54 protein-coding genes (1 of these 54 running past the window's edge) are annotated in these 57,671 nt (G+C 38.5%); 32 read left to right on the forward strand and 22 right to left on the reverse strand.

Features of this window, described 5'->3' with window-relative positions:
- Positions 1–127: 127 nt before the first annotated feature.
- The gene (locus ACFSR8_RS13150) at positions 128–391 is read right to left on the reverse strand and encodes a hypothetical protein (protein WP_380292757.1); all 264 of its coding nucleotides are present in this window, start codon (positions 389–391) and stop codon (positions 128–130) included.
- Positions 392–595: 204 nt separating this feature from the next.
- Positions 596–2,509, reverse strand: a complete 1,914-nt coding sequence (htpG, locus tag ACFSR8_RS13155; protein ID WP_380292759.1) for a molecular chaperone HtpG — start codon at positions 2,507–2,509, stop codon at positions 596–598.
- Between the two features lie 468 nt (positions 2,510–2,977).
- Here htpG and ACFSR8_RS13160 point away from each other — a divergent pair, with 468 nt between their 5' ends.
- Positions 2,978–3,985, forward strand: coding sequence for a 3-oxoacyl-ACP synthase III family protein (locus tag ACFSR8_RS13160; RefSeq protein ID WP_380292761.1), 1,008 nt, complete (start codon positions 2,978–2,980; stop codon positions 3,983–3,985).
- 736 nt (positions 3,986–4,721) lie between these two features.
- On the opposite strand, the gene ACFSR8_RS13165 is transcribed toward ACFSR8_RS13160, so the two are convergent.
- A complete protein-coding gene (locus tag ACFSR8_RS13165; RefSeq protein WP_380292763.1) occupies positions 4,722–7,199 on the reverse strand; it encodes an outer membrane beta-barrel protein in 2,478 nt (825 codons plus the stop codon).
- Positions 7,200–7,352: 153 nt separating this feature from the next.
- Between ACFSR8_RS13165 and ACFSR8_RS13170 the strand changes: the two genes are divergently transcribed.
- Positions 7,353–7,715 carry a CoA-binding protein gene (locus ACFSR8_RS13170; RefSeq protein ID WP_380292765.1) on the forward strand — a complete coding sequence of 121 codons (363 nt, stop codon included), beginning with the start codon at positions 7,353–7,355 and terminating at the stop codon, positions 7,713–7,715.
- On the opposite strand, the gene ACFSR8_RS13175 is transcribed toward ACFSR8_RS13170, so the two are convergent.
- A complete protein-coding gene (locus ACFSR8_RS13175; protein WP_380292767.1) occupies positions 7,686–9,134 on the reverse strand; it encodes a sodium:solute symporter in 1,449 nt (482 codons plus the stop codon). The two genes, ACFSR8_RS13170 and ACFSR8_RS13175, sit on opposite strands and share 30 nt — an antisense overlap.
- Positions 9,135–9,234: 100 nt before the next feature.
- On the opposite strand from ACFSR8_RS13175, the gene recR reads away from it, so the two are divergent.
- The 11 genes from recR (at position 9,235) to ftsY (ending at position 17,985) form a co-directional block, all read left to right on the forward strand.
- Entirely contained in the window at positions 9,235–9,852 is a 618-nt protein-coding gene (gene recR / locus ACFSR8_RS13180) for a recombination mediator RecR (protein ID WP_380292769.1), read from the forward strand.
- 10 nt (positions 9,853–9,862) lie between these two features.
- Positions 9,863–10,960 (forward strand): glycosyltransferase family 2 protein, encoded by a 1,098-nt coding sequence (locus ACFSR8_RS13185; protein WP_380292772.1) that lies wholly within the window; start codon positions 9,863–9,865, stop codon positions 10,958–10,960.
- Positions 10,961–11,049: 89 nt separating this feature from the next.
- Positions 11,050–12,375 carry a dihydrolipoamide acetyltransferase family protein gene (locus tag ACFSR8_RS13190; RefSeq protein WP_380292774.1) on the forward strand — a complete coding sequence of 442 codons (1,326 nt, stop codon included), beginning with the start codon at positions 11,050–11,052 and terminating at the stop codon, positions 12,373–12,375.
- Between the two features lie 82 nt (positions 12,376–12,457).
- The gene (locus ACFSR8_RS13195) at positions 12,458–13,231 is read left to right on the forward strand and encodes a 3'-5' exonuclease (protein ID WP_380292776.1); all 774 of its coding nucleotides are present in this window, start codon (positions 12,458–12,460) and stop codon (positions 13,229–13,231) included.
- A 307-nt stretch (positions 13,232–13,538) separates the two neighbouring features.
- Positions 13,539–14,150 carry a fumarylacetoacetate hydrolase family protein gene (locus ACFSR8_RS13200; protein ID WP_380292778.1) on the forward strand — a complete coding sequence of 204 codons (612 nt, stop codon included), beginning with the start codon at positions 13,539–13,541 and terminating at the stop codon, positions 14,148–14,150.
- 1 nt (position 14,151) lies between these two features.
- A complete protein-coding gene (locus tag ACFSR8_RS13205; protein WP_380292780.1) occupies positions 14,152–14,493 on the forward strand; it encodes an Hpt domain-containing protein in 342 nt (113 codons plus the stop codon).
- 2 nt (positions 14,494–14,495) lie between these two features.
- On the forward strand, positions 14,496–15,746 hold the full coding sequence (locus tag ACFSR8_RS13210; RefSeq protein ID WP_380292782.1) for a competence/damage-inducible protein A: 1,251 nt from the start codon (positions 14,496–14,498) through the stop codon (positions 15,744–15,746).
- A 260-nt stretch (positions 15,747–16,006) separates the two neighbouring features.
- Positions 16,007–16,243 carry a 50S ribosomal protein L28 gene (gene rpmB, locus ACFSR8_RS13215; RefSeq protein WP_380292784.1) on the forward strand — a complete coding sequence of 79 codons (237 nt, stop codon included), beginning with the start codon at positions 16,007–16,009 and terminating at the stop codon, positions 16,241–16,243.
- A 24-nt stretch (positions 16,244–16,267) separates the two neighbouring features.
- Positions 16,268–16,450, forward strand: a complete 183-nt coding sequence (gene rpmG / locus ACFSR8_RS13220) for a 50S ribosomal protein L33 (protein ID WP_092579068.1) — start codon at positions 16,268–16,270, stop codon at positions 16,448–16,450.
- Between the two features lie 33 nt (positions 16,451–16,483).
- Complete coding sequence (locus ACFSR8_RS13225) at positions 16,484–16,636, forward strand: DUF4295 domain-containing protein (protein WP_186559027.1); 153 nt, start codon at positions 16,484–16,486, stop codon at positions 16,634–16,636.
- 395 nt (positions 16,637–17,031) lie between these two features.
- Positions 17,032–17,985, forward strand: coding sequence for a signal recognition particle-docking protein FtsY (ftsY, locus tag ACFSR8_RS13230; RefSeq protein WP_380292787.1), 954 nt, complete (start codon positions 17,032–17,034; stop codon positions 17,983–17,985).
- A gap of 344 nt (positions 17,986–18,329) precedes the next feature.
- On the opposite strand, the gene ACFSR8_RS13235 is transcribed toward ftsY, so the two are convergent.
- Positions 18,330–19,418, reverse strand: coding sequence for a serine hydrolase domain-containing protein (locus ACFSR8_RS13235; protein ID WP_380292789.1), 1,089 nt, complete (start codon positions 19,416–19,418; stop codon positions 18,330–18,332).
- A 148-nt stretch (positions 19,419–19,566) separates the two neighbouring features.
- Between ACFSR8_RS13235 and rimO the strand changes: the two genes are divergently transcribed.
- The gene (gene rimO, locus ACFSR8_RS13240; protein ID WP_380292791.1) at positions 19,567–20,871 is read left to right on the forward strand and encodes a 30S ribosomal protein S12 methylthiotransferase RimO; all 1,305 of its coding nucleotides are present in this window, start codon (positions 19,567–19,569) and stop codon (positions 20,869–20,871) included.
- A 66-nt stretch (positions 20,872–20,937) separates the two neighbouring features.
- Here rimO and ACFSR8_RS13245 read toward each other — a convergent pair whose 3' ends face one another.
- Both ACFSR8_RS13245 and ACFSR8_RS13250 read right to left on the reverse strand, forming a co-directional pair.
- Positions 20,938–22,218 (reverse strand): carboxypeptidase-like regulatory domain-containing protein, encoded by a 1,281-nt coding sequence (locus tag ACFSR8_RS13245; protein ID WP_380292793.1) that lies wholly within the window; start codon positions 22,216–22,218, stop codon positions 20,938–20,940.
- Positions 22,219–22,588: 370 nt separating this feature from the next.
- Entirely contained in the window at positions 22,589–22,729 is a 141-nt protein-coding gene (locus tag ACFSR8_RS13250; protein WP_380292795.1) for a hypothetical protein, read from the reverse strand.
- Between ACFSR8_RS13250 and ACFSR8_RS13255 the strand changes: the two genes are divergently transcribed.
- The 6 genes from ACFSR8_RS13255 (at position 22,718) to bshC (ending at position 34,140) form a co-directional block, all read left to right on the forward strand.
- Complete coding sequence (locus ACFSR8_RS13255; RefSeq protein WP_380292797.1) at positions 22,718–23,362, forward strand: hypothetical protein; 645 nt, start codon at positions 22,718–22,720, stop codon at positions 23,360–23,362. The two genes, ACFSR8_RS13250 and ACFSR8_RS13255, sit on opposite strands and share 12 nt — an antisense overlap.
- Positions 23,363–23,455: 93 nt before the next feature.
- The gene (locus ACFSR8_RS13260; RefSeq protein ID WP_380292799.1) at positions 23,456–23,992 is read left to right on the forward strand and encodes a T9SS type A sorting domain-containing protein; all 537 of its coding nucleotides are present in this window, start codon (positions 23,456–23,458) and stop codon (positions 23,990–23,992) included.
- 19 nt (positions 23,993–24,011) lie between these two features.
- Positions 24,012–26,342 carry a hypothetical protein gene (locus ACFSR8_RS13265; protein ID WP_380292801.1) on the forward strand — a complete coding sequence of 777 codons (2,331 nt, stop codon included), beginning with the start codon at positions 24,012–24,014 and terminating at the stop codon, positions 26,340–26,342.
- A gap of 26 nt (positions 26,343–26,368) precedes the next feature.
- Complete coding sequence (locus ACFSR8_RS13270; RefSeq protein WP_380292803.1) at positions 26,369–31,759, forward strand: T9SS type A sorting domain-containing protein; 5,391 nt, start codon at positions 26,369–26,371, stop codon at positions 31,757–31,759.
- Complete coding sequence (locus ACFSR8_RS13275; RefSeq protein ID WP_380292805.1) at positions 31,756–32,466, forward strand: hypothetical protein; 711 nt, start codon at positions 31,756–31,758, stop codon at positions 32,464–32,466. Before ACFSR8_RS13270 ends, ACFSR8_RS13275 begins: the two co-directional genes overlap by 4 nt.
- A gap of 72 nt (positions 32,467–32,538) precedes the next feature.
- Positions 32,539–34,140 carry a bacillithiol biosynthesis cysteine-adding enzyme BshC gene (gene bshC, locus ACFSR8_RS13280; RefSeq protein ID WP_380292807.1) on the forward strand — a complete coding sequence of 534 codons (1,602 nt, stop codon included), beginning with the start codon at positions 32,539–32,541 and terminating at the stop codon, positions 34,138–34,140.
- 131 nt (positions 34,141–34,271) lie between these two features.
- Here the strand turns inward: bshC and ACFSR8_RS13285 are convergent, their stop codons facing one another.
- The gene (locus ACFSR8_RS13285) at positions 34,272–36,125 is read right to left on the reverse strand and encodes a tetratricopeptide repeat protein (RefSeq protein ID WP_380292809.1); all 1,854 of its coding nucleotides are present in this window, start codon (positions 36,123–36,125) and stop codon (positions 34,272–34,274) included.
- Positions 36,126–36,297: 172 nt separating this feature from the next.
- On the opposite strand from ACFSR8_RS13285, the gene guaA reads away from it, so the two are divergent.
- The 4 genes from guaA (at position 36,298) to ACFSR8_RS13305 (ending at position 40,933) form a co-directional block, all read left to right on the forward strand.
- On the forward strand, positions 36,298–37,833 hold the full coding sequence (gene guaA / locus ACFSR8_RS13290; protein WP_380292811.1) for a glutamine-hydrolyzing GMP synthase: 1,536 nt from the start codon (positions 36,298–36,300) through the stop codon (positions 37,831–37,833).
- 199 nt (positions 37,834–38,032) lie between these two features.
- Complete coding sequence (locus ACFSR8_RS13295; RefSeq protein WP_380292813.1) at positions 38,033–39,964, forward strand: PBP1 and LysM peptidoglycan-binding domain-containing protein; 1,932 nt, start codon at positions 38,033–38,035, stop codon at positions 39,962–39,964.
- Positions 39,965–40,008: 44 nt separating this feature from the next.
- Positions 40,009–40,563: a DUF922 domain-containing protein gene (locus ACFSR8_RS13300; RefSeq protein ID WP_380292815.1), complete on the forward strand. Its 555-nt coding sequence runs from the start codon at positions 40,009–40,011 to the stop codon at positions 40,561–40,563.
- A gap of 142 nt (positions 40,564–40,705) precedes the next feature.
- Entirely contained in the window at positions 40,706–40,933 is a 228-nt protein-coding gene (locus ACFSR8_RS13305; RefSeq protein WP_380292817.1) for a DUF3820 family protein, read from the forward strand.
- Between the two features lie 32 nt (positions 40,934–40,965).
- Here ACFSR8_RS13305 and ACFSR8_RS13310 read toward each other — a convergent pair whose 3' ends face one another.
- From ACFSR8_RS13310 to ACFSR8_RS13325, 4 genes are all read right to left on the reverse strand, one after another.
- Positions 40,966–41,298: a hypothetical protein gene (locus ACFSR8_RS13310; protein ID WP_380292819.1), complete on the reverse strand. Its 333-nt coding sequence runs from the start codon at positions 41,296–41,298 to the stop codon at positions 40,966–40,968.
- A 129-nt stretch (positions 41,299–41,427) separates the two neighbouring features.
- A complete protein-coding gene (locus ACFSR8_RS13315; RefSeq protein WP_380292821.1) occupies positions 41,428–41,682 on the reverse strand; it encodes a hypothetical protein in 255 nt (84 codons plus the stop codon).
- Positions 41,675–42,067 (reverse strand): hypothetical protein, encoded by a 393-nt coding sequence (locus tag ACFSR8_RS13320; protein WP_380292823.1) that lies wholly within the window; start codon positions 42,065–42,067, stop codon positions 41,675–41,677. Before ACFSR8_RS13320 ends, ACFSR8_RS13315 begins: the two co-directional genes overlap by 8 nt.
- A 12-nt stretch (positions 42,068–42,079) precedes the next feature.
- Positions 42,080–42,625 carry an RNA polymerase sigma factor gene (locus ACFSR8_RS13325; RefSeq protein ID WP_380292825.1) on the reverse strand — a complete coding sequence of 182 codons (546 nt, stop codon included), beginning with the start codon at positions 42,623–42,625 and terminating at the stop codon, positions 42,080–42,082.
- A gap of 252 nt (positions 42,626–42,877) precedes the next feature.
- Here ACFSR8_RS13325 and radC point away from each other — a divergent pair, with 252 nt between their 5' ends.
- The 6 genes from radC to ACFSR8_RS13355 all read left to right on the forward strand — a co-directional run bounded on the left by radC (position 42,878) and on the right by ACFSR8_RS13355 (position 48,752).
- Positions 42,878–43,576, forward strand: a complete 699-nt coding sequence (radC, locus tag ACFSR8_RS13330) for a RadC family protein (RefSeq protein ID WP_380292827.1) — start codon at positions 42,878–42,880, stop codon at positions 43,574–43,576.
- A gap of 220 nt (positions 43,577–43,796) precedes the next feature.
- On the forward strand, positions 43,797–44,966 hold the full coding sequence (locus tag ACFSR8_RS13335; protein WP_380292829.1) for a polysaccharide deacetylase family protein: 1,170 nt from the start codon (positions 43,797–43,799) through the stop codon (positions 44,964–44,966).
- Positions 44,953–45,645: a YjjG family noncanonical pyrimidine nucleotidase gene (locus tag ACFSR8_RS13340; RefSeq protein ID WP_380292831.1), complete on the forward strand. Its 693-nt coding sequence runs from the start codon at positions 44,953–44,955 to the stop codon at positions 45,643–45,645. Before ACFSR8_RS13335 ends, ACFSR8_RS13340 begins: the two co-directional genes overlap by 14 nt.
- 201 nt (positions 45,646–45,846) lie before the next feature.
- Complete coding sequence (locus ACFSR8_RS13345) at positions 45,847–46,401, forward strand: hypothetical protein (protein WP_380292833.1); 555 nt, start codon at positions 45,847–45,849, stop codon at positions 46,399–46,401.
- Positions 46,398–47,822, forward strand: a complete 1,425-nt coding sequence (locus ACFSR8_RS13350) for a DUF5723 family protein (RefSeq protein WP_380292835.1) — start codon at positions 46,398–46,400, stop codon at positions 47,820–47,822. The genes ACFSR8_RS13345 and ACFSR8_RS13350 overlap by 4 nt, the downstream gene beginning before the upstream one ends.
- 72 nt (positions 47,823–47,894) lie before the next feature.
- Positions 47,895–48,752, forward strand: a complete 858-nt coding sequence (locus ACFSR8_RS13355; protein ID WP_380292837.1) for a hypothetical protein — start codon at positions 47,895–47,897, stop codon at positions 48,750–48,752.
- A 72-nt stretch (positions 48,753–48,824) separates the two neighbouring features.
- On the opposite strand, the gene ACFSR8_RS13360 is transcribed toward ACFSR8_RS13355, so the two are convergent.
- The 7 genes from ACFSR8_RS13360 to ACFSR8_RS13390 all read right to left on the reverse strand — a co-directional run bounded on the left by ACFSR8_RS13360 (position 48,825) and on the right by ACFSR8_RS13390 (position 55,032).
- The gene (locus ACFSR8_RS13360) at positions 48,825–50,108 is read right to left on the reverse strand and encodes a replication-associated recombination protein A (protein WP_380292839.1); all 1,284 of its coding nucleotides are present in this window, start codon (positions 50,106–50,108) and stop codon (positions 48,825–48,827) included.
- A 37-nt stretch (positions 50,109–50,145) separates the two neighbouring features.
- Complete coding sequence (locus ACFSR8_RS13365) at positions 50,146–50,640, reverse strand: CIA30 family protein (protein ID WP_380292841.1); 495 nt, start codon at positions 50,638–50,640, stop codon at positions 50,146–50,148.
- Between the two features lie 57 nt (positions 50,641–50,697).
- On the reverse strand, positions 50,698–51,183 hold the full coding sequence (locus ACFSR8_RS13370) for a DUF192 domain-containing protein (protein WP_380292843.1): 486 nt from the start codon (positions 51,181–51,183) through the stop codon (positions 50,698–50,700).
- Position 51,184: 1 nt separating this feature from the next.
- Positions 51,185–52,114 carry a prolipoprotein diacylglyceryl transferase gene (gene lgt, locus ACFSR8_RS13375; protein WP_380292845.1) on the reverse strand — a complete coding sequence of 310 codons (930 nt, stop codon included), beginning with the start codon at positions 52,112–52,114 and terminating at the stop codon, positions 51,185–51,187.
- Between the two features lie 213 nt (positions 52,115–52,327).
- Positions 52,328–53,470 carry a peptidylprolyl isomerase gene (locus tag ACFSR8_RS13380; RefSeq protein ID WP_380292847.1) on the reverse strand — a complete coding sequence of 381 codons (1,143 nt, stop codon included), beginning with the start codon at positions 53,468–53,470 and terminating at the stop codon, positions 52,328–52,330.
- 1 nt (position 53,471) lies between these two features.
- On the reverse strand, positions 53,472–54,020 hold the full coding sequence (gldI, locus tag ACFSR8_RS13385; protein WP_380292848.1) for a gliding motility-associated peptidyl-prolyl isomerase GldI: 549 nt from the start codon (positions 54,018–54,020) through the stop codon (positions 53,472–53,474).
- Positions 54,013–55,032, reverse strand: coding sequence for a DHH family phosphoesterase (locus ACFSR8_RS13390; protein ID WP_380292850.1), 1,020 nt, complete (start codon positions 55,030–55,032; stop codon positions 54,013–54,015). Before ACFSR8_RS13390 ends, gldI begins: the two co-directional genes overlap by 8 nt.
- Positions 55,033–55,108: 76 nt before the next feature.
- On the opposite strand from ACFSR8_RS13390, the gene ACFSR8_RS13395 reads away from it, so the two are divergent.
- Positions 55,109–55,528, forward strand: a complete 420-nt coding sequence (locus tag ACFSR8_RS13395; RefSeq protein ID WP_380292852.1) for a nucleoside-diphosphate kinase — start codon at positions 55,109–55,111, stop codon at positions 55,526–55,528.
- Positions 55,529–55,612: 84 nt separating this feature from the next.
- Here the strand turns inward: ACFSR8_RS13395 and ACFSR8_RS13400 are convergent, their stop codons facing one another.
- The 3 genes from ACFSR8_RS13400 to recF all read right to left on the reverse strand — a co-directional run bounded on the left by ACFSR8_RS13400 (position 55,613) and on the right by recF (position 57,476).
- Positions 55,613–55,804: a cold-shock protein gene (locus tag ACFSR8_RS13400; protein WP_380292854.1), complete on the reverse strand. Its 192-nt coding sequence runs from the start codon at positions 55,802–55,804 to the stop codon at positions 55,613–55,615.
- Between the two features lie 195 nt (positions 55,805–55,999).
- On the reverse strand, positions 56,000–56,296 hold the full coding sequence (locus tag ACFSR8_RS13405) for a DUF721 domain-containing protein (protein ID WP_380292856.1): 297 nt from the start codon (positions 56,294–56,296) through the stop codon (positions 56,000–56,002).
- An 88-nt stretch (positions 56,297–56,384) separates the two neighbouring features.
- Complete coding sequence (gene recF / locus ACFSR8_RS13410; RefSeq protein WP_380292858.1) at positions 56,385–57,476, reverse strand: DNA replication/repair protein RecF; 1,092 nt, start codon at positions 57,474–57,476, stop codon at positions 56,385–56,387.
- A 139-nt stretch (positions 57,477–57,615) separates the two neighbouring features.
- Between recF and ACFSR8_RS13415 the strand changes: the two genes are divergently transcribed.
- Positions 57,616–57,671 carry the beginning of a tetratricopeptide repeat protein gene (locus ACFSR8_RS13415; protein WP_380292860.1) on the forward strand. 715 nt of this gene lie beyond the right edge of the window, so only the first 56 of its 771 coding nucleotides appear in the window; it begins with the start codon at positions 57,616–57,618; its stop codon lies beyond the right edge, outside the window.

A 57,671-nucleotide genomic window follows, 5' to 3' on the forward strand; every position in this document is an offset into this window, starting at 1 on the left:
TTGTCTTTGATAGAAATATCAACAATATTAAAACTAGCATTATTTAAAATGCACAACGGGTTATAAATATCTTTTTATAATGCATTTTCGATTATAATTAACTATTGTTTGAAGTTGAGTTCAATTTTTATATTCTACCTTCAGTTATATCATTGACAATTATAATTAGTTCGTTTACTTTATCATATGTTTTTTGGTCGTTCTCCTCAAGCGTCGCAAAATTCGCCTCAATCTTTTTAGTCAATTCGTTATTGTTTTCCATAAAGGAACTGATAGCTTTATTTGATTTAATTGAGTTCTCTAAATTGATTTCATGATTTTTTTCCAATGTTTCGAGCCTTTTTCGCAGTGATTCGATTTGATTTTCTAAAGCTTTTATTTTTTCTTCCATGTTTATAATTTATATCAGTTCCGCAATGAATGGCAACTCGGAGATAAGCTTGCGTTTTAATGAAGTTTATCGAATGTTAAACGAAGTTCTTTATTTTTTCTGACAAAATCAAGTTTCCAAAAAAAAACCACCCTGCTCTCACAAAGTGGTTTTAGATTTATGTAGGATGAGATGCTGAATCAAGTTCAGCATGACAAAAATTGTTTATTTTATCATATCATAACTACGTTTGATAAAATTCGTCAATTCCTCACCTTTCAATAACCCTTGAGACAAACGTGCCAAATCCAAACTTTGGTTGATCAAACGCTCCTGCTTTTTACGGGTTTTGGTATTTAGAATTTCACCAACCAATTCGGAATTGGTATTCACCACCAAATTGTACATCTCCGGCATATTGCCCATACCGAACATGCCACCTCCACCTCCGGTTTGTTGCATCTCCTTCATACGGCGCATAAACTCGGGTTGGGTAATGATAAACGGCGAAGCATTGCTATCCATAGCTTCCAGTTGTACCATGAATTTTTCGGACGGAATCACTTCTTTTAATAGCTCATCCAAAGTCTTCTTTTGGTCCTCGTCCAATTTGGAAACTGTGGTGTCGTCTTTCTTGATAAGGTTATCAATATGATCCCCATCCACACGCGCAAAAGATATATTTTCCTTTGTGGTTTCCAATTTTTGAATCAAGTGCGAAACGATTGGGGAATCCAACAACAACACCTCATAACCTTTATCTTTTACCGTTTGGATATAACTGTGTTGCTCATCTTTATCCGAAGCATACAAAATCACCAGCTTATCGTCCTTATCGGTTTGTTTCGCCTTGATTTTATTGAACAATTCCTCGTAAGTATAAAAGGTGCCGTCAACCGTTGGGTACAACGCAAAAGCATCTGCTTTTTCAAAGAATTTTTCTTCAGAAAGCATTCCGTATTCAATCACGATTTTAATATCGTTCCATTTGGCTTCAAAATCCTCACGGCTGTTATTGAACAACGATTTCAATTTATCCGCCACTTTGCGAGTGATGTACGACGAAATCTTCTTCACCGCACCATCGGCCTGTAAATACGAACGTGACACGTTCAAAGGAATATCCGGTGAATCGATAACCCCGCGAAGCATGGTCAAAAACTCAGGAACAATCCCCTCAACATTATCCGTAACAAACACCTGATTTTGATACAATTGGATTTTATCCTTTTGCATTTGCATATCGTTGCTCAACTTTGGGAAATACAAAATTCCCGTTAAGTTAAACGGATAATCCACATTCAAATGGATATTAAACAACGGCTCCTCAAACTGCATAGGGTACAGTTCACGGTAAAAATTGCTGTAATCCTCATCCTTTAAATCCGTTGGCTGTTTCGTCCAAGCAGGAGTAGGATTGTTGATAATATCGTCAACCGTAATTTTTCTATGAGGCTCCGTAGTTTCCTTGCCGTCTTTGTCAGTAATCGTCTGAGGTTCATGCTCTGGGTCATTGATTTCCTTAGTGCCGAATTTAATCGGAATCGGCATAAACTTGTTGTACTTGTTCAACAACTCGCGAATACGAGATTCCTCAAGGAATTCCTTTTCATCATCAGAAATATGCAAAATAATTTCCGTACCGCGTTCCGTTTTCTCAGCAGGCTCCAAAGTAAACTCGGGCGAGCCGTCACAAGTCCAATGCGCTCCAGGCTCATCCTTAAAAGATTTGGTAATGATTTCCACCTTGTCCGCCACCATAAAAGCTGAGTAAAACCCTAAGCCAAAATGGCCGATAATGCCAGCATCTTTGGCCGAATCCTTGTATTTATCCAAAAACTCCTCCGCACCAGAAAATGCTACTTCGTTGATGTATTTTTCAACCTCCTCAGCCGTCATCCCCAAACCTTGGTCAATCACGTGCAGTTTCTGGTTGTCCTTGTCAATTTTAACCTCAATTTGCGGGTTGCCGTACTCCACTTTCGCCTCGCCAACATTCGTCAGGTGTTTCAGCTTCAAAGTCGCGTCCGTAGCATTACTGATCAGCTCACGAAGAAAAATTTCGTGGTCGCTGTACAAAAACTTTTTAATCAACGGAAAGATATTCTCTACCGATACATTAATGTTTCCTTTTGTCATGATATATCTATTTTATTCAATGGTTTTCTTGGTTGAGCATAGGACAAAAAAAGTACCAAGACAACAAATATGACAAACTGACACTATTTTAAAAGAAAGAAATTTTTATTTGGGCGCCTGCCTGCCGGAAGGTAGGTTCCCCTCAATGATTTTTTGGGCGTTCCCCTCGATGTCAACTTCAAAAGTTTTATGTCACTATCGTCCTCGGGTCGGGCTATCCGTTCCAAGTCCTCGCGCCCTTTTAGTGGGGCGCTGTGGGCTTTCCTCTACTATCCCTAACGCAGCCCACCCGCCAACAACAGTCAAAACCCCAAAGCACGAGTTTGTCAGCTACCATTTTTTTTGCAATTTGGAGTTTAGTCCCGATAGCTAATGGGATTGGAATTTGGAATTTGCAAATCATTTGGAATTTGTCCTGTTGGCTATCACGATAATTTCGTATTTTGGTTTAAACAAAAACTTGGGGATATGTACAATTCAAGAATAACCGGACTTGGCAAATATGTGCCAGACAATGTGGTGACCAATCACGACCTGTCAAAACTAATGGACACCAGCGACGAATGGATTCAAGAACGCACAGGAATTGTAGAACGACGCTGGATTCCCGAAAATTCTGAAGATACCTCCGCCGTCATGGGGGCAAAGGCCGCCCGAATAGCCATTGAGCGTGCGGGCTTAACCAAGGATGACATCGATTTTATCGTTTTCGCCACCCTGAGCCCCGACTATTATTTCCCAGGTTGCGGAGTACAAATTCAAGATATGTTGGACATGCCGACCATTGGTGCATTAGATATCCGAAATCAATGTACGGGATTTGTGTATGCCGTGTCCGTTGCCGACCAATTCATCAAAACTGGGATGTACAAAAATATTTTGGTGATCGGTTCGGAATACCACTCCGGCGGTTTGGAAAAATCTACTCGGGGTCGTGGCGTCACCGTTATTTTTGGCGATGGTGCAGGTGCCGCGGTCATGAGCCGAACCGAAGATAATTCAAAAGGCGTTTTATCCTCCCATTTACATTCCGAAGGAAAATACGCCGAAGAACTAACCGTTCTGGGTCCAAGCATAAAACATTGGGTGCCAGAAATTTTGGAAAAGAACGATCCCGACGATACTTCATACTATCCGTATATGAACGGCACCTTCGTATTCAAACATGCCGTGGTACGATTCAGCGAGGCGATAGTCGAAGGTCTGAAAGCTAATAATTTACGAAAAGAGGATATCGATATTCTGATTCCACACCAAGCCAATTTAAGGATTTCCCAATTTATCCAAAAGAAGTTTGGTCTTCAGGACGACCAAGTGTATAACAACATTCAAAAATACGGAAATACTACTGCGGCTTCCGTGATTATTGCCTTAACCGAAGCCTGGGAGGAAGGAAAGATTAATGAAGGAGATACTGTGGTTTTGGCCGCTTTTGGGAGTGGCTTTACTTGGGGTAGTGTTATTATGAGGTGGTGACAAGTGGCTGTCTAAAAAGTCAATTTTTTGTCAACCTGAACTTGTTTCAGGTTCTAATGGTAATAAAAAATCAACATCTTGAGATTCTGAAATAAATTCAGAATGACAGATCGACTTACTTTTCAGAAAGCCTCTTTTTTTATGAAAATTTTATCGATTTCCATGGATTCCTGCTTCCAAAGGAATGAAAAATCAAAAACCCGAAACCATATTTTAACATACAGTTTCGGGTTTTCTTATGCCATTAACCAATCCAACTTCAATTAACACAAATTTTGAATTTGAAAGCGAAGCCTTTATGCTTTTGTCAGATGATAATAGCAAAATATTTATTTTACAATAATGCCATCTGTTGTTTCCTAAACAAAACTCGAAATACAAAGATTTCGAGTTTTAACCGTTTAACGAATTGTTTTTTAAAAGCGACTAACTCAAATAATTATTAAATCGGTTTTTGGTTATTTAAATTAACGTTTTTCGGTGAAAATTATTGTTGGATATTCTAAATTTTAACAATTTTAACATATTAATAAGCACAGTTACAACTACTTGCGACGTGATTTGCAGATTTATCCGATAAACCAAAAGGGTATCGACTGTCACAGGCTTATGTGTTCTCGCTCTGACCGTGTCTTTTTTGTCCAAAAGCAAAACCCCAAAGATTGCTCTTTGGGGTTTTTATTCAATAACCTGATAAAACACTAACCATCAACTATTTTCAGATTATTAAATTCTTTTATAGGAAGCCGCCGCTTCCAGATTTTGTATTGTCGTCACGTTGTTTTCTTCTTAAGGCTCTATATTTACCGCCACCGAATCTATATGAGAGTGCCACATTCCAAGTGTTGCTTTCCCAGTTAAACTGACCTCGGCTAGGGAATGGTGAAACGGCTTCGAATTCAAAATTCATACTATTGAAAATATCACTGTAGTTAAAGCTGAATGTAGCCCTGTTGTCTTCCAAGAAGCTATAGCGCATGCCGGTATTTACCATCACCATGGGTTTTCTAGTAAATTGTATGCCTTTTTCCTCTCCACGGTACATGGCAAATAAAGAAAAACTTAGTTTTTTTGAAGCTTTAAAATTGTTGAACAGGCGCAGGTTCCACACAACGTTATCAACAACGGTCGTATTCGTTTTAATGTCATCTAGTGTGGCATCTTCAATGGGGACATCAATAAATTCGGTAATACCTGTTTGTTCCTGTGAGTATAAATCAAAACTTCCGTTCAAACTCCACCATTTTGTAGGGCGATAGTTGCTTGACAGCTCAATACCGAAAGCTGTTGTGTTGTCAAAATTATCGTATGAAAGAATAACGTTTCCTGAGGTAATATCTGTCCTGTCAATACGTACATATCTATTAATGTTGTCTTCGATGATTCTGAAAAATACGCCTCCGGTGATGCTGCCACCCTTTAATTTTCGGGTGTAATTCGCTTCGATGGAATTGGTGAATTGAGGTTGCAATCTCGTATTTCCAAAGGACGACACTCTTGGTGTGCTCCATTCCCGGATGGGATTCACCTGTTGTAACCCTGGCCTGTCTACACGACGGCTGGCACTGATTTGATAGGTGTTTTTTTCAGAGGCCTCGTAGCTCACAAATACTGAGGGATATACCTGAAAATAATCATTTTCAAAAGGAATCAATTCATTGGTGCCATCAGCAAAAAGCCTTAAGGCTTCAGCGTCCTCAGTTACAGATTCTAATCGTGCGCCAATTTGGTAGCTCCATTTTTCAAACTTTTTGCTATACGTAGCATATGCTGAGTAAATATCTCGGTTATATTCAAAATCCGTGCTAGGGGTTGGAATAATTGTGCCCTGTTCAGAAAAACTTTGTCCTGTAGACATATAATCTACTTCGGAGCTAAACAATCGTGCCTCTAGCCCCAATTCCAATTTTGATTCTTTCTGTAATGGTTTAACATAATCCACGTTGATAGTGGTTTGGTCCCTATTTGTGTCTACAAAATCCCTGAAGTCTGGAGGAAAGGTAAAGTTCACAAAATCAAATGTGGCATCTTCGTCATTGACAAAGTCGTTATAATCTATTTCGATGTCCAGCGTTTCGTCCTCATTTGCAAATTCGTGTTTATAAACCAAATTGTATTGACTGGAGGTGTTCTCGCTAATATTGCCAAATAACTGCCTTTGCATTAAAGAAGGGTAGGTAATAAAGGTGTCTCCGAAACCAGCACCCTCAAACGTGTTTTGGTTGGTGAAAACTGAAATGGTATTCTTGTCGTCCATGTAAAAGTCAACGCCGAATTTATATAAATGGGATTGGTTATTGTTTCCAAATTTAAAATCTTGAAAGGAATCATCATCAAGCCTGTCTACGAAGCCAAAATTGTCATACTTCCCAATATTGTTACCATAATTACCGTAAAAATTGAACTTTCCGTTGCGGTAGTTCATGTCGATGGAGCTGTTGAATTTGGCGAAAATCTCTTTGGTGACCCCAACGTTTAAATTACCGTTAAACCCGATCTGAGTGTTTTTATGCAGTTTTATGTTGATGATACCGCTCATGCCCTCAGGATTGTATTTTGCAGAAGGGTTGGTGATTAATTCAATAGATTTTATTGAAGTGGAAGGGATTTGTCTCAACAATTGGGCAACGGGTACATTGCTTAATTTGCCATCCACCATCACGCGTACGTTTTCATTGCCCCGCAAACTGATATTGCCTGTTTGCTGATCCACATTTACAGATGGGAGATTGTTCATAATATCACTTGCCGTAGCGCCAGCAGTAGTCAAGTCTTTTCCAACGGTAATTACTTTTCGATCCACTTTCTGCTGAATGGTGGAAACCTCCGCAACAACCGTAACTTCTTCAAGGCTTTCCAGTTCTTCTTCAAGATAAATATCTCCTAAATTAACGTTATAATCGCCCCTTTTCAGCGTAACAGATCTGTTATAAGTTTTGTAGCCAATATATTGAATGCTGACGGTTACTTTGCTCTCTTCTATTTTTTCAATTTTAAAAGAACCGTCATCTAAGGTGATGCCCCCGGTTAAAGTTTCCCCAGTGTTATTTTTAATGATAACGTTTACATAGGGTAAGGGTTGCTTCAGTCTTGCGTCCAATACTGTTCCTGAAATGGTGCCTCTTTTGGCCTCCCCGGTTTCCGGTGGGGTGTTAAGGGCTGTCAAAGGTGAAATAGCGAAAAGAAACAGCCCTAGAAAAACGAAATTTTTCATTGTGATTGATTAGTTTGATTGATGATTAGCAACTAAATTGCTCAACAAAGAGACGTTTCTTTAGGGATTATGTTACTCTTTTTAACAAAAAATTATACCTTTTTAACATATAGGGGTAGTAGGATTTAATGAAATTTGAATAAAGAACTGATAATGCGTAATAAAACATTAGTGTTTGGGGCATCACTAAAGCCCAATAGATATTCCAATTATGCCATTCAAAGATTGGTGGCCAACGCTATTGAAGTGGTGGCTTTTGGATTGAAAAAAGGCGAGGTAGAAGGTGTTGAAATACAAACTGAGTTAATGGAATACGATGATATCCATACGGTAACCTTATACTTGAATGCAAAACGTCAAAGGGAATATTACGATTATATTGTGTCCTTAAAACCTGAGCGTGTCATCTTCAACCCTGGAACCGAAAATCCAGAATTCTATCGGGTTTTAAAAGAAAACAATATTTCTTTTCAGCCTGCCTGTACGCTAGTTTTGCTTGCGACGAATCAGTATTAAACCAAGGAAGGTAAGCAGGCCATTGATGATTAATATTTCAAAACCAATTTGATAACCGTTCAATAAATCCACCGAATAGGCATTAATGAAATAGGACACGATTGGCGCTAAAATAGCAATTATCCAAACATATTTATCCTTTATATGCGCCTTTGTAAAAATGCCAAAAGCAAACAAGCCTAAAAGTGGGCCGTAGGTGTAGCCGGCGGCTTTAAACAATTCCCAAATAACGGACACATCCTTAAAAATCAAGTCGAATAATAGTATCACCACAACCAATAAAATGCTCACGAAAACATGGGTGGTTTTCCGTACTTTTTTTTGTTTCTCAGTTGGTTTTTTGTCCAGTTCAATAATGTCGATGCAAAACGAAGTGGTTAAAGACGTTAAAGCTGAATCAGCACTGGAATAGGCTGCCGCAATCAGCCCCAATAAAAAGAAGGCTGAGGTTAAAACTCCAATTTCAGGAAGCATGGCAATGGTTGGGAACAGGTCATCTTTTTTCGCTGTTATGCCATGTTGTTGGGCATACTGGGTTAACAAAAGGCCAAGTGCCAAGAATAAAATGTTGACAAAAATCAAGACCACACTAAAGGAGATCATGTTTTTTTGAGCCTCTTTCAGATTCTTACAAGTGAGGTTTTTTTGCATCATATCCTGGTCAAGTCCCGTCATGGTGATGGTAATAAACATGCCCGCCAAAAAGCTTTTTATGAAATATTGCGCATCATTCACATCGTCACAAAAGAATGTTTTGCTTAGTGGACTTTCCTTTACATTCGAATAAATTTCTGAAATACCATTCAAATCTAATGCAGAGGCCAAAAATACAATGGTGACTACTACCGAGATCAACATAAAAAGTGTCTGCAACGTATCCGTAAAAATGATGGTTTTAATACCGCCTTTAAAGGTATAAAGCCAAATGAGTGCTATCGTGATAATAACGGTCACAAAAAATGGAATTTCAAATTGATTGAACACCAAAAGTTGTAATACTTTAGCTACTAAAAACAATCGAAATGCGGCACCTACTGTCCTAGAGATTAAAAACGCGATAGATCCTGTTTTATAGCTCACATTGCCAAACCTGTCCTTTAAATAGCTGTAAATTGAAATAAGATTCAGCTTATAATACAAGGGCAAAAGCACGTAGGCAATCACCAAATACCCAAAAAAATACCCAAAAACGACCTGTAAATACCCAAATTGTTTGGCCTCAACCGCACCGGGTACAGATATAAAAGTCACCCCCGAGAGCGAAGCCCCAATCATCCCGAAGGCCACCAAATACCAAGGTGCAGATTTGTTTGCTTTAAAAAAGGCATCGTTGGAATCTTCCTTTCCCGTGAAGTAGGAGATTAAAATCAAAATGATAAAATAAGCACCGATTAATAGAAGAATAGATGTTGGAGACATTGGTAATGAAACTTTAATATTTTCGAAAATAACCTTTTTTCTAAACTCTAACAGCTCGGCGGTCTATTTTCTATAAAAGAAAATCCCTAATTTCGCAGATATGGAATTTTCCTCAAAATTATTGGAGAATGCGGTCAACGAAATGTCGCAATTGCCGGGTATTGGTAAGCGAACTGCATTGCGTTTGGTGCTTCACATGCTCAGGCAACCCGCAACCCAAACAAATGCTTTATCCCAAGCTTTGATGCAAATGAGAACGGGGATAAAATTCTGTAAATCCTGCCATAATATTAGTGATGTGGATGTTTGCGAGATTTGCGCCAATCCCAATAGGGATGAAAGTGTGATTTGCGTGGTGGAGGACATTCGGGATGTGATGGCCATTGAAAATACCAGCTCTTTCAAAGGGCTGTACCATGTGTTGGGAGGGAAAATTTCGCCTATTGATGGTATTGGCCCACATGATTTGAATATTGTGTCTTTAGTGGAAAAAGTGAAGCTAGGAGGTGTGAAAGAAATTATTTTTGCGTTGAGCTCAACCATGGAGGGTGACACCACCAATTTTTATATTTTCAAACAGATTCAAGATTTTGATGTGGCGACGTCCACTATCGCAAGAGGCATTTCTGTGGGGGACGAACTGGAATATACCGACGAAATCACCCTCGGACGAAGTATATTAAATCGGGTGCCGTTTGAATCATCCTTAAAACTTTAACTATCTTTTTTTGAAACTTTCCGTAGTTATACTCAACTATAATGTGCGCTACTTTTTGGAACTCTGTTTAAAAAGTGTGCAGGAGGCCATTACAGATTTGGATGCGGAAATTATTGTGGTAGACAATAAGTCACCGGATGACAGTTGTACTATGGTCAAGCAATTATTTCCGAAAGTAAAACTGATTAAAAATGCTGAAAACCATGGTTTTTCAAAAGGAAATAATATTGGAGTCGAAGTGGCAAAAGGCGAATATATCTGTATTTTGAATCCGGACACTGTGGTTCCTGAAGATATATTCAGAACGATGCTTTCGTTTTGTGAAACACGTGAAAATTTAGGGGCCGTTGGTTGTAAATTGATAGATGGCACGGGCAGTTTTTTACCGGAAAGCAAACGGAACATTCCAATGGTGAATGTGGCTTTAAAAAAGTTGTTGGGCAATTCAAAACGTTATTATGCCAATCATTTAGGTGAAAATGATACAGGTAAAGTGGACATTTTGGTTGGTGCGTTCATGTTTTTAAAACGAAAGGTGTATTTGGAAGTTGGTGGTTTTGACGAGGATTATTTTATGTATGGTGAAGATATTGATTTGTCTTACAGTCTGTTGAAGGCCGGGTATCAAAATTACTATTTTGGAGAAGCTCCCGTTCTGCATTTTAAAGGGGAAAGTACCTTGAGGGATAAAAAGTATTCTGAACGTTTTTATGGAGCCATGCAAATTTTTTACAAAAAGCATTTTAAAAAGAATTTATTGTTTGATGCCCTAGTGGGTATGGGAGTGAGGGTAGTTCCGTTTCTAAAGGGAAAAGATTCGAATGGAGGGCAACAGCCGTTGCGCTATATTCTTCTTTCTGATAAAAAGAATAAAGGATTGGATGCTGTTTTGCCCAAAGAAACGGAAGTCAGGTCTGAAATTGGTAATTTTGAACCAGGAACGGAATTAATTTTTGATAATAACAAGTTGACTTTTAGTGATATACTGAAAACAATGGAAGCCAATACCAATAATAGGGGCTTTACGTTTAAAATTTGGCCCAAAAATTCTAACTTTATTGTGGGAAGCAATAGTGCTTCGGGAAGGGGGGAGGTTGTTACCTTTTAAAAGGTTTTGTTGTGTATAATTTAAAAAAATTGGCGATTTTTAGTTAATTTTGCAATCGAAATAAAAAATATAGGCTTTAATTTAAAGAAATGGCAAAGTTTGAATTGACGTTACCGAAAATGGGAGAGAGTGTTGCGGAAGCAACCATCACATCGTGGCTAAAGGATGTGGGCGACACCATCGAATTGGATGAGGCTGTTTTGGAAATTGCCACGGATAAAGTGGACAGCGAAGTACCAAGCGAGGTTGAAGGTGTTTTGTTGGAAAGGCGCTTTGAAGTGGATGATGTTGTTCAAGTTGGGCAAGTATTGGCTGTTATTGAAATAGAGGGTGATGATGTGCCTATTACTGAAACTCAAGAGGTTTCAAATGAAGCCCCTGAAGAAGCGGTGACCCAGCTTACCGAGCGTGTTGAAATTGCCAAAACAGAAGTGAGTGCCTCTGCGCCAACTATTTCGAGCAATGAGCGTTTTTATTCCCCATTGGTTAAAAATATTGCCAAGCAAGAAGGTATTTCTCAGGAGGAATTGGATGCTATTCCTGGTACTGGAAAAGAGGGAAGGGTGACTAAAAATGACATTCTTGCGTATATAGAAAATGGAGGAAAAGAAGTTGTTAAAGTTGATCCAGCACCGCAAAAAGAAGCCCCAGCTCAACCTATAAAGGAAGCTCCAAAACCTCAAGCTAAACCTGTTGTGGTAAGTGGCGAGGATGAAATTATTGAAATGACTCGCATGGGGAAATTAATTTCCCAGCACATGACGGACTCGTTGCAAACTTCTGCCCACGTGCAAAGTTTTATTGAAGCCGATGTTACTAAAATCTGGAATTGGCGCAACAAAGTAAAAGGGGCTTTTGAAAAACGAGAAGGCGAAAAGCTGACGTTTACGCCTATTTTTATGGAAGCTGTTGCTAAAGCCCTGCGTGATTATCCGTTGTTGAATATTTCGGTAGACGGCGATAAAATCATCAAAAAGAAAAACATAAATATTGGTATGGCTACAGCCTTGGGCGATGGTAATTTGATTGTGCCAGTCATCAAAAATGCAGACCAATTGAACTTGGTTGGGATGACCAAACAGGTAAATGATTTGGCCAATCGCGCAAGGAATAATGCTTTAAATCCAGACGATATTAAAGGTGGTACTTACACGGTTACCAATGTTGGGTCTTTTGGAAGTATTATGGGCACGCCCATTATTAATCAGCCCCAAGTCGGGATTTTGGCTTTAGGAGCGATTCGAAAAGTGCCTGCGGTAATTGAAACCTCCGAAGGTGATTTTATTGGTATCCGATACCGTATGTTCTTATCCCATTCCTATGACCACCGTGTGGTAAACGGTGCTTTGGGAGGCATGTTTGTTAAGGCCGTAAAGGATTATTTGGAGGCTTGGGATATTAATCGGGAGATATAATCAAAATTTAAATAACATCGAAACCCGACCAATGTGGTTGGGTTTTTTATTTTTGCAAAAAGAAATCAATCAATAAACATAAATGCAATTAAACCTAACAAAACCCATCTGTTTTTTTGATTTAGAAACCACAGGGGTGAATATTACCACAGACCGAATCGTCGAGATTTCCATTCTAAAAGTACATCCAAATGGAAAGGAGGAGACCAAGACTTGGCGGGTAAATCCAGAGATGCTTATTCCTAAGGAGGTTACGGCTATTCACGGGATTTCGGATGCTGATGTAACCGATAAACCAACGTTTAAGGAATTGGCTAAGGAGGTTTACAATATGATAAAGGATTCGGATTTGGGCGGATTTAATTCCAATCGTTTTGATATTCCCTTGTTGGTGGAAGAAATGTTGCGTGCTGAGGTGGATTTTGATATGAAAAACCGTCAGGCCATTGATGTGCAGACCATTTTCCATAAAATGGAACAGCGAACTTTGAGCGCGGCCTATAAATTTTATTGCGATAAGGATTTGGATAATGCGCATAGTGCTGAGGCAGATACCGTCGCAACATATGAGGTGCTTAAAGCCCAACTGGAAAAGTATGACGCACTGGAAAACGATGCGAAGTTTTTGGCCGAGTTTAGTTCTAGAAAAAAGTTTGCTGATTTTGCAGGTTTTATTGCTTACAATAAGAAAGGAGAGGAATGTTTTTCATTTGGAAAGCATAAAGGGAAATTGGTAACCGAAGTTTTGGAGAAGGAGCCGGGCTATTTTGGTTGGTTGTTGAATGCAGATTTCCCGTTGTACACTAAGAAGGTATTGACGGCGATTAAGTTGCGACAGTTTAATAATAAGTTTTAAGAGACAGGAGACAGGAGTTGGTAGCTAGAAGTCGGAAGCATGGAGCATGAAGTGCCAATCTGTACGTTTTAAGATTTTAAGTCCACTTATTTTTCATAAGAGTGAGAGTTCCCCTTCTTGGAGGGGCTAGGGGTGGGTTTGAAGAGCAAGAGTGGCGGGTTAGGGATTGAACGGCCTGTTTGAAATCCCCGACGCAGGAGGGATTGAGTAGTGAAAGCCCGACCCTCCCAATAGCTATCGGGAGGGGGACGCTCAAATAAAAATTCTCGCTTTGCGTCTTAGCGACTTTGCGCGAAAAAAGAAGCGTATGAAATTAATTTGCATCGGTAGAAATTATACCGAACATATTGAAGAACTGGAAAACGAAAAGCCTACGGATCCCGTTGTGTTTTTAAAACCTGATACCGCTATTTTATTGAAAAAACAGCCGTTTTTCATTCCAGATTTTTCTGAGGATGTGCACCATGAAGTGGAGGTTTTGGTGAAAATAAACCGTGTAGGGAAGCATATTGCGAAGAAATTTGCTTATAAATACTATGATGAAATTGGCTTAGGTATTGATTTTACGGCCCGAGATTTGCAAGGGGAATTAAAGGCAAAAGGCCTGCCTTGGGAAAAGGCAAAGGCGTTTGATGGAGCAGCAGTTGTGGGGAAATGGCTTCCAAAAATGGACTTTGAGGACGTAAACGCCATTGAATTTTCTTTAAAAAAGAACGATATTTTTGTGCAAAAAGGAAATACAAGCCACATGCTTTGGAAAATTGATGAATTAATTGAATATGTCTCGAAATATTTCACTTTAAAGATTGGAGATATTATATTTACGGGCACACCTGCTGGAGTTGGTAAGGTTGTTGCTAACGATAAATTGAAAGGTTTTATAGGAGATAAAGAACTATTTTCGATAACAGTTAAATAACATGGAACAACACTACAAATTATTTAGGGTAAGAGAGTTAGCAGATAACGATGAGGATTTTGTGATGGCTTTGGCCGCCACATTTTTGGAGGAGGTGCCAGAGGACGCAGACCGTTTAAAAAAGGCAGTAGCCGAAAAGGATTATCATACGGCATATCAAGCGGCGCACAAAATGAAACCGACAATTGATTTATTTGAATTGGGGGTATTGCAGGATTTGATTGAGGTGCAGGATTGGGGGAAGTTCACCAAAACGGATATGGACATAACCGATAAACTGGACATCGTCATTACTGCCGTTGACAATGCCACTGCGGAAATTAAGGCAGATTTTGGATTATAACTATGCTGGCAGAAATCATAACCATTGGCGACGAACTTCTTATTGGTCAGGTTATTGATACAAATTCTGCCTTTATCGCAGAAACCCTTAACAGCATTGGGGCTTCTATTTATCAAATTACTTCCATACAGGATGATAGGGAGCATTTGCTACAAGCCTTTAAAGATGCTGAAAGTCGCGTAGATATTATTATCATCACGGGTGGGCTGGGGCCTACAAAGGATGATATCACCAAAAAAACCATTGCAGAATATTTTAATGATACGTTAGTTCGAGATGCTTCGGTAACCAAAAATATCGAGGATATTTGGAAAAAATATGTTCGTCAAACCTTGCTTCAAGTAAATAGGGACCAAGCCTTAGTGCCTTCAAAAGCCGAAGTGTTGATGAACGAATTGGGGACTGCCCCGGGTATGTGGTTGGATAAAGGGGATAAGACCTTCATTTCGCTTCCGGGTGTTCCGTTTGAAATGAAACAGCTGATGGAGAACAAAGTGATACCAAAGCTTCAGGAAAAATACGAATTCCCATTTATTCTGCATAAGACATTATTGACCTACGGCTTGGGTGAAAGCACTTTGGCCAAGCGTATTGAGGCTTGGGAGGACGCTTTGCCGACTGATATTAAATTGGCCTATATGCCTAATCTAGGTAGTGTACGTTTGCGTTTGTCTTCCAAAGGGCTTGACGAACAAAAGGTGAGACAAGGTATTGACGCCGAAATAAAAAAGGTGCTTCCTTTGATAGAAGATGCCTTTGTAGGGTTTGAAGATGAAGCTGAATCTTTGGAGTTAATTATAGCAAACCGATTGACCGCATCTGGAAAGACATTATCTATTGCTGAAAGTTGCACAGGCGGGGACTTGGCAGGACAATTTACCCAAAATGCCGGTGCGTCCAACTATTTTAATGGTGGGGTTGTGACTTACGCAACCGACTCTAAAATTAAGGTCTTGGGCGTTCCTAAAGCGCTTGTTGAGGAGCATTCAGTGGTGAGCAAAGAGGTGGTGGAGGCCATGGCTAAAAATGTCCGTGAACTTTTTGATGCAGATTATGGGATTGCTACTACCGGAAATGCAGGGCCATCCAAAGGTGATTCCGATGTTGAGGTTGGTACCGTTTTTATAGCTGTAGCCACCAAAAACACTGTAGTTTCTGAAGTATTTATGTTGGGATCTGCCCGTAAGCGTGTCATTAGGAAAGCGGTCAATAAAGCCCTTGAAATGCTCGAAAAAGAAATTTTAAAAAATTGATGCTTTAAAAAAGCATTCCTCAATGCGAAGTGTTGAGGTAACCTTTGAAACTGTCATTCCCGTGCAGACGGGAATCCAAAATATCAGGATTTTTTAAGTTTTAAAGCCTGAACATTGTGGTGAAAAGGCCTTACTTTTTGGGCGTTTTTCACCTCAAATAAATCTCTTTAAAAAATTCGATATTTTAATTGCCATAATTATAAATTTGAGTATATTTGCACCTCGTTTTTAAGCAACAACACATTTAAAAGCTAAGGATAATGTCAAGAGTTTGTGAACTTACAGGGAAGAAGGCAATGGTTGGTAACAACGTTTCCCACGCTATGAACAAAACCAAGCGCAGATTTGACGCGAATTTGGTAAAGAAACGTTTTTACATCCCAGAAGAAGACAAATGGATTACTTTAAAAGTATCTACTTCTGCTTTAAAAACCATTAATAAAATTGGAATTTCGGCCGCACTAAAAGAAGCAAAAGCCAAAGGATTTATAAAATAATACGTCAGGGTAAAGTAGCATAAAATGGCAAAGAAAGGTAATAGAATACAGGTAATTTTAGAATGTACGGAGCATAAGGAGTCTGGACAACCAGGAACTTCAAGGTACATTACCACCAAGAACAAAAAGAACACGCCAGACAGAATGGAGTTAAAGAAATTTAACCCAATCTTAAAGCGAATGACGGTTCATAAAGAAATTAAGTAATACGTTTTACAAGCTAAAACAAAAATATAAGCCATGGCAAAGAAAGCAGTAGCATCGTTACAAACAGGTTCCAAAAGATTAACAAAAGCCATTAAAATGGTGAAGTCTCCTAAAACAGGGGCTTACATGTTTGTAGAATCCGTAATGAGCCCAGACCAAGTAAACGATTTCTTAAACAAGAAATAAACGTTTATTTTTCAAGATATATAAAAGCTACCGTCTTTTAAGATGGTAGCTTTTTTTATATTTACAACTCAAATTTTAATGACAGTATTTCAGTTGCATCAGAAGGGCAAGGAAGTTGTCATCAAGTATTTGGGCGTTACCACAAGGGTCGGGCTTTCCGCTGTATCTTTTTAAAGTGTCATTGCGAGGAGCTGGCGACGTGGCAATCTTAAACAGGAAAAGTTTCAAACCAAAATTAATGGGTTGCTATTTCTTTAAAAAGGATGCCACTTCAATCGCTAACGCAGAAGACCATTCAGTCCTTAATCGACCGTTTAGTCTTATTAATTACAAACCCTAATGATTGAGTAAGGACGATTAAACGTTTAAACTCATCAACGAATAAACAATTACAAATGAGTTTTTTCAAAAAAATATTCTCCTCAGAAAAAAAGGAAACCCTCGATAAAGGACTGGAAAAATCAAAAAGCAGTTTTTTTGGTAAACTAAGCAAGGCCGTAGCCGGAAAGTCCAAAGTGGATGATGAAGTTTTGGACAATCTGGAAGAAGTATTGGTCACCAGTGATGTTGGCGTAAATACTACTCTCAAAATTATCGAACGTATCGAAGAACGCGTATCCAAGGACAAATACTTGGGTACGGACGAACTCAATCAAATCCTGCGCGAGGAAATTGCCGGGCTGTTATCGGAAACCAATTCCGGTGAGGAATCCGAATTCACCATCCCAGAAGGCAAGAAGCCATACGTGATGATGGTAGTAGGTGTAAACGGGGTGGGTAAAACCACTACAATTGGTAAATTGGCCAGTCAGTTTAAAAAACAAGGACTTAATGTAGTGCTGGGTGCAGCAGATACATTTAGAGCTGCCGCAATAGACCAATTACAGGTTTGGGCGGATAGGGTAGATGTTCCCATAGTAAAACAATCTATGGGTAGCGATCCCGCTTCGGTAGCATTTGATACCCTAAAAAGTGCAGTAACCCAAAATGCAGATGTGGTCATCATTGATACCGCCGGACGCTTGCATAATAAAGTCAACCTAATGAACGAGTTGACCAAAGTAAAGCGCGTGATGCAAAAGGTGGTGGACGATGCCCCACACGATGTACTTTTAGTTTTGGACGGTTCCACAGGGCAAAACGCCTTTGAACAAGCCAAGCAATTCACGGCGGCAACAGAAGTAACTTCCTTAGCAGTCACCAAATTGGATGGCACGGCCAAGGGTGGTGTGGTGATTGGTATTTCAGACCAATTTCAAATTCCGGTAAAGTATATTGGCGTCGGTGAAGGTGTTGATGATTTACAGGTATTCAATAAATACGAGTTTGTGGACTCCTTCTTCAAATAGAATTTGAATCGTTTTTTGTCACAGAAGAACTTAAGAGCGATGGCGCTAATTTTATTAGTGTACTCCTTTTTTGTTGTTTTTGGGCGTTTAGCAAGAATATTATGGGTTTATTTGGATTTTAGTAAAAATCCTTTGCTTCCACAGTATTTATACAAATACGTCAATTTTCCATCATATTTTATTATTCCATCTTTTTGCGCAATAATTCTTATTGTTTATCAGCATATGAGACGAAAAGTGCTAAATGCTAAACTCATTTTTTCCTGTTTTCTAATAAGCTGTATTCATTTTTTGTTTGGTGGTTACATAGAAATGTTTATTCATAATTTTAACCCTTACTCGAATTAATCCACCAACTTATTGATCTCCCCCCAAAGCTCATTATCAAAACTGCTGGGGCCTAAAAGGGATTCTCCAGCATCGTCTCCCATTCTAATAATTACTAAGTTTTGACTCGGAAGCACATACATTTTTTGGTCGTCCTTACCCAATCCAGCATATAAGTCATCAGGCGCATTAGGGATTAATTTCCCTTGGAATTCAAACGTCAATCCCGGCCCTCGGTAGCTGTCCTTTCCATTCAACCAGTACAAATAACCGTAGGCTTTATTGAGATTTTGTGAAGAGTTGGTCATCGCATTAAAGTAGGCTTCGTCATTCAAAATAACTTCACCGTCCCATACCCCCTTATTGAGGTTCAAAAGTCCAAAACGTGCCATACTTCGGGCCGTACTGAAATAGAGATTGTTATACCCAAAAGGTACCCAAGCCCCTTGCATTCCAATTTTATCCCGCAATTTTTCATTAAAATAGGTTTTAAATTCTGTATTGACCGCACCCGCTACGATGTCATGAAGTATGGTGTACGCCCCATTGTGGTAATACCAAAACGTTCCGGGTTCATTTTTGAATTCAAAGCAATCTTTGTCCGTACAGTTGTTATTGGGTACGGTATAATCCAAACCTGTGGTCATCGTTAAATGATGCCTAATCTTGATGTTGCTTTCTTGCTCGGGAGTGAGATGGGACCATCCTTCACCTAAATACACATTAGATGCTTCATCAATGGCCAAATGCCCTTCAACTTGGGCAATTCCTGTAGTAAAGGCAGCTAAATTTTTAGCGGCAGAATTCCAAACCAAATTGGTGCCAGCATCTGCACCATTGCCGTACCATTCCACTACTATTTTGCCGTCTTTCAATATCAAAAAAGCTTTGGAGCCTCTATCTTCCACAAAGTCGAGCAATGGCTGAAGTGCAGCAACATTCCAATTCAATTCTGCAACTGATGTGGTTTCCCAAGTATCGGAGTTTATTGGCGGAAAATATAATCCAGTTTCTGGTGAGGGTTTTGGGGTGCCAGTAGTGTCCACTGAAGAACAACTAAAGCTCACTATAAACAATAAAATAAGGACGAAGATTGTCTTTTTCATAACGTAGGATTTCAATTTAGGACATTCAAATATATAAAAGGTTTAACAGAAAATAGTTCAAAGTTCTAAGTTTCAAGTTCAAAGTACCCCGAAATCCATGATGAAATCGTAAATCATTACCTATCTTTGCACCTCGTTTTAAAAAGGTATGCGCACAAAATCACTCAAAAAGAATAGAATAAATGTTGTCACACTTGGTTGTAGCAAAAACGTGTATGATAGTGAGGTGCTGATGGGTCAACTTAAAGCCAGCGGTAAGGATGTGGTGCACGAACAGGAAGGCAATATTGTTGTCATAAATACTTGTGGATTCATCAATAATGCCAAGGAAGAGAGCGTCAATACCATTTTGGAATTCATGCAGAAAAAAGAAGCTGGAGATGTGGATAAAGTGTTTGTGACAGGTTGTTTAAGTGAACGTTATAAACCCGATTTGCAAAAGGAAATCCCCAATGTGGATCAATATTTTGGGACAACTGAATTGCCGAGTTTATTAAAAGCCTTGGGTGCAGATTACAAACACGAATTGATTGGCGAACGCCTGACCACCACCCCGAAAAATTATGCCTATTTAAAAATTGCCGAAGGTTGCGATAGGCCATGCTCATTTTGTGCCATCCCTTTGATGCGCGGGAAACATCGCAGTACACCTATCGAAGACATTGTGATAGAAGCCGAAAAATTGGCATCCAATGGTGTAAAAGAGCTGATATTGATTGCCCAGGATTTGACCTATTATGGGTTGGATTTATACAAAAAACGAAATCTTGCTGAACTGTTGGAAGCTTTGGTTAAGGTAGAAGGCATCGAATGGATCCGTCTTCATTATGCGTTTCCAACAGGTTTTCCAATGGATGTTTTGGAAGTGATGCAACGGGAGCCAAAAATCTGCAATTATCTAGATATTCCATTGCAGCATATTTCAGATTCTATTTTGAAAAGTATGCGTCGTGGCACAACACAGGAGAAGACGACAAAGCTGTTGCAAGAGTTTAGAGCTAAAGTTCCAGAAATGGCCATTAGAACCACACTGATTGTGGGTTACCCTGGCGAAACAGAGGAAGATTTTCAAACCTTGAAGGAGTGGGTTAGAGCGATGCGATTTGAGCGTTTGGGTTGCTTTACATACTCGCACGAAGAAAATACACATGCCTATAATTTTGAGGATGATGTGCCCGAAGAGGTCAAGATTGGTAGGGCCAACCAAATCATGGAAATCCAATCCCAGATTTCTTGGGAATTAAATCAAGAAAATATAGGGCAGGAATTTAAAGTGGTTATTGACAGAAAAGAGGGTAATTATTTTGTCGGACGTACGGAATACGATTCGCCTGATGTGGATAATGAAGTTTTGATTAATGCCTCAAAAACCTATTTAAAAACTGGGGAATTCGCCAAAGTCAAAATCATCGATGCAGAAGACTTTGACCTTTATGCTGAGGTTGTGTCATAACACAAAAAAACCGATTAAGTCGGATACTTAATCGGCTTTCCTGTCTTAAGGAATCCTCAATTTATACTATGATTCTTCCTTTTTTGCACTTTTTTTATCAAGTTGCTTTTTAATCTTTTTTATAGCATTTTCAATAGATTTTTCAGGCTCAATAATATTATAGGCGCCCCAAAATTCTGGGTCTGAAAAGCCAGAGGTCTGCTCGGTCAAAATAGTTGACGGCCTTAACATTCTATCTCGGGATTTAGCAACTTTGGTTTCTGGAATTTCCCAATTGGTAATAGCCATTTCGCTATTTAAGGCATAAATGCTGTTGAATAATTTTCCTTTCCAGTTCACCTTAAAAGTCAACCCTATATTGCTGTAGGCGTAGTGCCACTTGCCGTTCTGCGTCCTGTATTGCACTTTATAGGTAGCTTCGGTAGGATATACATCCACTTTTCTAGGTTTCTTTCTAACGAACATTCTACTGGACAATTCCTTGTTTTTTACATTCAAACTATATTTGGCGCTGGTTAAAGCCAGGGTATGCGAGTCAATATATAGTTTTCCATAGTACATAGGCGTTTTTACATCAGGTTTTTGCTTAAAGTTTACGACATACACTATATTTTTATTGATATTGGTAGATGTCTCATAGTTGAAGTCATATAGGTCAATATCCTCTTCGGTAAAGATATATTCGGGATATTTTACCAAATCGGTATACAAGTTACTGAACGGGCCTCCTTGCAATTTCAATGCTAAAGTGTCCAGCCTAGAGTAATTTGTATTTTTGCGTGATTTGATAAGTTCAATATGGTCATTTCTTAGACTGCTGTAAGGTTGCTTATGGATTTTCACCACCGCTTCCGAAAGTGATGCATTTTTACGTCTTTTTTTTATGGTTTCTCTGTAAAAGGCGGTCATTAAAGCGTTTTTGTCATTGTAAGCCGAACTTTTATTTTCCAATGTTTTCAGGACTAAAGTTCTCGCGTCGAATGGAGGTGCCGCAATGCTTACGGCGGTGAGCTCAGTTAAACTAGGTTTGAGTTCAATCTTTTCAGCAGTTCCCAAATCGATAATATTCAAAAGTTTTCTTTCGTAACCCAAATGGGTGATTACCAATTTAGCATCGAGGTATTTATAAGGGATTTTTAAAAGGAACTCTCCATCGGAGTTTGTTACGGTACTGATATTGGTACCATCCACTATAATATCTGTAAAGATCAGTTCGTCACGGGTTTCTTCATCAATGATCTTCCCGCTTACTTCTTTTATGGCCTGTGAGTCTTGCGCCTGTGCAAAAACAAAAGAGCACAAAAAGGTAAGTACCAAGCCAAATTTTATAACGTTCTTATTTTTCATAGTATAGGAGTTTATTTCTTGTTAATTTACGAAAAAAAGATGTAATAAACTGCCTTTCAGTTAGTTTTAAGAAAAATTTAATATCGCCTTATTCCAAACTTGGTATCAGATTGTATTTTTATTTATGTTGAAATAGTATTAAGGTCTTTTTTATTTAATTCCTAAGCTATCTTTAGTTAGCTTGAGATGGGATACTTTCAGCTCCGTGTCCCGTCCGTCACATAAATTTTAAAATTCTATATACTTCAACTTTATAAGTATGAAAAGGACCCGAAGCGTCTAATATGTGGTTTCTAATAGTAATACTGTCAATTTTGTAGGAGCATTTTCAATGGACAAAGGGTGGACATCAACGGATTTATTTTTTTTATTAATTCCATATCGATACATTAGTGTAACCTAACTTGATATCTATGCCATCCAACCACACTATAAAACCTAGTGCAGTTACCGTATTGCGCCTAAAGCTTTCACCCGAGTTGTTATCCTCTTGATTGTTATGAAGAAACATTTACTATTCACTTTTGTTTTTCTATTTAGTGCTGCCCTTTATGGACAGCAGTTGTACATGGAGTATGGTTCTACCATCTCGTCGTTCGATTATAAAAACTCACAAGGAGAACGATTGAATAACCTTTTATCTCGTTCAAAATCCTATTTCGGTATGGGGTACAGGCATACCCTCAATGGTGCAAAGACTTTATTTTTGAATGCCGGCATTTCCTATAATAATTATGGTGCTATAGGTAGTGAAAGTAGTGTGGACAATTATTTTGAATGGGATGTAAGTTATTTGGGAGCTAATGCAGGTTTGGATTTAAAAATATTCCAATTGCGTGATCTTATTTTTTATGCGAATGGATCTACGGCACTTGAATTTATGGTGAGGGGCAATCAGACTATAAATAATGATGTGTTCAATTTGGTGGGTGAAGATGAATTCAATAACAATATTTTGTTTTTAAGGGCGGGAGTACTGATGCAATACCCCATTTCAAGCTCAACGGCAATTTACGTGGGCTATAAATATGGGAGTTCTGTGCTGATAAATAGTGGCGAAAGTGAGGAAAAACTGAAGCTAAACGCACATCAATTTGGTATAGGTTTCATCATCAATTTGCCTACGTGCTATTGTGATTTTTAGCGATTTTATGAAGTGGACAAATAATGGACAGTCGATGAACGAACAGATAAATTAAATAAATTAGTATGACACTTTAAGCTGTGAAAAGAAAAAATGAAGATTAAAAATATAAACGTATTAGGTTTTTTGATGTTGGCGTTGGGGGTCGTATGTTCAGCCGGTGGGCAAGATACGGCTGGCCAAAAGACATATAAAATCATCCGATCAAGTTTAGGTTCAGGAGGGTCTTCGAAAACCTTCGCCACATCAAAAGGCCAGTATAAAGTAAGCCAAAGCATCGGACAATCCAGCGTTATTGGAACCTACTCTAAGATTGGTTACCATTTGAGGCAAGGCTACCAACAGCCTTCGTCCAAAATTCGTGTAGCCAAAACTTCAGATGAAAACAATCTCTTGGCCACTGTCCTTCCTAATCCTTTTAACCATAAAATTTCGGTGTCTTTCAATGAAAAGACTGATGCCCCTATTTCAGTTTTAATTTATGATATCGGTGGAAAGCTCATTTATACAGAAGAGTTTTCACCATCAAAAAATATTCAAATAGACCTTAGGCATGTATCCATGGGTTCATATCTGCTCAAGGCATTTTCAAACGGAAAAGCGTTTAACGCAAAGCTTATAAAACTATAGTACCCAAAAATCATTTGTTATGAAACGAATTTTTACCCTAACGTTATCTTTATTATTATCAACATTGGCATTTGCCCAAACCGATGGGATTACCTATCAGGCTGTCATTATTGGTCCCGATGTTTTGGAATTGCCCGGTGTGGATTCTGAAAACAATTATTTGCCAGTTGCCGATATCGCTATCAAATTCTCCATAATAGCACCTGGAAGTGGTATAGTGGAGTTTACGGAAATTCAAGATACCACCACCGACGAGTTTGGAAGGGTGAATTTGATTATTGGTCAGGCGAATCATGATGAATTTGAAAAAATTGATTGGAATGGTACACCTAAGTCTTTAAAAGTTGAAATCGACTTTAAAAATGGCGATGGTTTTGTAGATATGAGTATTGAAAAATTGACCTATGTGCCCTATGTAGCGCACAGGGATATTACTGCTACCGGTACTTTGGATGTAGATGGCGATACATTTTTAAATCGTGAATTGACCGTAGATGGACCCACTACATTGAATAGCACGTTGACTGTTGCCGGGCAAAACGCTTCTGAACTTACGGGAGATTTAACCGTAGATGGCGAAACTAATTTGAACAACACTCTAAATGTTACCAACCAGAGTGAGTCTAATCTTTCCGGGCCATTAACGGTGGGTAATAATTTAAACCGTCCAGATGCGGCGGCACCAACCGTATTAAACGGCTCTTTGGAAGTGTATGGGGAATCAACTTTTACAAGTTTAGTGGCGGATACATTGACGATTAATGTTGAAACCAATTTGAATGGGGATGTCAATATAACTTCTGATAACCAAGTTAAAATTACCTCGACTTTAACTGGCGATGAATTGGACATAAATAGTTATCCTTTGTTGGTTGAGGGAGGCAATCAAGGTATTGCGGTAAGAGTAAATGCCGTTGGGGCAAGAAATAATAATAATTTCATTTCTTTTTGGGACGAAACGCCTGTTGGGTTGCAACCATACGAGCCTACGGTTTTCAATGCATTGGTTAGGGATATTTTTGATGCGGTTGGCATAGGCAGTGCAGGGGTATTTGATGGATTTAACTATAACCCAAGCCCAGGAGCCAATACAATATCTGGAGTAACCTTACCGGATGCTAACGGACCTATGCTTTGGGGGCGCATTGAAGGTGAAACCGACCCTGACGAATTTATAAATAATGCCGATTATAATTTAGAACAATTGAGTGTCTATTATGACGTAGTAGATGGTTTATTAGATCTTATTTGGGAAATTGCTGATTTAGGAAAAACTACGGTAAATGTTACTGCGGCCTCAACGAGTACAACATTTTGTGCTGGTGTTGGGGGTTGTTTTACTGCGCCAGTTCCATCATTGATTGCGGCTGCTGCTTCTAATTTGGCTGTACAGATTATTAAAGTTACCGCCGCAACAGCTAATGAGGTTTTTGCCGGATATATGCTCAATACGTTTTACGATAATAAGAATAGGTTTAGAGGGGTGTCCTATGCTTCCGGAGCGGGGGATTATGCCGAGTATTTGGAACGTATGTACAGTAGCGAAACAATGAGTTATGGCGATATTGTTGGAATCTATGGAGGCAAAATTTCAAAAAAAACCGCTGGTGCCCAGCGCATGATGGTGATATCATATAAACCAGCCGTATTGGGAGCATTGCCACAAGATAACAACGCCCATCTTTTCGAAAAAGTGGCATTTATGGGGCAAGTGCCAGTAAAGGTGATTGGACCTGTAAATATTGGGGATTATATTCTTCCTAGTGGAGGTAATAATGGTCTGGGCATTGCAGTTTCACCAGATGACATCACGGCCAAAGATGTGAAGAATATCGTTGGCGTAGCTTGGGAGTCCTCGATAAGCAACTTAAGTTACAATCTCATCAATACTGCTGTTGGCATCAACAACAACGACAATAGCCCTATTGTACAAAAACTGGAGCAACAGGTTTTAGAGCAAAAGCAACAATTGGATGAACTTACTGATGTTCTGGCTAACGCACTGAAACGTTTGGATGCCTTAGAGAATGGGGACACTTATTATGATGCCTACAAGCCGGAAGTCCATGAGGATTCTAAAAATAACATGGACCATTATGGACGGAAATATGAAATAAAAGATGAGATCATTTACTATGAAATTACCGATGACGAGATTGAGCAAGGACTTAGAATGGCCGAAAATACTTTTAAGGAATTGGGGGCAACAAAGGCCGAAAATTTCATCTTAAAGAAAATTAAAGAAGACCCTAATTTTAAGGAGCAGTTTAAGGTGCAATTTAGGAAGGCCTTTGAAAAACAAATACACTATCATAAAGAGATAAACACAGAAAACAGAGAAAAACATTAACTGAAAAAGTGTTGAAAAATCGTAAAATGAGGACTGCCTTTTTTGTTTTAACCTTGCTGTCTGTGATTTCCACCGTGCAATCGCAAAACACGGCAATACCCGATGTTAATTTTGAGGAGTATTTGGAGACCCATGATGCTAACGGGGGTGTTGTCCTCATTGGTGACGATAGTAGTATGGGGGATGGGACTGCTAATAATGGTTTAGTGCTTACCGACAGAATTGCCAATGTTGAGTCTTTGATAATAAGTGAAATTGGTGCGTCTGATTTAACGGGAATTGAAGATTTTTCCAGTTTAGAAACTCTTATTTGCAGTAACAATAATTTAGTAAACCTGGATGTTTCTAACAATGCAAATTTAAGAACATTGCTCTGTAGTGCTAATGAGCTGGCAACTTTGGATGTATCCAATAATCTCGATTTGGAAGATTTGGATTGCTCCAGTAATCAGATAATGGTCTTAAATGTTGCTAGCAATACACTGTTAAAAAGCCTGGACTGCTCTGAAAATAGAATCAATGCTTTAAATGTTAACCTCAATACTGAATTGACGCGATTGTCCGTGTCCGGTAATCGAATTGGTGTTTTGCAGGTTGATAATAATGTCAATTTAGAAAACCTGCTATGCGCATCTAATCAGCTTGCCGGCATTAATTTATCGGCAAATACGAATTTAAAGGTATTGAACCTCGCAAATAATTCCATAGCGACATTGGATTTGAGTGCCTTGAATACAGTGGTTTGTCCCAATCCACAAACCGATCCCATAACGCCCTGTCAGGATACATCTTCTATCAATGTATCCAACAATCAATTGACCTCTTTAATCGGTGCTAATGGCTATAACGATTTGATAACCTATTTTAATTCTGAAAATAATCCCGATTTATCCTGTATTCAGGTGGATGCCGGTTTTATGCCCAATGCCAATTGGTCAAAAGACGATTGGACCTATTATGCCGAAACAACTTGCGCCGATATTTATACCTATGTACCAGATGATAATTTTGAGCTAGCCCTCATTGACCTTGGACATGATACTGCCCTTGATAATTTGGTGTTAACTGCAAATATTAGTGGTTTACTAACTCTGGATGTGTCCAATTCAAATATCGATAGTTTGGAGGGGATTCAAGATTTTGTGGCTTTGCAAACACTCAATTGTAGCGGTAACAATATTGAAATGGTTGACATTTCCAACCTATCCGCCTTTTCAAATTTTAATGTTTCCAACAATGACTTGATACAGATAGATTTGGGTAGTAATACAAATTTGGCAGTTCTGAATATCTCAAACAATGCGCTTAATGCTTTGGATGTCAGTAATAACTTGGCCTTGGTAAATTTAGATTGCTCAAATAACTCCATTCAATCTTTAGACGTTAGCAGTTTACCTGTTTTAACAGATTTTAATTGTGAATCCAATGTTTTGCGGGCATTGGATATGCGGAATGGGCAAAACCCAGCCCTTTCAAATTTTAGCGCAGTAAACAATACAGATTTGTCCTGTATTGAAACTGATACGGGTGCGGTTCCCGGTGGGGTAACCTGGGCGGTTGATGCCATAGCTTCTTATGCTATAAATTGCGGCACTTACGTACCCGATGATAATTTTGAACAAGCACTGGTAAACTTGGGGTGGGATACCCTGCCTTTGGACAATTATGTGCCAACTGCCAATATTAATGCACAAACCAATTTGGATATTAGTAGTCTTAATATTTCTGATTTGACCGGTATTGAGGATTTTGTGGCATTACAAACATTGAATTGTTCTGGGAATGAAATCGTTACATTAAATCTGGTAGCAAACACTAATTTAACGAGTATCAATTGTAATAATAATCCATTGGAGTTCGTAGATATCAGAAATGGAAATAATATAAATACAACGCTTTTCAATGCGACCATTAACCCCAACCTATTTTGCATAAATGTTGACCCGGCAGTTATAGGAAATATTCCTGCGGGCTGGACGATAGACCCTATCGCGACATACAATGCAGATTGCGAGAATAACCGATACACTCCAATTCCCGACAATAATTTTGAACAAGCTTTACTTGATTTGGGTATCGATGTCGGTGCACCAGACAATCAAGTGTTAACGGCTAGCATTGAATATTTGGAATCATTAAATATAAGTGGTGAAAATATTCAAAACCTTCAGGGTATAAAGGCATTTTCTTCTTTAATAGAGTTGGATTGCAGCAATAATTATTTAGATGAATTGGACGTTAGCGGAATGGTCAATTTAGAACGATTGTATTGTGGTTCCAATTATTTTTTGACCTCCAATGTGGCTAGCCCCAATGGAGTTTTAAACATAACGGCAACCCCAAGTTTAACAACTTTGTTCTGTGCCGATAATGATTTGGCCGATTTGAATGTAACATTAAACACGAATTTGGAAGTACTCGATTGCTCCAATAACCGATTGGCGCTTTTGGATATTAGCAACAATACAAGTTTGGTGGAGCTGAATTGTGACAATAATCAAATTTCAAACCTTACCACCTATGCTGCAGATAACTTTACTTTAAGTGAATTGAGCTGTGCAAATAACGCACTTACAAACTTGGCCGTTAATCGTTGTTTGGGGTTGACCGAATTGAACTGTAGAGCCAATAGTTTAACCCAACTTAATATTACGGCCAACGTAGTTTTGGAGGTTTTGAATTTTTCAGACAATGAACTTTCGGATGTTAATTTATCAGCAAATACTAATCTGATAACGCTTTCAGGGTCAAATAATGACCTGTCTGAAATAAATGATGTGTCTTCCACAGTTTTGGAGCGAATAATTTTGGATAGCAATCAAATAAATGAACTCAGTGCAGTTTTAATTACTTTGCCATTACTCAAATATCTTGTGGTAAATGGCAATCAATTGACGGATTTGGATGCCAGAAATAATCCGAATTTAATCGAATTGAATGTTGGCAATAATAGTTTGACGTCTTTGGAACTGTCTGCCAATTTGAGTCAATTGAAAACGTTGAATTGTAGCAATAACCTTTTGGGAAATGATTTGGATTTGTCCACGATAGGCACGGGAGCGTGTCCAGCAAATGAAGACTTTTGTCCAAATTCGATTACTATCAATGTGTCCAATAACCAATTTTATTTTGTGAATATCCAAAACGGAATAAATAATGAAATTTCTGGTTTTGTGGCCACTGGAAACTCTAATTTGTTCTGTATTCAAGTGGACGATGAAAACAATATCGGAGCGAATTGGCTAAAAGATGCAATAGCAGAATACAGTACCGATTGTCGATTTGGCGAAACCTATGTCCCCGATGATAATTTTGAGCAGGCCTTAATAGATTTCGGTTACGATGTTGGTCCTTTGGACGATTATGTGCCAACTACAAATATTGAAGTGGTTGTCAATTTGGATGTTAGTGCTGAGGGTATAGTTGATTTGACGGGGATTGAGGATTTTATCGCTTTGGAGGATTTTAACTGTGCTAATAATGCGATTTCTGAAGTGAATTTGGGCGATAACCCTGATTTAAGGATTTTGAATCTTTCAGGAAATATAGTTTCCGATGTGGATTTAAGCGCAAACACAAATCTTGTTAATCTGAACATTTCAAATAATAACTTTTCGGAGTTTATGCCCGATGAAATTCCAACGTTGCAAATCTTTAATTGCGATGAAAATAGGATAGTTGAGTTGGATTTTACCGCGAATACTGCATTGACCAATTTAAGCTGTACTACAAACGCCTTGGAGGTTTTGAACTTACAAAACGGTCAAAATCCAAGCTTGTCCAATTTGGATGCACAAAATAATCCCGCCCTGAATTGTATTCAAACGGATAATGGCAATGCGCCCGCTGGGGTCACGTGGTTGAAGGATACAACAACGAATTACGCTATCGATTGTCATTTTGGCGAAACGTATGTGCCAGATGATAACTTTGAGCAGGCCTTGATAGATTTGGGCTATGATGCCGGTCCTATGGACGATTATGTGCCGACTCTAAATATTGAGAGAGTAACGTCTTTAAGCTTGAGCAATAAGGATATTGCGGATTTAACTGGAATCGCTGATTTCGAGGCTTTGTTAACTTTGGACATAGAGGGCAATAGTTTAACCACGGTAGATTTAAGTGCCAATATTACTTTATCCAATTTAAATGCTTCAGGAAATCAATTCGCAACATTAGATATTTCCAATTTGCCCAACTTGCAAGTGTTGGATGTTTCAGGTAATAGTTTGTCAAGCATCGATACAGATTCTAATTTGGGACTAACTGTGCTCAATATTTCGGGCAATTTGTTTACGGCATTGGATGTAAGTTTATTGACCGATTTGCAAGTTCTGCGATGTTCGGGCAACCAACTGGAAGAATTGGATGTTACGCTCAATACAAAATTGAAAGAACTCCGCTGTTCCTCAAATGCATTTATTCAAGATAAGTTGAATCTGCAAAATGGTGCAAATGCTATTTTAAATCAATTTAATGCTACCGACAATCCAGACTTAAGCTGTATTTTGGTGGATGACCCAATCGCGGTAATATCCAATGTTAATGGGGATTATGATAGTTGGTTCAAAGATACATCAGCAAGTTATCAAACCGTATGTGATGATGCCGATAACGATGGGGTGGCTAATGAGGATGATCTGTGTCCCGGTACACCCTTTGGAGTGCCGGTAGATTTATTCGGGTGCCGTTTTTCAATATTGCCTGAGGATAATTTTACTATTTTGATTACGGATGAAACCTGTTTAAACAACAATGACGGAAAGATAAATATTGTTACCAAAGAGCACTACGTTTACAATGCAATGTTGACTAGTGATATTTTTAACAAAGAATACACTTTCACTAATGAAATCAATATCTTAAATCTTGTGGCCGGAACGTATAGGCTCTGTTTAACATTGGATGAATTTCCGGATTTTATGAGGTGTTATGATATTGTCATTAGGCATCCCGAACATCTTTCGGTGATTACTGGGAAGCAGGGGAATTCCAAAAAGGCAACCTTTCAAATGTCTGGTAGTTCTAATTACCATGTGGAGTTTAACGGATTTCAGTTCACTACAAGTGAATCGGAAATTGTTTTGAGTTTGGAGGACGGTGCCAATTCCATAAAAATTTCCGCCGATTTGGAATGTCAAGGGACTTTTGAAAAACAAATTTTTATATCGGACGACACTTTTATTTATCCTAATCCATTTGGCAATACTTTTGACATATATTTAGGTGATTTAAGTGAAGAAGAATCCGCCGTAAATGTGTATTCCTATTTGGGACAATTGGTGCATGCTGAAACCGTTTCAGCAAAAGAAAAAAGAAATTTAAGTGTAGATTCAAGTCATTTTTCGTCGGGTGTTTATACAGTATTGATTCAATCTAAAAGTCGCACATCAACCTTTAAAATTGTGAAGAAATGAGACGATTAATTTACATATTCTATTTAGGGGTTTTGCTTTTTGGATGCAGTAAATCTTCAAATAATGACGGAGGTGGAGAAGACCCTAACAACCAGGGAGGACCAAACCAGTCCAATCCATTGATTGTCAATCTGCAGTTTCCACATGAGGATGGTTTGTGCAATGTAGGTACGGACATCACCCCAACCCAAAGCACAGTGGTTTTTGAATGGGAAGCGAGCACCACTGCTGAAAGTTACACCATATTTGTTTCAAATCTGATCAACGGTGCTGAAATACAGGAAACCACCAATCAAGATAAAATTGGAATTACATTAGATCGAGCCACCCCATATTCGTGGTATGTAGAATCTACTGCAGGATCCAAAACCGAAAAAAGCGAAACTTGGAAATTCTACAACGCGGGTCCTGGGGTAGAAACTTATGCCCCTTTTCCAGCTACTCTAGATTCTCCATCTATGGCAGCATCCGTAAATGGACCAAACGTTACCCTGCAATGGACGGGTAGCGATGTGGACAACGATATTTCGGGTTACGATGTATATTTCGGGACTGTCAACCCTCCAAATTTGCATGCAAGTGACGTAGCAACCACGCAACAAAGCGTTTCTGTCACTTCTGGTAGTATTTATTATTGGAAAATAGTAACCAAAGATGTCGTAGGAAATGCATCCCATTCTGATACCTTTCAGTTTAGGGCACTTTAAAATAGCTCTTAACTTAATTTTTAGATTTCAAAAATTGGAATAGCTGTATATTTACATGTTTTTAATTAAAATATGCAACAGGAATACCTTCCTTTTAAAGATACGGGCTACTTTTCTTCCCTAATTTGTGATTACTTGGATGAGAAATCGGATTTAAAGCCTTTTTATAATCGATTCCCAAAATTGGAAAATTTCGAGACGCAAATCGAGGAAAAAAAGTTGTCTTTTCCTGTCCAGTCGCGAAATACTTTAACCGAAGCTCTTAAAAAACAGTACGAGAACCTTCAAACTTCAGAAGCGACCATACAAAATATTGAACGTTTAAATTCTGAGAATACATTTACCATCACAACAGGCCATCAATTAAACCTGTTCACTGGGCCATTATATTTTCTGTATAAAATAGTTTCAACCATAAATCTTTCGGAGGAATTAAAACAGGAATATCCAGAATACGATTTTGTGCCTATCTATTGGATGGCTACGGAAGATCACGATTTTGAAGAAATCAATTATTTCAATTTTAAGGGCAAAAAATTTCAATGGAATAGAAAAGCAGGAGGGGCCGTTGGGGAATTGTCCACTGTAGGTTTGGAGGAGGTTTTGGAATTGTTTTCTGCGGATTTGGGCAGTAGTACAAATGCTGAAGCTTTAAAGGAACTATTTAAAAAAGCATATTCGGACCATGATAATCTCACGGATGCAACCCGATTTTTGGCAAATGAACTTTTTAAGGACTACGGTTTGGTTATCGTTGATGGAAACGATGCCGATTTAAAGCGATTGTTTGTGCCTTATATGCAGAAAGAGTTGGTTAATCAGAATTCTTTTGAAACGGTTTCCAAAACAAATAAAAGACTGGTAGGGGTTTCCGGCGACTATAAAATTCAGGTGAATCCCAGAGAAATCAACTTATTCTATTTACAAGAAAACTTGCGTGAGCGTATTGTTTTTGAAGATGAAAAGTTTAAGGTATTAAACACAGATATCGTTTGGAGTAAGAGTGAAATCCTAAAACGGCTGAATGAAGCGCCGGAACACTTTTCTCCAAATGTGATAATGCGCCCGTTGTATCAAGAAGTTATTCTTCCTAATTTGTGCTATATCGGCGGTGGTGGTGAATTGGCTTATTGGTTGCAATTGAAATCTTATTTTGATGCTGTTGAAGTGACTTTTCCAATGCTTTTATTGAGAAATTCGGTGTTGATTAAAACTGAGAAGCAGGCCAAAAAACTTCAAAAACTAAATATTTCAAATGAAGATATTTTTCTAAAAAGAGATGCCTTTATCAATAAGAAGGTACGTCAGATTTCAAATATTGATATTGATTTTTCAGATCAGAAAAAGCATTTGGAACAACAGTTTAAGGATTTGTACAAACTTGCACAACAAACTGATGAATCATACTTTGGAGCTGTAAAAGCGCAAGAAACAAGGCAGTTGAAGGGATTGGACTATCTTGAAAAACGTTTATTAAAAGCCCAGAAACGAAAGCTTTCGGATGAGGTGTCCCGAATGACAGATATTCAAAACGAACTGTTTCCCAATAGCAGTTTGCAAGAACGCAATGTCAACTTTTCAGAGTTTTATTTAGAATACGGAAAGCGTTTGATTCCTAGTTTAAAAGAAAGCCTTCAACCTCTAAAACAGGAGTTTTTGATTTTGACGGTTTAGAAATCAAAATTATATTAAGGTGTTCTGTCATTCTGAACTTGTTTCGGAATCTCAAGGTGTCGGTTTCAATTATTATGAGAACCTGAAATAAATTCAGGTTGAAAGAAATTCGCTTTCGAGATAGCCTCTTTCTATAGGCTAAGAACCAAATCCTGCAAAGAATCCTCTGTAGTAATCCTCAGTTTTTTACGCAATCGGTAACGTGCTTTTTTAATACCCTCCGGGGACACGTTAAGAATATTTGCAATTTCCTTTGAAGACAAATTCATCTTTAAAAGTGCCATTAAGCGTAACTCATTTGAGGTAACTTCAGGAAACTTCTTTTTAACAGTGGTGTTGAAATCCTTGTGTACCTGCTCAAAATACCGGCTAAAGTTTTCCCAATTGTTGTCGTCCTTTAAATCGAAGTCTATGGTTCGTATCAATTTGTTGAACCCTCGTTTTGAATTTTCGGAAGTTTTAAATTCCTGAGCCTGTTGCTTTAGATTTTCTAAAACTTCATTCTTTTTTGCCAAATGCAGGGCGTGGGTGGTGAGTTCTTTCTTTTTAAAGTCCAGATCCATATTGAGCTTCTCCTTTTCGGCCTTGCTTCGTTTTAGTTTTTGGCGGAGGGCATAAAAGCCTATCAGAGATAACAACAATCCAAATCCTAAAAGTACTTTATAGAGCATATCGATTTCCTCCTTTTTTTTTAAAATATCGATTTCGTTCTGTTGCAATAGGATTTGTTGCTCCTTCTTTTCGGTTTCGTATTGGGTGCGGAGTTCTTCGATTTTTTTTGTTTTTTCAGAATTGAAAATAGAATCGCTAATGGCAGTAAACTGTTTATATGTATCAAAGGCTTCCCTGTAATTTTTAAGTTGTGTTTGTGACTCCGATTTATTGAAAAAGCTAATCCTTAAATTTTGCCTGGCATCTATTTTTTTGCCCATGTCAATCGCTCTGTCAAATAAAGGAATAGCTTTTTTTGGCCTGTTGATACTGTTATAGGCAATGCCCAAATCATTTAAACTTTCGATAGTTTTGTATTGGTTTCCTGTTTTTTGGGTGATTTCAATACTTTTATTAAAATTTGAAATCGCTTTTTCTGATTCGTCCGTTTTTGTATAAACTTTGCCCAGATTTCCAAGTGAAGTAGCGATAAGATCTTGAGAATCAATTTTTTCGGATAGGGTAAGGCTATTTTTAAGAAATTCTTCCGCTTTAGGGTAATCCTTCAGATAATAATAAGTGTTTCCTATGTCGTTCATGGCCTGAGCAGAATATAAGTGGTCGTTGTTGTCCTGGTAAATTTCCAAGGCTTTACTGTTGTATTCAATACTCTGTGAGAAGTTTTCCAAATTAAATTCAACGGCCGCTAACATTCCCAATGCATCTGCTCTTCTGATGTCTTCATTAAGGTTGTCATAAATAGGGAGAGCAGATAACGCTTCGTTCATGGCCAACTTATATTTTCCCAATTGCCTATAAATACCGCCCTTCAATACATGGGTGACCGCCAGACTTGATGAATCCACGGGAGGTTTGTTGTAGATAATTAAATTTTTGTCAAGAATATCTAGAGCGCTGTCAAAATTGCCCAAAGAATATTCCAAAATGGCAAATCCATGATTTACGTTCGCTATGGAAGATTGCTTATTAAGCTTTTCAAAAACTTTTAATGAGGCATCATAATAATACTTTGCAGAATCAATCTCGTCAATGTTGTTATAATAAATTCCAAGGTGATAAAGGCTTGTGCCAATACCTTCGTCGTAATTCAATTTTTTTGAAAGTTTCAATTCCTCATCTGCATATTGTTTGGCTAACTTATGATCCTGATACAAAAAGTGGTTGTAAAGAGCGGCTATGGTGGAAACCTTTAAGGTATCTTCCGCTTGATTCTTATAGGCGTTAATTAGGCTATCGGCCTTCTTTTCATTTTGAGCAAACAAACAATTCAACGCAAGAAAACACAAAAAAATAGGGAAAGAAAAGGGTTTCATGGCTGGTCTTTTTTGTTAAAAATAGGGTTTTATGGCGAGCAAATCAAATGCCAGCAAATTGAATTGAAGGGTTTTGAAAGCTTTCACTTATCCACAAAAAATGTTCAAAAAAATCACCTAAAAAATCAATAATCCGCATCCCTCAATAAAAAATCAATTCCTATTTTTGCGCATGCAACATGATAAGGTACTTATTCTAGACTTCGGATCGCAATACACACAGCTTATTGCCCGTAGAGTTAGGGAACTCAACATTTACTCCGAAATTCATCCATTCAATAAAATTCCATCAAATTTAGACGAATATAAAGCCGTTATTCTGTCCGGTAGTCCAAATTCGGTACGAGCTGAAGATGCATTGCATCCCGACCTTTCGGAAATTAGAGGGAAAAAGCCCATTTTAGCCGTTTGTTATGGTGCCCAATATCTGGCTCATTTTTCTGGTGGTGAAGTTGCACCTTCTAACACGCGTGAATACGGTAGAGCCAACCTTTCTTTTATTAAAGGAAACGAGCCTTTTTTGGCACATATCCATACAGGAAGCCAGGTTTGGATGAGCCATAGCGATACGATAAAACAATTACCAACCAATGGTGTTTTGATTGCCAGTACGCATGATGTGGAAAATGCAGCGTATCGCATTGATGGCGAGGAAACCTATGCCATTCAATTTCATCCGGAAGTGTACCATTCTACTGATGGGAAGCAGGTTTTGGAGAACTTTTTGGTAAGCATTGCAGGCATTCATCAAGATTGGACACCCCAATCCTTTGTGGAGGAAACCGTGGAGGCCATTAAAGAAAAAGTGGGTGACGATAAAGTGGTTTTAGGGCTATCGGGAGGAGTAGATTCCACCGTAGCGGCCGTGTTGCTGAATAAAGCCATAGGAAAGAATTTATACTGCATTTTTGTGAACAACGGCCTATTACGCAAAAACGAATTTCAAAATGTGTTGGCGCAATATGAGGGCATGGGGCTCAATGTTAAAGGAGTCGATGCTTCACAACGGTTTTTGGATGCCCTAAAAGGCATTGAAGATCCAGAGAAAAAACGAAAAGCGATCGGCAATGCCTTTATCGAAGTATTCGATGACGAAGCCCATAAATTGAAGGATGTGATTTGGTTGGCCCAAGGGACTATTTATCCAGATGTGATTGAAAGTGTTTCGGCTACTGGCGGACCTTCGGCAACCATTAAAAGCCATCACAACGTTGGCGGTTTACCTGATTTTATGAAGCTTAAAATTGTTGAGCCTTTAAAAGCGATTTTTAAGGATGAAGTGAGGCGGGTTGGAGCCACTCTGGGTATTGATCCTGAATTGTTGGGTCGTCACCCTTTTCCAGGACCGGGATTGGGCATCCGAATTTTAGGAGATATCACCGCTGAAAAAGTGCGGATGCTTCAGGAAGTGGATCATATATTTATCAACGGACTTAAGGAGTGGGGGCTTTATGATAAAGTTTGGCAGGCAGGCGCCATGTTATTGCCCGTAAATAGTGTTGGCGTGATGGGGGATGAGCGTACCTATGAAAAGTGTGTGGCATTGCGTGCCGTTGAAAGTACGGATGGTATGACTGCCGATTGGGTAAATCTGCCATATGAATTTCTTCAAAAAACGTCTAACGATATTATCAATAAGGTTAAAGGTGTAAACCGAGTGGTTTATGACATTAGTTCAAAACCCCCGGCCACCATTGAATGGGAGTAAGTGTCTTTTTTCAAAAAGATGTGTCAAAGTACTAATCAATATAATTTCGTTTAAAACGTTATTTTTGAATATTGGTGGATACTTGGGATTTTGGCATGTTATGTGCAATTCACAATTTAAAGAACGGCTTGTAGTCTTTATCTCAACTATCATACGTATATAACCATTGGATAGAGTTTCAGCTTATAAAACAACAGGAATGAATAGATTTTTTATAGTCCTAATCACAGTTTTGATGTTTGGTTTTACATCTGTCAACGCCCAAAACTATAGTACACATCAAGTTAAAAAAGGAGAGACGATTGAGGAAATCGCCAAGCGCTATTTTGTCACCCCTTTTGATATTTATTCTTTAAATCCTGATGCCAAAAAAGGATTGAAGCCCAATACCATTTTAATTATCCCAATTTCAAAAGCTAAAAAACCGAAAATCACTGAAGTTAAGGAACTGCAAGGCTTTAAAAAGCATAAGACCAAACGTAAGGAAACCCTTTTCGGCATTGCCAAAAAATATGATGTAGCCGTTGAGGACATCAAAAAATACAATACGTTTTTATATGCCAGTAATCTTCGAAAGGGCGATAAATTGCAAATTCCGGTTTTCAAAATAAGAAAGGTAGAAGAGGAAGTAGAAACGAATAAAACTTACATCGTCCAACCAAAAGAGGGCAAATGGCGCATCGCTTATAAATTTGGAATTACCATTGCCGAATTGGAAGCCTTAAACCCCAATATGGGCGAGGTTTTACAGGAAGGGCAGCAAATTTATGTACCAAATATTGATGAAGGTGAAGAAAAAATGGTGGATGAGAAGTACAGCTACTATAAAGTGTTGCCAAAAGAAGGGTTTTATAGATTGAAGCTGAAATTGGGATTGGAGCAAGATGAAATCGAAGCCCTAAATCCGGGTTTAGCAGAAAGTGGTTTAAAAGCAGGAATGATATTAAAAATTCCTTTTTCTCAATCTTCAGAAGTTATTGGGGAAGAAGCTGAAGCTACCAATTTAGTCGGACGCATCAAGGATTATGAAACAAAGCACATTGCGGTGATGTTGCCATTTCGTTTGAATCGTGTTGAATTTGACTCCATTTCAGAAACCAAAAGAAGCATTGAAAAGGATCCGTATTTGGATGTGTCCTTGGATTTCTATTCCGGGGTATTGATGGCTCTCGATTCCTTAAAAAAACTAGGGGTATCATTAAAAGTAGACGTTTTTGATACCAAAAACCAACCCTCAGCGGTTTCAAGGTTGTTAATGGAAAACGATTTTGAAAATGTGGATGCGGTCATTGGCCCGTTGGTAGGCAAAAACTTCGAAATAGTTGCTTCCGAGCTTAGGAAATCTAACGTACCTGTTGTTTCGCCAATTGGGACGGATCTAAAGCTGTATGATAATGTGTTTCAATCAAGACCTTCTGACGATTTGTTGAAGGATAAAATTGTAAATTTTGTTAAAACTGATAGTTTGCCAAAGCAAATCATTATTATCGCAGACTCCAAAAATATGGAGATTGCCAATGCGTTAAAGCGCGAGTTCAATGCTGCGAAAATTATTTACTCCAGAAAAAATAAAGAGGGCGAGGACGAAAACTATGTATTGGTGGACGATATTAAGGAAGCTTTGCAGGCAGGTGACAATTTGGTGTTTTTAGAAACGCAAAATGAAGGTTTTGCATCAAATGTTACTAGTATTTTGGCATCATTGATACAGAAGGAAGATAAGGAATTAAAGGAAGATGAAATAAACATTGTTTTAGCCACCACTAGGTTTAATGGTGCTTTTGAAGGAGACGAAATTAATAACACGCACCTTGCCAAATTAAATTTTACCTATGCTACCGCTTCAAAAAGTTATAACGAAGAAGAAAACAAGGGTTTTGTGGAACAATACGAGCGCATTTACAATTTAACGCCAAACCGACGCGCCGTAAAAGGTTTCGATTTAACGATGGATGTTGTTTTGCGCCTCGTTACCTCTGAAGATTTATACCTGTCGGCCAACGAGGCACCTTTAACGTCTTATGTTGAAAACAAGTTTGCTTACAAAAAGAAACTGTTTGGAGGGTATTATAACGATGCCGTGTATTTGGTGAAGTATGACGATTTATCTATTGTTGAAGTAGAGCAATAAGCTGAGATATTTTGGCGTTCTATTGAAAACTTTAGTAGATTTTAATGCTTAGAGTATTCCTGCTTTTTTTCTGTTGCCTTTTTGTTCAAAGCGATACTGAACCCGTGTTATCTTGGAATACATCCTATAAATTATCTTGGGAGGATTTTAAAGGTGAGCCCAAAAATTTGGGAAGTGCCGTTGCAGTCACGGCTTCTGGAATAACCTTTGGGTTTTCCGTACGCCATTCCAACGAACGTGTGGTAAGTTTTGATTCTGAAGTGCACGCTCATTTTTACCCTGAGCAATCTTGGTATGATGCCAAAAGGGCCACACCTCATATTTTGGGCCATGAGCAATTGCATTTTGATATTACGGAATTGCATGCCCGAAAGTTTAGGCAACGTATTGCCCAGCTGGAAGTTTCAAATGCCGTTAGAAAAGAATTGAAAGCTGTACATCGGGCCATCAATAGGGAGTTGTCCGAAATGCAGGATGCATACGACAACGAAACGGACTATTCCAGGCAGGTGGAAGCCCAAATCCTTTGGGAAAGATATATAAAAAAGGAATTGGAAAAATTGGATGAATTTAAATCTGTTAATTTGATTGAATATTAATTTGTCACCTTGAGCGCAGTCGAAAGGTCTTAAGAAACACGTACAATTTAATTAGGTTTCGACAGCGCTCGACCTGACGCAATTTTATAAATTGGAAAAATTCAGGCTAAAAGAAAAACGTATTTTAACTCAAAATATTTAAATGCTACCTGACAAAAAGTTCCTCATCGATCTGGCCCATACCAAAATGCCTTACGGAAAATATAAGGACAGGTTTTTGATTGATTTACCGGAATACTACATTGTTTGGTATCACGGCAAAGGTTTCCCCAAAGGAAAGCTGGGGGATATGCTCAGACAGGTTTACGAATTAAAGGTGAATGGGCTGGAATACTTGGTAAGAAATATTCAAAAAGGATATACCAAATAGTCTTCAGATAAAGCAATAAGAAAGTAATAAACCTACTTAATAGGCTTTCCCCTTGTCGCCTCGATAAGTTTATGAATTTCCTTGCGCTGGCTTTCCATTACAACGGTACAAGCTAAAGTTCCCCCAGCAAGACCCGCAAGAAAGCCGGCTACTGCACCGGACATAGTGATTGCTCCACCGATGGGTCCAAGCGGGATGGTTACACTTCCTGCTTTCATCCCCATCAATGCTCCAGCGGCGCCTACCGCCATTCCGTGTTTTTTAGCGCATTTTTTGGCAATTTGCCATATGGTGTCCTGTTCAGAATAAGAGATTACTCCAAGTTTTGCCATTTCCGACACAAAACTGTAGGGCATTGTTTCCATAGGTGTTATTTTTATATTTAAGTCTTTAACAAGTATAAAGTCAGTAAAAATCTACTAAGCTGTATGCTCTAAAGTAACGAAAATATTTGCGAAAAAAAAATTGGTATATCTACATAATCAGATTGTTTATTAATCTGGTAACCTTTCGCAATAAAAACCTTCCTCTCTTATTTGGTAAATAATAACACTTTCCTCTAAATTTGCGGTGGCCTCAATTTTCAAAACATTATCAATATCTTCGGTATCCAAGCTCCATTTTACGATGCTTTTACTGTTTTCAAAAAAGGACCTTATCCTATCGATTTGCTCCGATGATCGTATGTCAGTTTTAAGGATAAACAGTTGTGTTGGCATGGCGTAGTTAAAATAAAAGAAATTACTCATCGGTCTCTGGCTCTTGGTTTAAACGTTCTAAATAGTCCTCATAGGCCTTGTTGCCCTCCTCTTTCCAAAATTTATCGTAATATTTCCATTTTGAAAAATCACGTTTGCCTTTAGTTTTGCAAGATTTATCTTTGTCGGAAGAGCTTTTACCACTGCTTCCGCAACCTCCAACTAGTATTTTTAGCAGAATGAATAGCCCCACGGCTTTCCAATAGGTTAATGTTGGCAATCCGAAAATATCCGGCATCAGCCAGTTCCAAAGCCACATCAGTACGAATCCGAACAATATAGCCAATCCAGTGATGGCGATGATGCCGAAAATGACCATTCCAACAATTTCGCCCGGGGACTTCCCCCTCATTTTATGTTTAAAGAAATTTGACATGTTTCTATGGTTTTAATTAAAGGTTTCTTTTTTTGATTTTAATGTTTTATAAAGTTGGGAAATAGCACGATGGCGTCTGGACATCAAAGTACCCACAGGAATGCCCGTTTCCTCCGAAATTTCGCGATAGTTATAGCCTTCAAAATCCACGGCGATAATGATATTTCTATAGTCCGTTTTCAGTCCTAAAATGGCTTTTTTCAGTTCGCGGTGCATTTCTTCAGAATAGGCTTGTGATTCTGTGTCATACAGCAATTCTGCGAAAACGTTTAACTTAAAGTCGATATCCTCAATGGGATACGGCGGGGTTTTGCTGGTGGCTCTCATAACGTCGATAATCTTGTTTTTTATGGCGTGGTACACAAAACCCGCCACGTTGTTGATGGGCGAATAGCGGTCCGCTCTCGAAAACAATTTTAAAGCCACGTCCTGGATAATATCCTCTGCATCGCGGTTTACGCTGGCCTTTAGCCTGGAGTTCACGTAAGAGTTTAAGGCGTGGTACTCCTCGCTAAAAAAGGTGTTTAGCTTTTTGTTGTTTTCTGATTGATGATTCATGTAAAGGCTTTTTTATCAGCACTTCAACTATAAAGACGCAACAATTCAAAACCATTGCGTTTTTTTTGGATTATTTTTAAATAAGACGATGGAATAGGGGAAATGTTTCTGGGGATTTTGGAGAAATTGTGAAAATTCAAGCATAAAGAAACAGGTCGATTTATAATTTGAAATTAAAGTTCTTGCTCCCTAAGCAAACAATTTTCATAAATTGCGCTACCCATTTTCCCCAACAATACATATCTTTAACCAATGCAAGAAAAATCGAGTTCGTTTTCCATAAAGCACTGGAGTCAGGACGATCAGCCCCGTGAAAAACTATTGTATAAAGGTAAAGCCGCACTTAGTGACGCGGAGCTGGTGGCCATTTTAATCGGGTCGGGGAGTCGGGACGAAAGTGCCGTATCGCTGTGCAAGCGTATTTTGGCCAGCGTGGACAATAACCTGAACGAACTGGGCAAATTGTCCATAAAACAACTCATGGATTTTAAGGGAATTGGCGAAGCGAAAGCCATAACCATCACGGCCGCCATGGAACTGGGACGCAGACGCAGGGGAGAGGAAGCCTTGGAAAAGAAAAAAATCACTTCGAGTAAATCTGTTTTCGAATTAATGCAACCCATAATTGGCGAGTTGGAACACGAAGAATTTTGGATTATCTATTTGAACAATTCAAATAAAGTGATCCAAAAAAGCCAATTGAGCAAAGGAGGAATTACTGGTACTTTGGTGGATGTGCGTTTGGTCATGAAAAATGCCTTGGAAGCTGGAGCAACGGGATTGGTCTTGGCACATAACCATCCCTCGGGAACCTTAAAGCCTAGTCAAGCGGACAAAAGCATCACCCAAAAATTAAAAACTGCTGCCCAAAGTTTGGATATTCGTGTTTTAGACCATCTTATTATAACCGAAAAAGCCTATTTTAGTTTTGCAGATGAAGCACTATTGTGAAAACTCCAAAAATTCAAATCCCAAATTCCAAAAATATCCAGTGAGTTTTGGAATTTAGTGTATTGGGATTGGAATTTGATATGCAATGTTACTAGTTTATACTCATAAAATATCGCCAAGATTAAAATATGTATTCAAGCATATTTGCACTCGAGTGCTGGGTATAAAGGTAGAGTTCACTACAAAAATCGAAGAATTTATTGCCCACGACAGTTTAAAAATGTCGTACACAAAACAGCATTTGGGCAATGAGTTTTTTATCAAAAGCCATGATATTTTATTTGAGCAGGGACTGTCCGATTTGGAAATTAATGTGCAAAAATGGGAAGACACCAAGTGCTTTTTTTTCAATGGAGACAAAAGTGCAATGCCTTTTGATATTTTTGCGGCTTCATTTTATCTGCTGTCTCGCTACGAGGAGTATCTGCCACAGGTAAAGGATGAGTACGGACGGTTTACGGCCGAAGAAAGTTTAGCCTTTAAGCACGGCTTTTTGCACCAGCCTGTGGTGGATATTTGGGCTTATAAATTCAAGGCTGCCCTAATGCAGCAGTTTCCAAAGTTTGAATTTCCAAAAAGGGAGTACAGAGTAAAGCCAGTCATTGACGTCCCGGCACCCTACGCTTTCAAATTAAAAGGTGTTATGCGGACGATGGGGGGTATTGTTAAAGACCTTTTTCGGTTTAGATTCAAGCGGCTATATGAAAGGTTTTTGGTGCTTTTCAGTTTAAAGCACGACCCTTATGACACTTTTAAGTACATCATAAACAGACAAAAACATGTTGGTTTTAAGTTTTTGGTATGTTTCTTTATAGGCTCATATTCTACCTATGACAAAGGCATCAATATCAACAAGCGCAGTTTTATTTCTTTGATAAAACACTTGGCTGATTATTGCAATGTGGGGCTTAAGGCATCCTATTTTGCCATAAATGATTTGGAAACCCTCAAAAAAGAAAAGCGGACAATGGAGGAGGTGATCAATACCGCCTTAAGGGCCTCGCGTTTTTCGTTTTCCAAAATTAGTCTGCCGGAATCTTATAGAAATATGGTGCAACTGGAAATCCATCAGGATTACACCATGGGCTATGTTAATCATATCGGTTTTAGAGCTGGCTCTTGTACACCGTTTTTGTTTTATGATTTGGATTATGAAGTGCAGACCCCTTTGCGCATTTGCCCTTTCCATTTGATGGATTTTGCACTGTTGAAAACCGCATCTCTTTTGGATAAAAAACAGGTGTTGACAGGCGTGATAAATGAGGTGAAAAAAGTAAACGGTGAGTTTGTGCCGGTGTTCCATAATTATACCTTTAGCAGTTCGTCAAGGTGGAAAGGGTTTAAGGAATTGTTTAATCTGATTTTAGATTCGGCCAATGCAGAAGCTTAACGGTATCACCGACGTTTTTTTTGATTTGGACCATACGCTTTGGGATTTTGAGAAGAACTCCGCCTTGACCTTCCATAAAATTTTCGATTTGAACCAAATCGAGGTCAATCCAGATGAGTTTTTAGAGCATTACGTCCCGATTAACTTTGCCTATTGGAAATTGTATCGCGAAGAAAAAATTGAGAAGGATGCGTTAAGGTTTGCCAGGTTGGATGATACCTTCAAAGCCCTAAAGACTTCCATGGAGCCCGAAAAAATACACAAGCTGTCCTCGGATTATATTGCCCATCTTACCTCGTTCAATCATTTGGTAGCTGATGCGGTTTCGATTTTAAACTATTTGGGCAGTAAATACCAACTTCACATAATTACCAACGGTTTTGATGAAGTACAACACAGTAAGCTCAATAAATCCAAAATCGCTCATTATTTTAGAACCATTACCAATTCCGAAATTGCTGGAGTAAAGAAACCCAACCCTAAAATATTTCAATTTGCCTTGAATCAAGCCAAGACTGAAGCTCGGCAAAGTATCATGATAGGGGATAGCCTCGAAGCCGATATCAAAGGGGCTTTGAACGTTGGGATGGATGCCATTTTTTTCGCCCCAAACGGCACAAACCTTAATGGAGAAGTGAGACACATTACAAGTTTAACGGAATTAAAGTACTATTTATGAATGAAGTAATTCAAATTTTTATTTTGCCTAAAAAATGTTGTAAATTCACTCACTTGTCGTTCCTTTTTTTTAACCATAGCTATAGCTATAATTTTCATAAAGAGCCTCAATTGAACAAATTTTCATTCATCCCGATAATTATCGGGACAAAAAGTCCAAATTACTTCAACAATTTAAGCCCGCTCTAATCGTTTTTTCTTTATGAAATTTAATCTATCCAAATCTCTTATTTTTCTACTGGTCCTGCTTTCAAACTTTGGGTGCACCAAACCAATAGATTTTGATCAGGCCGATGATTTACTTTTAGAACCTGTTTTGGAATCCAGCATTATATTTTATGAAGCTACTGCTAGCGATTTTTTTGCTGGAGGTATGTTGCAGAATGTTGTGCAGGATGAGGTTGGAATTGATATTTTCGGGGACAGCTTTGTTCAAGATAATTTGGTAAAGGCCGAATTTGTTTTTGAAGTGAAAAACTCCATGGATCGAGCATTCGATCTGCGCTTGGATTTTTTGGACGGAAATGGGCAATTGTTAGAATCTTTTACGGTGGATACACCTGCTTCGCCTGATAATTCTGAAATAATTACCGAGTATGTTGAAACTTTTGAAGGTGTGCCGCTGGAAAATTTAAAGCAATCCAGGCAATTGGTATTTACTTTGGTAATGCAGACGGGGCCACCATTGAACCAAAATTCGCAAGGAACCATAGCACTGAAATCAAAAGGAATTTTTTATTTAATGATTGGCGGATGAGTTTAAAAAATGTACCTTTTATTTTGCTTTTAATGGTTGGGCTATGTTTTTCGCAGAACAAGCAGATTCTTTATGGTTTTTCTGAAATTCCTCAATCGCTATTATTAAATCCCGGGGGTAAGGTGGATTACAGGGGCTATTTTGGAGTGCCCATGTTATCCCATTTTCATGTTAATGCGGGCTCATCAGGGGCAACCGTTTATGATTTATTCGCTGATGAAGGAAGAAGTTTTAATGCCAAATTGCGCATTTTGGTGAATACCTCAAAGCCCAATGATTTTATGACCGCTAACCAGCAATTGGATTTGTTTTCAGGAGGATTCGCATTTGGAAGCAGTTTTGAAAAAAATGAATATTTGAGTTTTGGACTGTACCAAGAATTGGATTTTATTAGCTATTTCCCCAAAGATTATGCGGTTTTAGCACTTGAAGGTAACCAATCCAATATCGGTCGGCCTTTCAATTTAGATCATTTAAATGTAAATGCTGAGTTACTTACTGTATTTCATGTGGGATATAATAAAAAAGTCAATGAAAAGCTGACCTATGGCATTCGCGGCAAGATATACAGCAGTATTTTGAATGTGAATTCAACTAAAAACGACGGGAGTTTTTTAACCGTTAGGGGCCAGAATAATTTTTACCAGCACATCTTTGATTTGGATTTGGAAGCGAGAACTTCGGGCATTGCAAGTTTGATCAATGATGATAATTCTGATGCCAGTGAGGATATTAAAACCCTAAGGAAGCGCATTTTGTTTGGCGGCAACCTTGGATTGGGACTGGATTTGGGATTTACTTATCAGATGACCGATCAATGGACGTTCGATGCCAGCATTTTGGATATTGGTTTTATTCGGCATTCAAAAGACATTGAGAATTATGCCTTTCAAGGTGATTTGGTTTATGAAGGCTTTGACCCTCTTTTTCCGGAAACGGGTGATTCGCAAACTGCTGATGACTATTGGAACGAAGTTGAGGAGGATTTTGAGGAGCTCTTTACTAGGGACACTTCAACTTCAAAATACACTACATGGCGCCCAATGAAATTTAATGCCTCCTTGAACTACGCCTTTGGAAAGAAAAAATTAAAGGATTGCGACTGCAATGCCGAGGATGGTGATTATCTCAATGCAATTGGTGGGCAACTATTTGTTATAAATAGACCTAAAGGACCACAAGTAGCTTTGACGGCCTATTACTACCGCCGTATTTTTAATGGTTTAAGGGCTAAGGCTACCTACACCGTGGACTCTTTTTCGTTTTATAATATGGGATTGGGGCTTTCGGCGCATGTTGGCGGTATAAACTTGTACCTAATGGCGGATAATTTTGTTCAGTACAGAAATGTTTATGATGCGCAAAGTGTATCTTTACAGTTAGGGCTAAATTATATTTTTAGAAGTAGAAAAGACAAATAGTCTTAGTTTAGAAATAGCATAAACCATTTAAATTAAAATAGTGTTGAATTAAAAATCTTGAAGAATTACCAGATGAAAACTAAATTAGTTATAGCGATAGTTGCATTGTTTACGCTTTTAAATGTTTACAGTCAAAATGATCTTAATAATTACAAATACGTTATTGTACCGAACAAGTTTGATTTTTTAAAGCAAGAAAATCAGTATCGTTTAAATGAGTTGGCGCAATTTTTATTTAACAAGCATGGGTTCAAAGCAGTTATGGAGGGTACGGATTATCCTGAGGATTTGTTGTTTAATCGCTGTTTAGGGTTGCGGTCTAACGTCGAAAAGGAATCTGGCGTGTTCAAAACTAAACTTAAAGTTGTGCTTAAGGATTGCAACGGCAAAATTGTTTATACTTCGCCTGTGGGGGAAAGTAGGACAAAGGAATATAAGGTGGCTTATAATGAGGCCATGAGAGCCACATTTGACCATTTGAGGTTATTAAACTATCAATACGTACCGAAGAAAGAGCACCAGGTGACGAAGACTCAAAAACATGAGACTGACAGCGAAATACAAAGGCTTAAAGAAGAAATTAAAACACTCAAAAAGGAAAAAGAGGTTAAACAAATAAAACAACCCAAAGCAGTTGTGAACAAAAGGCCGGTTACACCTCAGAAACAGGAAGTACTCCAAGCCAAAAATGTTGAACCCAAAACTGAAAAAGCCTTGTCAAACGTCTTATATGCGCAAGCTACTGAAAACGGTTTTCAACTTGTTGATAGTGCTCCCAAAGTGGTTTTCAGAATTCAGAAGACAGGGTTGTCCAATGTGTTTTTAGTTGAAGGTAAAAGCAGTATAATATACAAGACGGATACGGGTTGGGTTTTGGAATACTACGAAAATGGAGTATTAAAGCAACAGGAATTGAATATCAAATTCTAATTATCGTTAGGTTATTTGCTGTTTGTCGTTAAGTTGTTACTTCAAGCTTCCAACTTCGAGCTATCGGCTTCCTCAATACCCATATTTGTCTTTCCAACGTTGTTTTAGGAATTCGCGCTGGGCATTTTCTCGGGCATTGTTACTAGGCTCGTAAAGTCTTGTGCCTTTAATATCATCGGGCAGAAATTCCTGATTAGCAAAGTTGTTTTCATAATTATGGGCATACTTATAGTTGTCGCCATAACCCAATTCCTTCATTAATTTGGTCGGGGCATTTCTTATTTCCAATGGTACACTTAGGTCCCCTGTTTCTCTTACCAGTTGTTGGGCTTTTCCTATTGCAGCATACGCCGCATTACTTTTTGGAGAACAAGCTAAATAAGTGGCACATTGGCTTAAAATGATTCGCGATTCGGGATAGCCAATGGTTGAAACCGCCTGAAACGTATTATTGGCAATCACTAATGCCGTTGGATTGGCATTCCCAATGTCCTCACTGGCGGCAATTAAAAGTCGCCTAGCGATAAACTTTACATCTTCTCCGCCCTCAATCATCCGTGCTAACCAATACACAGCACCATTGGGATCGCTTCCACGAATGGATTTTATGAATGCCGAAATAATGTCATAATGCTGCTCCCCGGTTTTGTCGTAACGCACCGTGTTATTTTGGACTTTTTCAAGTACGGCATCATTGGTTATGGTAACGTTATCGGTGTTTTCGGAGGTAACTATCAGTTCAAAAATATTCAACAATTTTCGGGCATCGCCACCCGACAATCGCAATAGAGCGTCGGTTTCTTTTAGGTTGACCTTCTTTTTAGAAATGAATTCGTCTTTTTTGATCGCCCTTTCCAAGAGCGTTTCCAAATCGCCTTTGGAAAACGAATTCAAAATGTACACTTGACAACGTGATAACAATGCCGGAATGACTTCAAAACTTGGATTTTCTGTAGTAGCTCCAATCAAAGTAACCCATCCTTTTTCAACGGCCTGCAATAATGAATCCTGTTGGGATTTGCTAAATCTATGGATTTCATCAATGAATAAAATCGGGTTTTTGGTGGTAAATAGACCTCCACTTTGTTTGGCTTTTTCAATAACTTCCCGAATATCCTTTACCCCGGAATTGATGGCACTTAAGGTGTAAAACGGTCGTCCAGATTCCGTGGCGATAATATTGGCCAAGGTAGTTTTTCCCGTCCCTGGAGGTCCCCAAAAAATCATGGAAGCTATCAATCCATGTTTCAATTGTTGTGTTAATGCTCCGTTGTCTCCCACTAGATGGGATTGACTCACATAGTCCTCCAGTGTTTTTGGTCGTAAGCGTTCAGCTAATGGAGCATTGTCGTTCATAGCCATAAAATTAAGGTAATTATTTAGGTTTTCGACCTTATCGTAATTCGATTTTATCGACTAGCAATTGAAATGGTTCCACCTTTTTATTACCGAATAAAAAACCTATTTCTGAGACAAAATCTGATGAGAAATTTGGAATATCCAGTTGCCGGCCTCTAAATTTTGGGAATAAATCCTTTAATTCGATTCTCAAGGTTTCCCATTTACCAGAAGTTTGAAAGTAAGTAACGAAAGAATGCCGTTGGGAGGTAGCTTCTTTTATTCGAAACTGATACTGTTTGCCATCACCTTTTATCCTCAATACTATCTTGGAATAATTTACAACAGTTATTGGAGATGTACGATAGCGCACAGAAGAAAAACCACCATTGTTTTCTAGTGAAATTTCACCGTGGAATTTCCCGTAGCCCTCATCAGTTAACTCAAAACTGCCAGAGGATTTTCCACCCATAACACGATCATCAACGATCGCCCAATTCGTTATATCACTTTTTTTATTGAAATTGAAGACTAATACGTTTTGTGTCATCGCTATTCGTGGTTACAATAAAAGTTGGTGTCTCTGTTCAGTATCTATCATGAAGCACTAATTCCATAAAAGGGAGTCCCCAACCTTTAGCTCCCATTGCTCAGCCAAACCCGCATTGATTTCCAAAACATATTTGGCAGGGACCTCCGAAGGCAAGGAACTTTCATCAAAAGGTTTGGCGTTTTTTTGAAAGCTCACAATGGATTTTTTGGCATCTATATAAATGATGTCTAAAGGAATTCGGGTGTTTTTCATATAGAAAAAACGCTCGCGTTCATCTTCAAAAATGAACAACATCCCATGATTGGATTTCATGCTTTTGCGGTACATCATCCCAGTTTGAATATCAAAATCGGTGTCTGCAATTTCGATATCCAATTTTATTTTTAAGGAGTCGTTTTCAGAAGAAAAGATTTGAAGTTCTCCTTCTTTTTTAAACGAGACTTCGGTCTGCTGTACCTTTGGTTTCTCCTGTTTGCAAGAGGCTACCCCCAAAGTAAAGAGGGTGAAAACTAAAAGCGCAATACCGAATTTGAATCTCATTTTAGTTTACTGGCGATTTCGGTTTGTATACAAACATAAAATACAACCCTAATAAAATTAAGGGGATACTTAGCCACTGTCCAGTGTTCAATGCCCAAGTAGCCCGCTCGTCCACCTGCGCTTCTTTCACGAATTCTACAAAAAAGCGAACTGTCCACAGCAGCACCAAAAACAGTCCGAAAAGGAATCCGGTTTGGTCACGCTTTGATGTTTTAGAGTAGAAATACCATAAAATGAGAAATACAAATATGTAGCTAATGGATTCGTACAATTGCGAAGGGTGTCGATAGGGTACGGCATCCAAAAGATTTTGAAATTGCGGATTTTCGGTAACTGCATTATATGCGTTTTGAACGTCCTTGATGCCCGTTAGCCTGACAATTTCACTTTTGTAATATTCATCCTGAATAAACCGAACGCCCAACGGAAAATCACCAGAAGCTTTGCCTATAATTTCAGAATTGATAAAATTTCCTATTCTTACAAACACTGCTCCCGAAGCGACGGGAATCACCAATCTATCTAGAATCCAAAGCAAGGATTTGTATTTATACTTTCTGCGATACAGGTACATACCAATGATAACACCAATAGCCGCACCATGACTTGCCAAACCTTGAAACCCAGTGAATTCAAAGCCTCCTTTAAACTTAAATGGAAGAAATATGCTAAAAAAATCTTGTGAAATCAATTCTGATTGGTAAAACAATACATGCCCCAAACGCGCACCCAACATGGTGGATAATACCACGTAGATGAACATGGGGTCCAATAACTCCAGATTCATTTTTTCCTTGGTGTAGATACGTTTCATTATATACCACCCCAAGATAAATGCGATAACCCACATCAGACTGTAAAAATGGATTTTGAAGTTGCCAGCGATATCTATCCCCGTAACGGGGTTCCAATCAAATTTTAATACGTGCATGCGTGAAATTTTACAGGCGTAAATATAAGGGTTTAGCTGTATTTATCTGTTAAAATTGTGTTTAGTTGTATTTAACCCCTCCGCCTTCGGCACCTCCCCTTGAAAAGGGGAGGAGTTGTTGAAGTACTGTTTTGATTGTTTAATTTGTACAATAGGCGGCACATCCTTCTTTATTCTTTTATCTTATAGCAAAGCGGTCTTTGTTCTGTCAAATTATTTTGCCAAACTCAAAACTTCAACTTCAAAAACCAAGTTGGATTTTGGGGGAATACCTTGACCTCCGGCCTCGCCATAACCTAAATGATAGGGGATAAATAATGTGGCTTTGTCGCCTACTTGTAGTTCTTTTAAACCTTCTTTAAACCCTGCGATCATAGGAGCGTCAGGGCTTAAATCCGCTTTTATTGGCTGATATCGTTTTGTTGCCTTCTTTTTTGGGTTTACTGCTTCCATGGCCTCTGCTAGATTTAGATTGCTGGTATTGAGTAATGTGCCGTCTTCAAAAAACAATGCATAATGTACCATGGCTTTGTCGAACTCCTTAATTTCCGGACCGGAGCCTTTTTCAGAAATAAAATACTTAAGGCCCGAAGCTAATGCAATGGCTTCTGTTTCTTGCTGAGTGTGCTTCTGTTTCACAGCTTTTTTAAGCTTGGCTATTTTAGCTTTTCGTTTTTGTTCCTTTAAATCCGCTTTGGAAAAATTCTCTATAAAAACTTCTGGTGCCTCAAAGTTTTTGGCGCTTCTGCCTTTTCGTATAATTCTCAATTTTCGAAGTGTATCATTGGCCATAATGGAATCGATAATATTTTCACCTAAAACAACTTCTCCAAAGATCGAATGACAATGATTTTTTGGATGTTCGCAATCCCTCAAATTACCATGTTCACCGTAAGCATCCAACCATGGTGTTTCCTTGTGTGTGATGTAAAACTGGCTTCCATTGGTGCCATAGCCGGAATTGGCCATAGCCAAGACACCTTTTTTATTGTGTTTCAAATCGGGATGAAATTCATCCATAAACCGGTAGCCAGGGTCGCCTTCGCCATTGCCCAAAGGATCACCACCTTGAATCATAAAATTCTCAACAACACGATGAAATATTGTGCCGTCATAAAAGGGCTTTTCCTTATAAAGTTTGGAGGCCAATGGATTGGTGCCTTCTGCTAACGCTACAAAATTGGCTGTTGTTATGGGTACTTTGTCGTAATGTAATTTGGCCACGATGATGCCTTTGTTCGTATTGAATTCAGCATACAGACCGTCCTCCAAATCCGGATATTCTGAATTACAACTGCATACAGTTGCCAATAAAAAAAGGGCTAATTCTTTAGTTAGAATATTAAAACTTGACATTTTAGTTATCCTGTACTTTTGTGATGGAATTTACGGTTACCTCTGCAATTAATGGGACATTGGTGCCGATTTTGTTCTCGTCTCCATAATACCCATAAGCTTTTTGCGATGGAAACAGAAAAGTAATTGTTTCGCCAGCTTTCATCAGCTTTAAGCCTTCGCGCAAACCGGTAAAGAGTTCCTGTTTGTCCATGGCATAGTCCAAATTCTGGAAATTTTCCTTGGGATAGATTAAGTTACCTTTAAAGTCTTTCAAATTATAGGAGTAATTCACGATATCCCCGAATGCCGGGGTATAATCATCGCTCTCAGTAATTTTCGTGTTGTAATAATACCAGAACCCACTTTCAGAAGCAATATAATTAGTGGAGTCGTTTTTAGCCATCAATTGTTCGATCCAAGCTTGTTCTTTGGCGTTGAGTTTTTTGTTCCGTTCAACAGAGGCATCAATAAACGAACCACTTTTCACCGAAATAGGTCTTCGGGCTTCGGGCGTTTTGCAGGAAAAGCAAATAGCAAGTAAGCCTATAATAATTAGTGTTTTATCCATGGTTTAGGGCATCTTTATAATTAGGCAAGATACTCAAAAAATTTTCAACCGTACCTTTTAAGGAGCTTTCACTTCTTCCGCCAGCGGCATTATTATGGCCTCCTCCATTAAAATGTGCCCTCGAAAATTCGTTGACTGAAAACCCTCCTTTGGAGCGCAACGAAATTTTTATAATGCCCTCTTGCTTATCTTCAATAAAAATTGCCGCGAAAATGATGTTTTCTAAAGAAAGCGCATAATTTACCACGCCCTCCGTGTCTCCCTTTTTGTAATCAAATCGATTTAATTCACTTTGAGACAGGGTGATGTATGCGGTTCTGAGTTCCGGAAGGACTTTGAGATTACTTAAAGCACAGCCCAATAACTGCAACCTATTGTAGCTATTAGTATCAAAAACTTGATTGTGTATTTCTGAATTTTTCGCCCCTTTATCGATTAAGGTGGCTACTACACGATGAGTGGTACTTGTAGTTGATGGAAATCTGAAAGAACCGGAATCCGTCATAATGCCCAGGTACAGACAAGTGGATATCGTTTCGTCAATTTCGCTGGTATCGCCCAACATATCAATAAAATGATATATCATCTCACAGGTTGAACTCATATTGACATCACTGTACATATATGTGGGGTAGTCGTCAGGTTCTTGATGATGGTCAATTAAAATCTTAATGGCTTTTGAAGCCTCTAAACCAGGTTCCATCGCTCCAGTTCTATGAAATGCATTGAAATCTAAGGTAAAGATAATATCCGCTTCGGCAATGGCTTGATTGCAGGCTTTAGTCTGCGAATCGTATTTTAGAATGGTTTCCTCCCCAGGTGTCCATTTTAAAAATCCAGGATAATCATTTGGTGTGATGACTTGAGCGTTGTGGCCGTACTTTTTTAGGTAGTGATAAAGACCCAAAGTTGAACCAATCGCATCGCCATCAGGGTTTTTATGTGGTACAATTATAATGTTTTTTGGGGTATAGAGTAATTGCTTTATTTGGGCTATATCGTCTTTATTCATAGGGAACGAAGATACAATTTTTTAAACTTGGTTTTTGCTGAAAATACGTTACTTTTGCGCCAAATAAAACATAAAAATGGCAACAAACAGAACATTTACAATGCTTAAGCCAGATGCAGTTGAAAAAGGGCATATTGGTGCAATATTAGAAAAGATTTCAGCTTCAGGTTTTAGAATTGTAGCTATGAAATTAACGCAAATGACCAAGGCAGATGCTCAGACATTTTATGCGATACATAAAGAGCGACCATTTTTTGGAGAATTGGTCGAGTATATGACGCGAGGCCCTATAGTAGCGGCTATTTTGGAAAAAGACAATGCTGTTGAGGATTTTAGAACTTTAATAGGAGCTACAAATCCAGCGGATGCCGCGGAGGGTACTATAAGAAAAATGTATGCTGATTCTATAAGCGAGAATGCAGTTCATGGAAGTGATAGTGATGAAAACGCGGCTATCGAAGGAGCATTTCATTTTGCAGGACGAGAGCAGTTTTAAATATTTAAGACGATTTAATTAATCGAAAAAGCCCAGACATTGCGTCTGGGCTTTTTTGTAAGAAAAAAAGTGAAATAATATATATTAGATTACTTTTACGTTTACTGCGTTTAAACCTTTTCTACCTTCCTTAAGATCAAACTCAACTTCATCGCCTTCGCGAACTTCGTCAATCAATCCAGAAATGTGAACAAAATGTTCTTTTTGCGAACCTTCTTCGATAATGAATCCAAATCCTTTTGAATCATTAAAGAATTTAACTGTTCCTTTACTCATGTTAAAAAAATTAAATTATTACTGCGGACAAAGGTAATGTGTAAAAACTTTAAAAATCAATAATTTACGTTTTATTTTTATTAATTCTTAAAATGTAGGCTAAAGGGCTCGTAAATAGTGAAGTTAGCCGTTTTCCTGTCATCCTGTCCCGAAAGCTTTCGGGATTGATTCAGGATATCTATTCAAAACAAGTTATTATCGTAAAACCAACTTTTTAATTAAATCCTTGCCTAATTCCTCATTTAGCATATCGATTATTTTTTGCTTGCCGTAACCGAGTTCCTCCCGAAGTACGCTGGAACTTAACTGCACATAGAGTGTTTCGCGTTCCAGTTTTACTGTAGTCGTGTAATTGTTTACCCCGTTGCCCATTAATTTTGCCCAGGCCTCGGCGGCATTTACTTTGTTCAGCCCTTTTTCTAGTTTGTTAGTTTCTACAAATTCCTTTAGGGCGTCTTTGATGCTGATATGTTCGTTGTTGCGTTTAGGCATGGTTTCTTTTACGTCATTAAGTTGTATGTTTTAAAGTCTTTTATCGTATGATTGTTTTTTGAAAAGTTTTTCCGTGATCAGTCTTTCCTCAAGCGTTACCCCTCAACCTAAAAACCTCATAGCTCTGATGCACCTGCTTTACCGCCTGTTCCGTTCTTTCGGCATGGGTGTCGCTGATAAACAATTGCCCGAAATTTTCGTCGTCCACTAATTTAATAATTTGGGTGACGCGTTGTTCGTCCAGCTTATCAAAAATGTCATCCAACAGTAAAATTGGATTTACGCCACTTTGGGCTTTTATAAAGTCAAATTGCGCCAATTTCAAAGCAATCAAAAATGATTTTTGTTGGCCTTGGCTTCCAAATTTTTTCACGGGATGTCCTTCAATTTGAAATACCAAATCGTCTTTATGAATACCTACACTGGTATATTGCAGTGCCTTGTCTTTATTCAAACTTTCGGCCAAAAGAGCGGGCAATTCGCCTGCGGATAAATGACTTTCATAAACCAAATCCACATTTTCTTTCGCATTGCTAATGGTTTCGTATCGCGACTTAAAAATCGGAATAAACGATTTCAAAAAAGCATTTCGCTTTTCGTAAATCACAGTGCCATATTCCGTTAATTGCGCATTATAAACTTCCAATGTATCGGCATTAAACGTATGATTCAAAGCAAAATATTTCAAAAGAGCATTGCGCTGTGCTAATACTTTGTTGTAGTTAATGAGTTGCGTTAAATACCCCTTGTCGCTTTGCGAAATCACGCTATCAATGAATTTACGGCGCGTACTGCTACCTTCAATAATCAAGTCCCTGTCGGCAGGCGAAATAATCACCAAGGGCAAAAAACCGATGTGGTCGCTAAATTTTTCATAGGCCTTGCCGTTGCGTTTAATCACCTTTTTTTGACCGCGTTTCAGGCTCACCACAATCTTTTCGGGTTTATCCTGTTTTTCATAATCACCATGCACCATAAAAAAATCTTCGTCGTGCTTGATATTCTGTAAGGCCACGGGATTAAAGTAGCTTTTTCCGAAGGATAAATGGTAAATCGCGTCCAGTACATTGGTTTTGCCAACCCCATTATTTCCAACAAAACAGTTTATTTTTTCGTTGAAATCAAAAGACTGGCTTTCAAAATTTTTATAGTTGACTAAGGACAACGATTTTAAAATCATGCAGTTAGCGACTTGATAGTTGTTATTTGAATTTTAACTCAAAAGAAGTGCAAATTATTGAAAAATAACGAGCTAATTGGTATGTGTTATGTAGAAAAATTATATTTTTGCGCCACGTAAATTTTATTCAGAAAAATAGATGGCTACTTATAAGAAGCGAGGGTACAAACCCAAAACGAAAGTTGAAAAGGAGCA

This window comes from Hyunsoonleella rubra, assembly GCF_042684665.1.
In the GTDB taxonomy this organism is placed as follows: Bacteria; Bacteroidota; Bacteroidia; order Flavobacteriales; family Flavobacteriaceae; genus Jejuia; species Jejuia rubra.

Bases quoted from the DNA above. Each gene is read 5' to 3' on its own strand.
- ACFSR8_RS13355 (WP_380292837.1), top strand. From the start codon at position 47,895: ATGAAAACTAAATTAGTTATAGCGATAGTTGCATTGTTTACGCTTTTA.
- ACFSR8_RS13370 (WP_380292843.1), bottom strand. From the start codon at position 51,183: ATGAGATTCAAATTCGGTATTGCGCTTTTAGTTTTCACCCTCTTTACT.
- htpG (WP_380292759.1), bottom strand. From the start codon at position 2,509: ATGACAAAAGGAAACATTAATGTATCGGTAGAGAATATCTTTCCGTTG.
- ACFSR8_RS13345 (WP_380292833.1), top strand. From the start codon at position 45,847: ATGAAATTTAATCTATCCAAATCTCTTATTTTTCTACTGGTCCTGCTT.
- ACFSR8_RS13265 (WP_380292801.1), top strand. From the start codon at position 24,012: ATGAAACGAATTTTTACCCTAACGTTATCTTTATTATTATCAACATTG.
- guaA (WP_380292811.1), top strand. From the start codon at position 36,298: ATGCAACATGATAAGGTACTTATTCTAGACTTCGGATCGCAATACACA.
- ACFSR8_RS13305 (WP_380292817.1), top strand. From the start codon at position 40,706: ATGCTACCTGACAAAAAGTTCCTCATCGATCTGGCCCATACCAAAATG.
- ACFSR8_RS13335 (WP_380292829.1), top strand. From the start codon at position 43,797: ATGTCGTACACAAAACAGCATTTGGGCAATGAGTTTTTTATCAAAAGC.
- ACFSR8_RS13325 (WP_380292825.1), bottom strand. From the start codon at position 42,625: ATGAATCATCAATCAGAAAACAACAAAAAGCTAAACACCTTTTTTAGC.
- bshC (WP_380292807.1), top strand. From the start codon at position 32,539: ATGCAACAGGAATACCTTCCTTTTAAAGATACGGGCTACTTTTCTTCC.
- rpmB (WP_380292784.1), top strand. From the start codon at position 16,007: ATGTCAAGAGTTTGTGAACTTACAGGGAAGAAGGCAATGGTTGGTAAC.
- ACFSR8_RS13250 (WP_380292795.1), bottom strand. From the start codon at position 22,729: ATGTTTCTTCATAACAATCAAGAGGATAACAACTCGGGTGAAAGCTTT.
- rpmG (WP_092579068.1), top strand. From the start codon at position 16,268: ATGGCAAAGAAAGGTAATAGAATACAGGTAATTTTAGAATGTACGGAG.
- ACFSR8_RS13300 (WP_380292815.1), top strand. From the start codon at position 40,009: ATGCTTAGAGTATTCCTGCTTTTTTTCTGTTGCCTTTTTGTTCAAAGC.
- ACFSR8_RS13340 (WP_380292831.1), top strand. From the start codon at position 44,953: ATGCAGAAGCTTAACGGTATCACCGACGTTTTTTTTGATTTGGACCAT.
- ACFSR8_RS13235 (WP_380292789.1), bottom strand. From the start codon at position 19,418: ATGAAAAAGACAATCTTCGTCCTTATTTTATTGTTTATAGTGAGCTTT.
- ACFSR8_RS13380 (WP_380292847.1), bottom strand. From the start codon at position 53,470: ATGTCAAGTTTTAATATTCTAACTAAAGAATTAGCCCTTTTTTTATTG.
- ACFSR8_RS13360 (WP_380292839.1), bottom strand. From the start codon at position 50,108: ATGAACGACAATGCTCCATTAGCTGAACGCTTACGACCAAAAACACTG.
- ACFSR8_RS13245 (WP_380292793.1), bottom strand. From the start codon at position 22,218: ATGAAAAATAAGAACGTTATAAAATTTGGCTTGGTACTTACCTTTTTG.
- ACFSR8_RS13270 (WP_380292803.1), top strand. From the start codon at position 26,369: ATGAGGACTGCCTTTTTTGTTTTAACCTTGCTGTCTGTGATTTCCACC.
- ACFSR8_RS13170 (WP_380292765.1), top strand. From the start codon at position 7,353: ATGCGTAATAAAACATTAGTGTTTGGGGCATCACTAAAGCCCAATAGA.
- rimO (WP_380292791.1), top strand. From the start codon at position 19,567: ATGCGCACAAAATCACTCAAAAAGAATAGAATAAATGTTGTCACACTT.
- gldI (WP_380292848.1), bottom strand. From the start codon at position 54,020: ATGGATAAAACACTAATTATTATAGGCTTACTTGCTATTTGCTTTTCC.
- ftsY (WP_380292787.1), top strand. From the start codon at position 17,032: ATGAGTTTTTTCAAAAAAATATTCTCCTCAGAAAAAAAGGAAACCCTC.
- ACFSR8_RS13285 (WP_380292809.1), bottom strand. From the start codon at position 36,125: ATGAAACCCTTTTCTTTCCCTATTTTTTTGTGTTTTCTTGCGTTGAAT.
- ACFSR8_RS13165 (WP_380292763.1), bottom strand. From the start codon at position 7,199: ATGAAAAATTTCGTTTTTCTAGGGCTGTTTCTTTTCGCTATTTCACCT.
- ACFSR8_RS13205 (WP_380292780.1), top strand. From the start codon at position 14,152: ATGGAACAACACTACAAATTATTTAGGGTAAGAGAGTTAGCAGATAAC.
- ACFSR8_RS13400 (WP_380292854.1), bottom strand. From the start codon at position 55,804: ATGAGTAAAGGAACAGTTAAATTCTTTAATGATTCAAAAGGATTTGGA.
- ACFSR8_RS13225 (WP_186559027.1), top strand. From the start codon at position 16,484: ATGGCAAAGAAAGCAGTAGCATCGTTACAAACAGGTTCCAAAAGATTA.
- recF (WP_380292858.1), bottom strand. From the start codon at position 57,476: ATGATTTTAAAATCGTTGTCCTTAGTCAACTATAAAAATTTTGAAAGC.
- ACFSR8_RS13255 (WP_380292797.1), top strand. From the start codon at position 22,718: ATGAAGAAACATTTACTATTCACTTTTGTTTTTCTATTTAGTGCTGCC.
- ACFSR8_RS13260 (WP_380292799.1), top strand. From the start codon at position 23,456: ATGAAGATTAAAAATATAAACGTATTAGGTTTTTTGATGTTGGCGTTG.
- ACFSR8_RS13160 (WP_380292761.1), top strand. From the start codon at position 2,978: ATGTACAATTCAAGAATAACCGGACTTGGCAAATATGTGCCAGACAAT.
- ACFSR8_RS13275 (WP_380292805.1), top strand. From the start codon at position 31,756: ATGAGACGATTAATTTACATATTCTATTTAGGGGTTTTGCTTTTTGGA.
- ACFSR8_RS13150 (WP_380292757.1), bottom strand. From the start codon at position 391: ATGGAAGAAAAAATAAAAGCTTTAGAAAATCAAATCGAATCACTGCGA.
- ACFSR8_RS13315 (WP_380292821.1), bottom strand. From the start codon at position 41,682: ATGAGTAATTTCTTTTATTTTAACTACGCCATGCCAACACAACTGTTT.
- ACFSR8_RS13320 (WP_380292823.1), bottom strand. From the start codon at position 42,067: ATGTCAAATTTCTTTAAACATAAAATGAGGGGGAAGTCCCCGGGCGAA.
- ACFSR8_RS13350 (WP_380292835.1), top strand. From the start codon at position 46,398: ATGAGTTTAAAAAATGTACCTTTTATTTTGCTTTTAATGGTTGGGCTA.
- ACFSR8_RS13210 (WP_380292782.1), top strand. From the start codon at position 14,496: ATGCTGGCAGAAATCATAACCATTGGCGACGAACTTCTTATTGGTCAG.
- ACFSR8_RS13395 (WP_380292852.1), top strand. From the start codon at position 55,109: ATGGCAACAAACAGAACATTTACAATGCTTAAGCCAGATGCAGTTGAA.
- ACFSR8_RS13390 (WP_380292850.1), bottom strand. From the start codon at position 55,032: ATGAATAAAGACGATATAGCCCAAATAAAGCAATTACTCTATACCCCA.
- recR (WP_380292769.1), top strand. From the start codon at position 9,235: ATGGAATTTTCCTCAAAATTATTGGAGAATGCGGTCAACGAAATGTCG.
- ACFSR8_RS13195 (WP_380292776.1), top strand. From the start codon at position 12,458: ATGCAATTAAACCTAACAAAACCCATCTGTTTTTTTGATTTAGAAACC.
- radC (WP_380292827.1), top strand. From the start codon at position 42,878: ATGCAAGAAAAATCGAGTTCGTTTTCCATAAAGCACTGGAGTCAGGAC.
- ACFSR8_RS13365 (WP_380292841.1), bottom strand. From the start codon at position 50,640: ATGACACAAAACGTATTAGTCTTCAATTTCAATAAAAAAAGTGATATA.
- ACFSR8_RS13200 (WP_380292778.1), top strand. From the start codon at position 13,539: ATGAAATTAATTTGCATCGGTAGAAATTATACCGAACATATTGAAGAA.
- ACFSR8_RS13175 (WP_380292767.1), bottom strand. From the start codon at position 9,134: ATGTCTCCAACATCTATTCTTCTATTAATCGGTGCTTATTTTATCATT.
- ACFSR8_RS13310 (WP_380292819.1), bottom strand. From the start codon at position 41,298: ATGGAAACAATGCCCTACAGTTTTGTGTCGGAAATGGCAAAACTTGGA.
- ACFSR8_RS13405 (WP_380292856.1), bottom strand. From the start codon at position 56,296: ATGCCTAAACGCAACAACGAACATATCAGCATCAAAGACGCCCTAAAG.
- lgt (WP_380292845.1), bottom strand. From the start codon at position 52,114: ATGCACGTATTAAAATTTGATTGGAACCCCGTTACGGGGATAGATATC.
- ACFSR8_RS13295 (WP_380292813.1), top strand. From the start codon at position 38,033: ATGAATAGATTTTTTATAGTCCTAATCACAGTTTTGATGTTTGGTTTT.
- ACFSR8_RS13190 (WP_380292774.1), top strand. From the start codon at position 11,050: ATGGCAAAGTTTGAATTGACGTTACCGAAAATGGGAGAGAGTGTTGCG.